The organism is Natronoarchaeum sp. GCM10025321 (assembly GCF_042663585.1).
Classification (GTDB): domain Archaea; phylum Halobacteriota; class Halobacteria; order Halobacteriales; family Natronoarchaeaceae; genus Natranaeroarchaeum.
This window is the reverse complement of sequence record NZ_JBHTAN010000006.1, coordinates 2891090-2946884: the sequence shown is the minus strand read 5'-3', so window position 1 is coordinate 2946884 and position 55795 is coordinate 2891090. Positions and strand designations below refer to the sequence as shown.

Sequence of the window (55795 nt, the reverse complement as noted above, 5' to 3'; positions counted from 1 at the left end):
TGAGTCGGCATGGCGTACGCGTTCCGGCGGCGGTACTTGCTGTCGTTACGCCACTGGACGATCGGATCGCCGAGCGGATCGAACGTCGGCGTTTCGAGCACGGCGATCGTCTCGACTTCGACGGGCACCGTCGTTCCGGTGCGTTCGACGGCGACATCCTCGCCAGTGAGGAGATCGGTCGTGTCGACCGCGGCGGGGAGTTCGACGGTGGCCGGGTCGCCGTCCTCGAAGTTGACGACGACGACTGCACGCTCGGGACCCGACACGTCGTCCATATCGCTCGCGTCCCGGCCGAAGACGAGGACGTGGTCCTCCGTGCGGAACCAGACGTCGTCGAGGTCGGCAGCGGGCTTGAGCGCGTCGAGGTCGTGATACCGGTCGATAACCGTCTCGTAGAACTGGAGGTGCTCCTCGTCGTACTGGTCCCAGTTCATGAACGCGCGCTGTTTGCCGCCCGCGCGGACATCGTTCTCACGAGGGTCGCCCGCACCCAGATGCCGCCCCTCGCCGTGTCGGCTGATCGCACGCTCTTGCCCGTAGTAAACGAACGGAACGCCGGGAAGGGCAACGCTGGCGGCCCAGCAGGCCCGCTGGACGTGTTCGGGGTTCTCGTACGCGCCGGCGGAGAGCGCCTCGTTGAGGAGGCGCTTCTCGTCGTGGTTCTCCGTGGCGTTGAGTAGCCGGGTGTAGTCAGGGAAGCCTTTGTCCGCGCGTGCTTCGACGGCGTCGAGCAGTTCGAAGGCGTCGGCCTCGCCACGGGCAACGGCGTGGGCCGTTTCGGTGTAGGAGGCGGTGTCGAAGTGGGCGTCGAACTCGTTTTCGGCGAACTCGGAGTCGTGCGGAATCGTCTCGTCGAGCATGAGGAACTCGCTGTTGTTCCCGCGAACGATCTCGCGGACGTCCTTCCAGAAGTCGTGGGGGACGCCCCAGGCGATGTCACAGCGGAAGCCGTCGACGCCGATTTCGCCCGACCAGAAGTCGGCGGCCGCGAGCATGTGCTCGCGGACGGCCAGGTTATCGTAGTTCCAGTTCGGCATGTGCAGGTGATCGTAGAAGCCGGTCACCCGCGGTTCGGGTTCGACCTGATCGCCGGTGCGGTCGTGGCGGGACTGGTGGACGCGGTGGAACCAGTCGTAGTATTTCGAGTCCTCGTCCCAGGCGTCGATAAGCGGCCACTCGCCGTCGCGGTCGGTGATGCCGTCGATCGAGGCCTGGAAGAAGTCGTGGTCCCGGCCGCAATGGTTCGCGACGAGGTCAAACAGCACCTTGATATCGTGGTCGTGACAGGCCTCGACGAACGTCTCGTAGGCCTCGATCGGCGTCTCGCCGGCGGGTGCCAGGTCAGGAGCCACGTCGAAGTAATCGAGCGTGTCGTAGCCGTGGGGGCCGCCGCCTGACAGGTCTTCGCTCCCACTGACCGAGGGGACGACCGGCGTCAGCCAGACGACGTCGACGCCGAGGTCGTCGAGATAGGACACCCTGTCGGTGAGGACGCCGAAGTCGGTCTCGCCGCGTTCGCCGTGGAACGAGCGAGTGAATATCTCGTAGACGACACTCTCGTCGAGCCACGTAGGCGGGCGGTTGGGCAGTTCCACGGTGCCATCCGGCGATAGCTCGACGGTATCGACGACGCTCGGCAGGTTGCCGTCGTATGCCACGGCGTGGATACGGGCGCTGTCGCCGTCGAGTGCCTCCACTGGGACGCGAGCGGTGGTATCGTCGACTGTCATCTCTGCCTCGGAGAGGCTATCGCGGTCGTCGACGAGGAACGTCACATCGAGTGCCAGCGTCGGCCCGTCACGGCTGGGCGCGAGTTGGGGTGTCGCCTCAACGACGAACTCGTCGTCTTCATGCGTCGCGTCGAGTTCGACACGTGGCTGGCCCGCGTTCTTGTTGCTCGGTTCGGGGAACGCGTGCACTGTCTGTTCGTACACACCGTCAGACCGCGCTTCCGACGAGGACCGCAAACCGTTGGTTCGCTCGCTCTCGGGGGCGGCCAGTTCCAGGGTGTACCGGCCCGGTTCGTCGGGGACGAACTCGGTGGCGTGTCCCCGGCCGTGATTGTAGCGGGGTTGTTCCTCGTTCGTCGCCGTCGAGAAACTGAGTTCGGCGGAACTACCCGTTGGCCGGTCTGCAATCGACCACTCGAAATCGTCGTCGTCGTACTCGGTAGGGTCGTGGCGAAGGACAGGGAGTCGCGGACTGAAGTGATCCCTGTTCCTGAAGTCGCCGGTGTCGCTCCCGTAAATCGCGCCGACGAATGCCGGATTGATGATCTCTGAGCCGACCGTTACGACGCGTGGCTGGCCGGGATGGAACGATTCCGCCCCGGTGGCGGTGTAGTGCTCGAACGAATCGACCGTCGGGCAATCGTTCCGGTCGGTTTCGCCGCGGCCTGTGCGAGTGTCCGATCCGTGCTCGGAGCTGTCTTCGTTTTTACTCATAGGGAAGTGTTCTGCAGGGGAGGGGAGCCGGTATGGCTCGAAACGTGGTAGTGTCGGCCATGAAAGTCGAAAGTCGCAGTCGGCATCGCAGAGGGACTCGAACGGCTAGTCCCGACGTCTGGCTGACAATGAACCGTTTTGTCGTTGAATGTTTGCCAAACGTTCACAGGTTGCCTGATAAGTCCACGTATATATATTATTTCCTTTCAGTTTGTTAAGGATACTATATGCTTTATTTTAACAAATATACTAGCTATAGCAAAAGTGTCGGCCGGCGAAATCGCTGCTCCGCTGTCAGTTTCACTTTCACTAAGGTGTTAACGGAGGTTTATGTAGGGTCGGGCGCAACGGGAGTGTATGGCAGCAAACGAGGATCTAGAGGAACTCCCCGGCGTCGGTCCGGCAACCGCAGAGAAGCTTCAGGAGAACGGTTTCGACTCGTATCAGGGACTGGCAGTCGCCAGCCCCGGCGAACTCAGCAATACCGCCGACGTGGGGGAAAGCACGGCCTCCGATATCATTCAGGCCGCCCGCGAGGAGGCCGACATCGGTGGCTTCGAGAGCGGTGCGCAGGTACTCGAACGGCGCGAGGAGATCGGCAAACTCTCGTTTAATATCGACGAGGTCGACGAGCTGCTGGCCGGCGGCGTCGAAACCCAGTCGATCACCGAGGTGTACGGCGAGTTCGGCTCCGGGAAGTCCCAGGTCACACACCAGCTTTCGGTCAACGTCCAGCTTCCCAAAGAGCACGGCGGCCTCCACGGCAGCGCGATCTTCATCGACAGCGAGGATACGTTCCGCCCCGAGCGGATCGACGACATGATCCGCGGACTCGACGACGAGCTCATCGCCGCGACGATGGAAGACCGCGGTATCGAGGGCGAACCGGGCGACGACGAAGCGATGGAGGCACTGCTGGAGAGCTTCCTCGACAACATCCACGTCGCAAAGGCGTTCAACAGCAATCACCAGATCCTGCTCGCCGAGAAGGCAAAAGAACTGGCGGGCGAGAGTCAGGACGACGAGTTCCCGACCCGCCTGCTCTGTGTCGACTCGCTGACGGCCCACTTCCGTGCGGAGTACGTCGGACGGGGGCAACTCGCCGAACGCCAGCAGAAACTGAACAAGCACCTGCACGATCTGATGCGCGTCGGTGACCTCAACAACACTGCCGTCCTCGTCACCAACCAGGTCTCTGCGAACCCCGATTCGTTCTTCGGCGATCCGACCCAGCCGATCGGTGGGAACATTCTCGGCCACACCTCGACGTTCCGCGTCTACCTGCGCAAATCGAAAGGCTCGAAACGGATCTTCAAGCTCGTCGACGCACCAAACCTCGCCGACGGCGAAGCGATCATGCGCGTCGAAGACGAAGGGCTCGTCCCCGAGTAATCGGCTAGCAATCGAGGAGCAGTACAGGCGGAGCGACTCGTTTTTGTTTGTGTGATAGTCCTCGCTACGATACCCCCGCTTACTGGTGCCTTTACGCAGGTTAAAGTGTACGAAAAACAATGTACATGACGATTGGAAGGCAAGATGAGCGACACCTATCAGCCAGATTCGGCACGAGATATCGACGTGGCGGACGATCCTCGGGCCGACTACGACTATCAGAGCGACGAGGTCGAACGTCCGGATCTCGTCGACGATCTCGAAGCGCTGGTCGACGGCGATGTGCGATTTGACTCCTACAGTCGGCAGTTATATGCGACTGATGCGAGCGCATACCAGCAGCTACCGATCGGAGTTGTCTCGCCGAGATCGACCGACGACGTACAGGCAGTGATGGAGTACTGTGCCGACAACCAGATCCCAGTGCTACCGCGTGGTGGCGGGACCAGCCTCGCCGGACAGGCTGTCAACGAGGCGGTCGTACTGGACTTCAAGCGCCACATGGACGGGATGCTCTCGATGGACCCGGACGCGGGGCGGGCCCGCGCACAGGCGGGGATCACCCTCGCACGACTCAACGACCATCTCGAAGAGCACGGACTGAAATACGCCCCCGACCCTGCGTGGGGCGACAAGAGCGTGCTCGGTGGCTGTATCGGCAACAACACGACCGGCGCACACTCGCTGAAATACCACAAGGCGGACGGCTACATCGAGTCCATCGAGACTGTACTCGCCGACGGAACGGTGACGGAGTTTGGCTGGGTCGACGTGGACGACCTCGACGACCTCGCTGGAACCGACGACCTCGAAAGCCGGATTTACGCCCAGGTCGCGACGATTCTCGACGAGCACACGGACGAAATCGAGGCTCGCTACCCCGACCTCAAGCGCAACGTCTCGGGCTACAACCTCGACAGACTCGTCAAGGACGTCGACGACCGGGGACAGATCAACGTCGGACGACTGCTGGCAGGCAGCGAGGGCACGCTGGCAATCGTCACCGAGGCAGAAGTCTCCCTGGAACCGATTCCGGACGAGACGTCTGTCGTCCTGCTGACCTACGACGACGTCCTGTCGGCGATGCGTGACGTCGCGCCGATCCTCGAACACGATCCAGCGGCGGTCGAAGTGATGGACGACGTCCTGCTGGATCTGGCGCGGGACACGAGCCAGTTTTCCGATCTCGTCGCCACACTTCCGGACGGAACAGCTTCGACGCTACTGGTTGAGTTCTACGCCGACTCGACGGAAGCAGGCAAACAGAAAGTCGCGAACCTGCTGGCCGACCGCCTACCCGACCACGACGCCGAAATCGACCCCGAGGACCCGACGACTACCGACGCGCCGATCAACGCCGTCGACGCGCTGGAGGCGTACGATCCGGACCGCCAGGCGAAGTTCTGGAAGATGCGCAAATCCGGCCTCCCGATCCTGCTCTCGCGGACCGGCGACGACAAACACTGGCCGTTCGTCGAGGACACCGCCGTGCCTGCCGAGAACCTCCCCGAGTACGTCGCCGACATCCAGGACGTCTTCGAGGAACACGACACCTTCGCCTCCTACTACGCACACGCCGGTCCTGGCGTGTTACACATCCGGCCGCTTCTGAACATCAAATCCGAGGACGGCATCAAGACGATGGCGGAAATCTCCGAAGCGATCACCGACCTGGTCGTCGAGTACGACGGCTCCATCTCGGGCGAACACGGCGACGGACGGGCCCGCACCAGGTGGAACAAGAAACTCTACGGCGAGGAGCTATGGGGTGTCTTCCGCGAGATGAAGTCGACGTTCGACCCCGACGGTCTGCTCAATCCGGGCAACGTCTGTGGCGAGCACGACCCGACGGAGAACCTCCGCTTCGACCCCGAGTACAGTTTCGACGCCGGCTTCGAGCCAGAACTCAACTGGGAGAACGACAACGGCTTCCAGGGGATGACGGAGCTCTGTCACGGCTGTGCGGGCTGTACCGGCCACCAGGAGACGACCGGCGGGACGATGTGTCCGACCTACCGAGCGACCGACGAGGAGATCACCTCGACCCGTGGCCGGGCGAACATGCTCCGGAACGCGATGAACGGAGAACTCCCCGACGAACTGTTCTCCGACGAGTTCGTCAACGAGGTACTCGACCTCTGTATCGCCTGCAAGGGCTGCAAGAACGACTGCCCGAGCGGCGTCGACATGGCGAAACTCAAGGCCGAAGTGACCCACGAGTACCACCAGCGCGAGGGAATCGCGTTCCGTGATCGGCTGTTCGCCAACGTCGAGACGCTGTTCAAACTCGGCAGTACGTTCGCGCCGCTCTCGAACGCGGCAATGAGCGTTCCCGGCACGGACTGGGTGATGGAGAAGACGGTCGGCATCGCGAGCGAGCGGGACCTCCCCGTGTTCCACCGGAAGACGTTCCGCAAGTGGATGCGCTCGCGCGGTGGCTCGACGGTCGCCGAATCGGAGGCCGACCACAAGGCCCTGCTGATCGCCGATCCCTACACCGACTACACGCATCCTCACGTCGGGAAAGCCGCCGTCGAGGCGCTGGAGGCCGCAGGCGTACACGTCCGCGTCCCCGACGACGTCACCGACAGCGGCCGCCCGGCGTTCTCGAAGAGTATGCTCGATTACGCAAAAGAGACGGCGCGGTCGAACGTCGACGTACTGGCACCGCTGGTCGAGGATGGCTGGGACGTGGTGTCGGTCGAACCCTCCGACGCCGTGATGTACCAGTCGGACTACCAGTCGTTGCTCTCGGGCGAGGACGTCGACGCAGTCGCGGCAAACACCTACGGCGTCTGTGAGTATATCGATCGGTTCGAACTCGACCGGGGCATGGAGTTCGACGCCGGCGAGGAGTCGCTGACGTACCACGGCCACTGCCAGCAGAAGGCGACGCGAAAGGACCACCACGCAGTCGGCGTCCTCCGGCGGGCCGGCTACGAGGTCGACCCGCTGGACTCGTCGTGCTGTGGCATGGCCGGAAGCTTTGGCTACGAGTCGGAACACTACTCCATGAGTCAGGCGATCGCCGACACCCTGTTTGGGCAGGTCGACGATTCGCCGACAGAGCAGGTCGTCGCGCCCGGTGCGTCCTGTCGGACACAGCTATCGGATTATGAAGAGCAACACGGCAAGCCACCCCACCCGATCGAGCGCGTCGCCGAGGCGCTGGCCTAACGTATTGCCACGGCCAGATTGCTCACGGATGGAACCGGCTCACTGGATCGGGGCTGTACACGACTTCTGTGCGTTCTGATGAGAAACGTGTGGCGTGTTACCATTCGACACTAGAGGACATACAAGGAATATCAGGGTCTGCAATCCCACCGGTCATCATTATAGAAAAGTTTTATAATGATCTTTCACCGAAGAACAGTTGATGACGACCAACGCTACCGAAATGCTTACCGACAACGATTTTCCGATGACGTCCGAACAGTTGCTCGAACGCTACGGCGACGAAGAGCTAGAGCTCTCGAACGAGACGGTGCGGGAGGTCCTCGAACGGACCGGGTCGGAGAATTACGAACACAAAGAGGACGCCGAGTTCGCCATCTACTCGGGCGTTAGCGAGAAGGCAATCGGCCGGAAGGGGTACAGCGACCGTGATCCGACGCCGCTGGGGAGTCCGTACGGTCCGGACCAGCGCTCTTTCTAGCTATTTATCGAGAATAGCGTCGACGTCGAGCGGGGGCGTCCCCGTGGCGTACCCGTCTACCGACCCCGACGGTCGCACGCGATAGACGACCGCCGGTCGATGGGGGAGGTCGGGGCGTTCGCCTTTGATCGACGCCCACTCGTCCTCACGAAAACTCGAACAGTCCACGAACAGCACCGCATCACCGTTGTGCTGGAGTTGGCCCGTCGCCTTCGTCCCGGCAGTCTCTCGGACTGCAGCCCTCGGTGTGTTCGCGTTGCGGCGCGTCGGTGGCTGTGGTCGCGTCACTTCGACCAGCGTCCCCGAACCGCCGTCCGCTTCCATCGTATCACTGGCTCCTCCCTCCCGGGCCCGGAAATCGAGCGAGTGGCCCGTCCCGACCTCGATCTCGGGCGTGATCTCGTAGCCGGCGTCAACCAGTAGCTTCGCGGCGTTGAACTCGCCCATCGCCGCAGTCATGCGCACTCTATCGAACACTTCGCTCGTCCCGAGTTTGCCCGCCATCGTTTCGCGGTACTCGTCGAGACGCCCCGTCGAAAGGAAGTCGTTGTAAAACGCCAGCGCGTCGTCGCTGTCGGCGTCGGGAAAACCGCTGGCGTGATCGTGAAAGAACGCCCGCGTCGTCTCGCGGCCGTCTTTGGACATGAATACGGGGAGGAAATACCACGAGAGGTGATCGTACGGTTCCAGCCACGGGTCCTCGTCGAGGAGTTCGGCCAGAAGCTCCCGCTGTGCCCAGCGGGCGATCTGGTGCGGTACGCCACGCCAGCCGTACTTTTCGGTTCGCCAAAGCGACTCCGGCGTCTCGGTGTTGCCAAGCCAGTAGCCGTGATCGTCGCCCCAGGCGAACAGCGCAAGGTCACCGTTGTCGACGTCGTACCGGCGGATATTCCAGTTGCCGGTCGGCTCGAATCGAGGCGTCGTTCGTTGCGCGCCGAGGTTGGCATCTAGCGGGTCGAAGATATCTCGTTCTGCGCGGGATGCCGTCCAGCGTTGGTCTGATCTGCGGAATCGAAGCGGGCTCGCCACGAAGAGAGCTAGGTATCGGAGGGCTAAACCAGTTGTCCTCGACGGGATCGCTTCGTCATCGATCGAGTACCCGTTCAAACGACCGTTACATTAATATCCAATCATAACTAAGTATGTGAATACTTACCATGTCACTTGGATCCTACGACGAGGACGAACACGAACGTCGAGAGGAGAAAGCGAGCACGGTCGATGCGGATTTCGACGACGCCAGAGACGAGTACAACGGTACGATCGAGTACGACTCGGGCGAGTCGACCGAGGAGCTACTCGATACGTTCGAGCAGATCAAGTCCGACTAGCCGACGTGTTTTGGGGCCTCTCCCCGACTTATCTCAGCAGCGCCGTCGAGATAGCGACCGCACCGCCGGTCGCGAGGACGTGACCGACCAGGGCCACTACCAGCACTGGCCGATCCCAGACGAACGGGAGCAACGCTAGCTGGATCGCCGCGAAGCCGACGTTGAGGAGGTCGAGTCGACGGTACGCCCGTGCGGAATCGGCGTCGAACTCGTAGCGGTAGGAGCGCCAGACCCCGACGACGCTCGCCCACCAACTCGTGCCGATCCGGTAGGCAACGTCCCACGCGATCAGCAATGCGAGGAAGACGACGAGCAGCGGCGGTTCGGCCCCGAACAGCCGTTCGAGGAGCGGCAGCGACGTCGTCTGCGGGTCGTGAACGAACAGATACGTCACGAGCACGAGGAACGCGACCAGACCGAGGACGACCTCGAAACTGGAGCCAAAGAGCGCGCTCCGGTAGGCGTCCGGCGGGTCGAGCGATCGGAGTCGCTGGCTGAAATGCAGCATGACGGCGCTGCCGACCGCCGCGACACCGACCGCGACAGAGCCAAAGGCGGCCGCGTACCACAGATCGTAGTAGAGCGCGCCGAGCAACACCGCCACCTCGAAGCCGATCAACTGGAGCGTGACCGCCGCCCGGTCGGAGAGGTCAAGACCGGGAATCGCTCCGACGATGCTCTCGTAGACCCATGCGTCACCGTACTCGACACTCATCGAGCGGCCTCCGGGTCGCTCCCAAAGGCGCGGCGGACGGCAGTCTCGAACGACGTATGTTCGACATCGACGAACTCCTCGATACGGTTTTCCCTGACGATAACCGGCGTCTTGAGCCCCGCAATCAGCGGCTTGGCGACGGACTTGGGCACGTCAGTGACGAACGTCACCCAGTGTGAGGAAAGCGTCGGAGAGAGTACCGGTATCGGGACGATGTAGACGGTTCGGCCCGCAATCTCGGCCGTCTGTCGAAGCATCTCCTGATAGGTCAACACGTCGGGACCGCCGATTTCGAAGCTCTCGCCGGCGGTCTCCGCGGCGTCGAGCACGCCCACCAGGTAGACGATGACGTCGTCGACAGCGATGGGCTGACAGCGGGTCCGGACCCATCTGGGAGCGATCATCACCGGGAGGCGGTGGGTTAGCTGGTCGATGAGTTCGAAGCTCGCGCTTCCCTCGCCGACGATGACGGCGGCCCGGAGCGTCGTCAGATCGTAGGTGCCCTCGCCGAGTATCCGGCCGACCTCCTGGCGGGATCGGAGATGCGCCGAGACGCCGTCTGCCTCGTCGCCGGGGCCGAGCCCGCCGAGATAGATCAGGCGGTCGATGTCGGCGGCGCTCGCGGCCGTGGAGAAGTTCTTCGCCGCCCGACGATCACGCTCCTCGAAATCGCCGCTCGCCCCCATCGAGTGGACCAGATAGTACGCCGCATCGACGTCCGCAAGCGCCGACTCGAAGCTTCCCTGGTCCAGCAGGTCGCCCTCGAAGACGTGGACGTCGTCGGCGGGCGGGTCGTAGCTGGAGCGGTCCCTGACGAGTACGCTCACCTCGTGGCCGGCCTCGAGGAGCGCGGGAACGAGTCGGTGCCCCACGAAACCCGTCGCGCCGGTGACTAGAACGTTCATACGACCGGAACGGACCCGAGATGTATTAATTCACCTTGTCCGACGACGCTCCGCCCGCCCCCAGGCCAGTCAGAAGTGCGCTCACTCCCAGCCCGGCGTTCCGGGCGCGCCACAGTCGTCCTCGACTTCGGCGGCGACGTCTGGCTTCGGCGCGGGGCTGGCGAGCACGCCCGAGCGGTCTGTCCACTCCGTTATCGCGTCGTCGATCCAGGACGTTCTGGCGAGCGCCTGCTCGCGGTACTGCTCGTAGTGTTGCTCGTCGATAGCCGTCGTGGCGGGGCTAGAGGCCGCGGCGACCGCGATACACTCCGCCCGGTCCTCGGGCCGAAGTTCGCCGTCGATGAGTCGGTCGATCAGCCCGTCTAGCCGCTCGGGGTCGGGGTGGACGAACAGTTTTTCGCCGAGGGCCTGCGGACCCAGCAGGAGGCCGTCGAGTTCGTCGGGCGGGTCGTCGTCAAGGAGACGCTCGCCGCCGAACGATGCTTCGACGCGTTCGCACATGGTCTCCTGGTCGAGGGCAAGGTTGTGGCCGGGATAGCTCGCACACTGGTCGGGATATCGGTCATCGTCGTGGATCCGACACTGGAGCGTGGTCGAGTCGAGGAAGACACAGCTACGAAGCCAGTGAGGGGATTGCTCGAAGGGACCGACGGGTTTGGTCACCTTTCGCAGACCGACGAAGAAGACGGGTTCACCTCCGACGGCGGCGAGTTCGTGCCCGTCGATGGTGACGCCGTCGTCGGCCGACCAGAAGCGGGGCGTCAACGCCGCGGCCGTCCCATCGGCGAGAAACGTCCGGATCTCCGTCCGCGTCAGCGGCGTGAGGTTATAGGTGTCATCGAGAGGCGTGTACGGGCCCTCGCGTTCGTGATCGACGTCGTCGTCGATCAGGGGACGCCAGTCGATACAGCAACCCGCACAGCCCTCACAGTTCACCTCCATGTGAGGAACTAGCGAACGAGTCGACTAAACTCCGGGTGATGTGGCAAGCCTCCGGGCGAATAGCGATCAGTACCCGAACGGCCCCAGCAGAAAGTTTTCACGCGGGCACGCCCTACTGACCCGCGATGGGAAGTCAACCGTGTGATGGCTGCAGCCGAAACGTACGGATCGGCGGCGGCATCAGCGACTTCTGGACGTCGAAGCCGACGCCGACAGGCGGAATGACCCTGGAGTTCGAGGACAACACCGAGCATTTCCTGTGTATGGACTGCGTCGACGAACTGCCGGATTATCCGGACGCCGCAGATGTCGACGCCATCGAGCAGTATACGGGAGAGTGAGACGCCCCGAGAGATGGTCGGGGAAACGCCGTATCAACCGGTATACATGTCTTTTTTCGGACTTTAGCTAGTCTCTCGAACACAAAGTATTTGCAAGCGCTCCGGCCAGCGGGAAGCACCGATGGCCCTACTCGATGAGATCAAACAACGATTCAAACGAGCATACGGAGCGTACGGCGGGCCACAGTTACACCACGAATGTCGACGGTGTGGCACGACCGTCACGCAGGAGAAAGACGGCTGTCCGACCTGTGGGTCGAGCGAAATCGCGCGTATCTCCGTAAAACAATAGGCCGTTTCCCTCGCCTTGCGAGCATCGACGTGGCGATTTTTCGGTTCCGCAACGTTAAGAACGAAGGGGAAGAAGGAAGAGACAGTGGATCCCGAGCGTATCTTCGAGGAGTTCCCTGCACCCGCATACCGTGGGAACCAGCAGGCGGCCCTGGGCGACATCCAGTCCGCCTTCGAGGACGGGAACGACGTCGTGCTCGTCCGTGCGCCGACAGGGAGCGGCAAATCCCTGCTTGCGCGTGCGATCGCTGGCTCTGCGCGTCGCGGCACCGAGGCGACACCCAGCCAGGCGACGAAAGCGTATTACACGACGCCGCAGGTCTCACAGCTAGACGACGTCGCCGAGGACGACCTGCTCGAGGATCTGAGTATCATCCGAGGAAAGAGCAACTACAACTGCATCCTGCCGGACGAGACGGAGACGCAGGTCGACCAGGCCCCCTGCGCCCGCGAGCGAGGCTACGACTGCTCGGTCAAACACCGCTGTCCCTACTTCTCGGATCGAGCCATCGCCTCGAACCGCCGAATCGCCGCGATGACGCTGGCGTACTTCATGCAGACCGCGGGATCGGACGTCTTCCGCAAACGGGACGTCTGCGTTATCGACGAGGCTCACGGCCTCGCAGAGTGGGCGGAGATGTACGCGACGACTCATCTCGGCCCCCGGACCGTGCCGTTCTGGGAGGACCTTCGGGTCCCCAGCCTCGACGGCACCGACGACGCCGTCGACTACGCCGACGCGCTCGTCGATCAGTGCACCACGCGCAAGGACGACCTGCTCAGGAAGGGCGATCTCACCGCCGAGGAGGCGGGCGAGCGCGACCGCCTGCAGGAGTTGATCTCCGAACTGAACTGGTTCGTCGAGGACTACCGCGACCCACACAGTGCGACGACGTGGCTCGTCGACCAGAGCGAGGACGACGGGGACTCCGACGGCGAGGGGGGTGAGTCGAGCGACCCGAGGCGATCCTCGGCAGATCAAAGATCTGCCGGTGGGCCGGTGACGATCAAGCCGATGGATCCCGAACGATATCTCCAGCACACCGTCTGGGAGCGGGGCAACAAGTTCGCACTGCTGTCGGCGACCATCCTCAACAAGGAGGCGTTCTGTCGCGGGGTTGGTCTCGACCCCGATGACGTCGCGCTGGTCGACGTTGGCCACACCTTCCCGGTCGAGCACCGGCCGCTGTACGACGTGACTGAGAGCAAGATGACCTACGAGCAGCGCTCGGAGACCCTGCCGAAGGTGGCCCGGTCTATCGTCCGAATCATGCGGAAACACGACGACGAGAAGGGGCTGATCCACTGTCACTCCTACGACATCCAGTCCCGGCTTGCCGAGCGACTCCGCGAGTTCGGCGTCGGCGACCGGATCAGAACCCACGACCGCGAGCACCGGAACGCGGATCTGGACGCCTGGAAGGCCAGCGACGACGACAGCGTCTTCCTCTCGGTGAAGATGGAGGAAGCGCTGGATCTGGAGGGTGAGCTGGCCCGCTGGCAGGTGCTCTGCAAGGCTCCGTACCCGAACACCCGCGACTCCCGAGTCGCCCACCGACTGGAAGACGGCCAGTGGGACTGGTACTACCGGACCGCGCTCCGGACTGTGATCCAAGCGTGTGGCCGGATCGTCCGGTCGCCCGACGACTACGGCGCGACGTATCTGGCGGATTCGAGCCTGCTGGATCTGTTCGACCGAGCGCGTCACGACGTCCCCGAGTGGTTCGACGAGCAGATCCGGCTGATGGACCGCCCTGACCTCCCCGAGTTCGACCCCGATAAAGCGGGCGGCCGGGGCGGGGCCGGCCGGTCGACCCGTGGCTCCGGAACGTCGGGTGGGCGGTCGGGGAAGAACGATTCCGGTAGCAACACTACCCGGACGTCAGGCTCGGGGTCGGCAGGCCGCTCGTCCTCGAACAGCCCGATAGCGGATGTCTGGGATACTGAGTGAGGGTGCTGTGAAATCCGAGCGAGTACCGAGTGGGGACTGGCGACCGCCACCGGGAACTATTGTCAGAGCAAGCGTACTACCACTTGGAGGAGTAACCATGGAACAAAACGTCGGCGGCATCGATCGTACCGGACGCCTCGTCATCGGTATCGTGTTAGCCATCGCCGGGGTAGCGGCGCTCGCCGGCTACTGGGCGGCCGGAGCGGTCGCGGGCGCTATTGCACTGGTTATCGGCCTGGTCCTGCTCGTAACAGGAACGACGCAGAAGTGCCCCATCAACGACACAGTCGGCATCGACACTACCGAATGACGGCGACGATCACCCGAAGAGAGCGGACTCTCGGGACCTTTTCTTACTGAGCGGTCGACCCCCACGAAACGATTAGTACGCCGGAGACGTACTGCCAGTATGCGATCGGAGGAGCGAGCGATCACGGAACGAGCCACGGTCGAACAGTACGAGCCACCGGTGTTCGGCATCGAGCGCGAGATGTGGGTCGCGGAGGACGCCCAGACTGGCTGTACGGGGATCGGACGCGTCGAGCAGGAAGCGCTCGGGAATCTCGTCTCCCTGATTCTCACTCACGAGTCGGCCGCGATGGACGACGGCGAGTACCTGAAGCTACCGGGACAGGTACGAGAGAAGCGGTGGAGCGACGCTGGAGCGCGAAAGCGCCGCGGGCTTGTCGAGCGGTTCTTCGGGGGGTTCTAGAGCACTGACGCGGTCATCGCCACGAGGGACGAGACCATCAGGAACGTCAGGAACAGCGCGAAAATCTGCTGTCGATCCATATACGACGGTACACGTTGGACCGTCATTAATCATGCGGCAAGCGGACGGAACGGGCTCTCGGGAGCTACGGACCGTTCTCCGGCGCTACGCCGGTCAGAGCGCGGTGACACGGCTAGACAGACGCCATGCCGTCTTTGTCCTCCCAGCCGTGCTCCCGGAGCGAGCCTTCGAGCGTCGTGAACTCGACGCCGAAGCACTCGTGAGCGTACTCGGTTGGGACGTGATGGGGCTCGACGCCCTCAGCGAACGCTTCGATGCTCTGGGACCGATATCGGCTCTGAAGACAGCGGGACGACCACGGGACCCGGTCGCTACCGGGGGCGGCCGAATAGCTATACTGCACCCTGAAAAAGTCTCTACCAAGAGGCTGATAAAATCATGAAAATCAACGTCGATGACCTCGACTGGGACGAGTACGATAGGGAGGAAACGCGCTTCCGTCGCAAAGAACTCTCCAGCGCGGCCGACGCCGACGAACTCGGCTGTAGTCTCTACGAGTTAGCGCCAGGAGACCGGTCGTGGCCGTATCACTACCACACCGCCAACGAGGAGGCGCTCTACGTGCTCGCCGGCACCGGACAGTTGCAACGCGAGACGGGACTCGAACCGCTCCGTCCCGGCGACTTCGCGACGTTCCCGCCGAACGAGCGTGGCGGTCACCGGATCCTCAACGACGGCGAGGAGACGCTCCGCTATCTGATGTTCTCGACGATGAACGAACCGGACGTCACGCTCTACCCCGAGATGGAGAAGTTCGGCGTTTTCGTCGGATCGCCGCCGGGCGGACGCGAGGAACGGTCGCTCCATGGCTACTACAACATCGACGACGATGTCGACTACTGGGAGGAGTGACTCACTCGACGCGGACGTCACAGACGACGTGCCAGACGCCCTCGGCGTGGCTCTTGACGCGCCGTCGGCCGACGAACTCGACGCCACGCCCGGCCCGGTCGGCGGTGTCCTCGATCCGCGCAATGGGACGGTCCCACAGTCGCGACTCTGGCGTCGCCGCGTGGACGTGGACGATTCCACCCGAAGCGACGGCGTCGAACGCCGTATCGAGAAACTCGTGGGCCTCCATCGAGCGCGCCCCATCGTCGCGTTCCTGTCCGGCCTCGTCGCTGACGCCGTAGTAGCCCATCACGACGCGGTCCGCGTCCGAGACGTCGACGTCGCGACAGTCCGCACGATAGGCCTCGACGTTGTCAGTCACGTCGTTGAGCACGGCGTTCTCGATGAGATAGCGGTAGGCGCTCGGATTGATCTCCGCCGCGGTGACCTGTGCGCCGGCCCGGGCCATCGGGAGCGTGAAGTAGCCGATTCCCGCGAACATGTCGAAGACGCGCTCGGGGCCGTCGTGGTCGGTCGCCGTTGCGGGGGGGTCCTCGCCAGCGACGACGTCGGCCATTCGGACGCGTTCGGCCTTGTTGCCCGGCGAGAACATCACCTCACGAAGATCCAGCGCGTACCGGGTGCCGTGTTCGGTGTGGATCGTCTCGGTGTCGTCGACGCCGGCGATGACTCGACCGCTCGGCTCTCGGCGAACGCCGGAGACGCCGCCGTCGGCGAGGACGGTCTCGGCCTCGCCGTGGAGGTCGAGCAGTGCCTCGCCGACTTCCTCTTCACGGGGACAGTCCTCAAGCGTGACCAGAACGACACTTCCGATCACCGCCCACGAGGCTGGCGCACGCGCCACCTCCTCGTCGGTCCACCCCCGCTCTGCGAGCAGGTCGGCGAGGTCGGGGGCGCGGAGTTCGGGATCCGTCTGGCGCACGACGTCGAGCACGCTCGTCGCCTGCGGCGGGTCGGTGACCGGGAGCGCTACGGTGCCGTCGTCGTGTTCCGTAACCATCCGGCCGTCGTCGTAGACACCCTCCGATCGGAGCGCCTCGATTGCCACCTCTGTTCGGGGTTTCTCGACGAGCGCGGCGAGGGCAAGTTCATCGCTGTCGCCGCTCATCGCACCCGACCTCGCTGGTCGCGTAGCCGGTCACTCATCGTCGTTTCGCTGCGACCGGTCGTCCTCGGGCAGGACGTGTAGCCCGGCACGGCTTTTCAGCACCGGGACCGTCTCGGCATCCGGATCGAGGTACTCCGGACGCGAAATCGTCTTCGCTCTGTATGTTTCAGGATCGAGCACCTGGACGGCATGCTCGTCCTCGACGGTGACGAGCGTGGTCTCCTCACCGTCGTCGATGGTGCCCAGTCGGCGCGCATCGGGCGAGTCGCCGTCCTCGTAGGACGCCTCGTAGCGCTCGCCGGTCGTCAGATAGGTGCCTTTCAGGTTTCCGCGGGCGCTGGTCACGAGGACCGGTCCTTCGTCGTCGTCTTTCGGGTCGATGACGTGGCCCGGCCGGTACGGCGGCAGGCGGATCGCGTAGGTCACCCGATACACCTCGTTGCCGTCCGAATCCTCGGTGACGAGCGTCTCGGCGTCGGTGAAGTTCCCACCGAACTCGTTGACGACGCGCTGGGAGACTTTCATCCCGATCTTGTTCGTCGAGAGGCGGATGTTCAGTCCGTCGTCGTTCTCCGTCATCTCCGTGACGAAGGCGTCCCGGTCGCCCGTGGCCTCCATCTCGGCGACGACCTCGTTTGCGATCTCTTTCGTGCGCTCGATCTCGTCCGAGGTTGGCGTCCGGTCGACGCCCCGCAACTGGACGATGCTGGCGTAGTAATCGCCGGAGATGCGGCCACAGCGCTGGCAGGTCTGTCGCGAGATTTTCACTGGCACGGTCACCTGCTCCTCGACCGGTTCGTCGCCGACGAGGCCGGTGAAGTAACAGTGCATCCGGATCGTCGTCTCGTCGACCTGCTCGGGTTCGACCTGCCAGGAGAACTCGTCGGTATCGATGTGGACGGCCAGCGCCTCGGTCACTTCGTCGATTGCGACGTCGGTGTAGTCCTCCGCGCCGATATCGACCCAGCGATTGCCACGGTGGACCGCGCCGCAGGTCGCACAGGCCAGCACCTGCACGCGGTCGGGCGCATCGATCAGCTCGAACTCGTCGAAGTAACAGCTATCGCAGATGGCGGCGTCGCCGCGGCGGGCCTCGCGGACCTCCAGTGGCGTCTCGATGGAGTCACCACAGCGCGGGCAGAACGCACGGGATTCACTCATTGAACGTCTGTACGCCCCTGTGGCGTTTAAGACCGGCGTTCCGACGACCGTTGCAGGTCTCGCATTCGCGGCCGGTCCGTAGTCGTCGACCTGTACCTCGCTGTAGTCGTCGTGATTGGAGAGACAGGGAAGTAGGCCCCACTGTTCGAAAGGATGCCCGTCCGAAGGGCGAATAGGGCGTCGTTGTTACCCGGTATGGGCTGGGAGGACGTCTTCCAATTATCGAACAAGTTAGTACGTCTTAATGCCGTTGAGCACATACCTGTATCCATGCAGTGGAAAGCCGACTGGGGACTCCGCGCTCGGATGGGAGTGACGATGTTCCTGCTGTTTGCACTCTACATCGTCTTCTTCGCGGGTATCTGGGTTTACACCGGCGGGAGTATACTGGTCGCAGGACTGTTGATCGGCGGCTTCTCGTTCGTACAGTACTTTTACAGCGACAAACTGGCGCTCAGAAGTATGGGCGCGAAGATGGTGAGCGAGGAGGAGTATCCGCAGTTGCACGCACAGATCGGGCGACTCTCACAGCAGGCCGACCTGCCGAAGCCGAACGTCGCTGTCGCCGACGACAAGGTGCCGAACGCCTTTGCGACCGGCCGGAACCAGCGTAACGCCGCGGTCTGCGTGACGACCGGACTGTTGCAGCAACTGAACGACGACGAGGTGGAGGGCGTACTCGCCCACGAACTCGCCCACATCAAGAACCGGGACGTCATGGTGATGACCATCGCGTCGTTCCTGTCGACGCTCGCGTTCATGATCGTCCGCTGGGGCGCGTTCTTCGGCGGGGGGCGGAACCGACAGGGCGGCGGGATCATCGTTGCCATCCTGATCTCGCTGGTCGTCTGGGTATTCAGCTACATCCTGATCCGCGCGCTCTCGCGCTACCGCGAGTACGCGGCCGACCGTGGGGCCGCCTCGATCACGGGCAAGCCGGCGGCGCTCGCCTCCGCGCTGATGACTATCTCGGGTGAGATGGAGAAGATTCCGAGCGACGACATGCGTGACGAGGCGGAGATGAACGCCTTCTTCATCATCCCGGTATCGAAGGGCGCGATCGCGAAGCTCTTTAGCACGCACCCGCCGACCGAGAAGCGCATCGAACAGCTGAACCAGCTCAGCGCCGAGATGGAAGGTCGCTGATTCACAGCGCTTAAGCGCGCGTCGGCGCTACCTCTCGCTAATGAGAGTTATCGGAACCGTCGGCCTCGCCGGAAGCGGGAAAGGCGAAGCCGCGGCCGTCGCCGAGGAGCGGGGCGTGCCGGTCGTGACGATGGGAGACGTGATCCGTGAGGAGTGTCGCGACCGCGGGCTCGATCCCGCGACACACCACGGCACGGTGGCACAGGCGCTCCGCGAGGAGAACGGCCCGGCAGCCATCGCAGAGCAGTCACTCCCGCTGCTTCGTGATGCGCTCGAAGAACACGATACCGTTCTCGTCGACGGGATCCGGAGCGGCGTCGAGGTCGACGTCTTCGAGGAGGCCTTCGGCGACGCGTTCTATCTCGTCAGCATCGAGGCACCGTTCGAGACGCGGGCCGAACGCATCAGTGAGCGCGGCCGGGACACGGAGGCCAAAGACGGCGGCGAGGCGCTGCGCGAGCGCGACGAGCGCGAACTCGGCTTCGGGATGGACGAGGCGATGGAGCGGGCGGACCTGACGATAGCGAACACCGACTCCCTTGAGGCGTTCCGGCAGCAGTTCGAGCGCGTCATCGAGGGAACCCACGAGCACGTACAATGATATACAGCATCGACGTCGAGATTACGGCACCGGTACGGGATACCGAGGTTACTGACCGCGTACGCGACGCGGTGACCAATCTCTTCCCGGAAGCAGAACTGACGGAAACACACGGCGAGATTCAGGCAGAAGCCCACTCGATGGATCACTTCTCCGAACAGCTACACAGACAGGCGATCCTCGATACGGCACGCGGCGCGTTCTTCGAGAACCGCAACCGCGACGTCTTCACTTTCGAACTGAAGAAACAGCCCGCCTTCGAGGGCGTGATTAACTTCGCGGTCGGCAACCCGGACGAACTGGGCGATATCCACGTCCGCGTCTACGTCGACAAGCCAAGCGTCGAGGAGTTCGTCGATCAGATCGCGCCACGTACCGAAGAGGGACAGCCGGTCACGGGCGAGGAGAACTGACTGTCACGGCAGAAGCAGGAGCAACGCGACTGTCAGGCTGATAAACGCTATTTTCAACACCGTGTTGACGATGATCACCTTCGTCCCGAACTCGGCCCCCCAGATGCCGTACTGGAACGGGATCGACCGCTTGAACGTCGAAAAGGCGAAGGAGACGACGCCGCCGACGAGCATGGCGACCACCGCCTGGGTAGTCGTAAACGGATCGCCCAGTTGTGGTGCGATGGCGACCGCGCCTGCCGTCGTATCGACCGCGTACACGGCGATCACGGGGATCGACTCGGGGGGGAGTCCAAGCAGTCCCGACAGCGGCGCGGCGAAGTCGAGCGCTTCCGCGACGTCATAGGTCTCGACCAGGACGACCACGACCGTGTAGATGATTGCCAGGCGCGGGACGATCCGCCGGAGGAGTGTCCAGGTACTCCGGAGTGCGCTCAGCACCTTCTCGCGCCGGGTCGGTTCTTCATCGTCCGGCGCGTCGACCGACGGCGCTGCCGCGGGATCGACGTTGCGCTCGGAGAGGAGGAGCGCGCCGCCGAGGATGCCGGTGAGCGTGATCGCTAGCGCGATACCGGCCCGCGCGCCGACGTAGAGGACGCCGACCTGCAGGCCGAGGATGGGGATCAACACGGGAATGTAGAACGTGAAGATGTGCTGGACGAAGCCGAAGAAGGTGTTAATCGTCACTGCGACGAGGGTCGCCCGGTCGTCGAGCAGGCCGGACTCGCGGAACTCCGCGAGCATCCCATAGCCCGCGGTGGTAGAGGTTGCGGTGGTGAGGATAGCCGTTCCCACCTCGTCAGGGAGGTTCGCGGGCCCGGTGAGCGGTCTGGAGAGGACGGCGACGTACTCGACGGCTCCGAACTCCACGGCAAGGTTGGCGAGCGTGACGCCGACGCCGATTGCGAGGGCGATGCCGAGGACGCGCGGGAGGACGTCAGAGAGGAGGAGGGAGGGGAGGGTTGTCACGGTCGTGTGTTGGATCGCACAAAAAAATGGTTAGCGATCGGCGTCCGGAGACCAGAGAATCATCTACGATACAGAAAGATGGTTCGCAGCCGATCACACAACATGAATTAACCCGGCAAACAGATCTACTGCTTGAAAAATAAAAGAAAATTTATAATAATTCGAGAAGTCGCTATCACCCACCGAGGAGAACAGCGGTATTGATCCTATATATATAGATCATCCTACTGATTTGAATGCGAAGAGATGGTAGGCTACACAAAAATCGTGGGTCTAAACTAGGGGCGTAGTTCTACAATAGCGCTCGAACCGTCTTCGGCTCTCACGGTTAGATCAACGTCATCAACCCCGAAGTTTTTGTCAGAAGCGTCTCGGAAGCGAAGAAACTCGAAACTTGCCTGATCGGAGGGAGCCAAGGTCACTTCCTGACCACCGATGACATCAACGATAGCACCACCGACCGTAATTACTTCATCAATTATCTGCGTCCCGTTCCGCTCCAAAATCGTGTCGCTGTTTTTCCCTCCAACTTTCTCAGCTAACGGGTTCGTCCGGTCGACGCCAAATCCATTGAGCGTCACCTCCTTGCTGCTCTCGTTAGTAAGTTTAAATTCGTACTTCCCACTGTTGCCAGCAGCTGAGACTGTACCGGTGACTTCTCTGATAGCTGCAACTTGAGGGATATCGAACACCCGATCCAGATTTATATTTCCAACTGCATCGCCGGCCGAGTCGAGGAGTTCCGCCGAAATAGTCACAGTAGCCTCTTGATCGCCCCCAGCAAGCGCCACGTCTTGTGAAGTTCCAGCACCGATCGTAAAACTGACTGGTGGTGACTGGTAGGTGTCATCCCCGTTCACGTCGAACTCGATGTCATCGTTACTGTCGAGTGTGACATCCATTGTAAGGTTGGCTGTGTTGTTCGTGAATGAGGGGGTCGTATCCGCCGCAGTTCCCTCGACCCCGAGCAAAGCGTTCGGATCGTCGGCGGCGTTCACCGAAATCCCCCGACCGGCGGACACAGAGCTAAACGCGCCAGTACCGTACAGCGTACCGACGCCGATTGAGGAGGCCCCTAGCCCCAGGAACGCCCGCCGTTTCATTACTAAATTATACGTTCTCAAGCATTATAACTGCTGTGAACGTGTTTATCTAGTAACTAAACAGTAAAAGCTTGGAAACCCGGAGACGCCGTCGACGTCGACCTCACCACCGATCTTACGGTGGCCGTTCCATCTCTCCGAGCCGGTTCTGTCGACCCTGATAGACGTGATAGCCTGCCGAACCAGCAAACAGCACCAGCACCGCAAACGCCCACCCGAGCTCCGGCACAGCCTCAGTAGGGAGAACCTCGAACCAGACCCCCGTGAGCACCATCCCGCCGATGATCGACAGCCCGAGATAGTACTCGCCCCACGGGATCGAGTCGCCGGGGACGATATCCATGTAGACCTCCATCTGCTCGGCCTGCTCGGTCAGCGTCACCTCGCCGTTCTCGTACTCGACCATCCCCGCTTCGTCGAGCGTCGGCAGGTGGGTCTGCTGCAAGGAGGTGTAGACGCGCTTGCGCTCGGCGGAGTCGAGTTCCACGATCTCCTTGTCGAGTTCCCAGGCCGCGACCTGCTCGGCGAGGTCCGAGACGGTCACTGTCTCGCCCTGCTGCTTGCAGAAGTGGATCGTGTACCGACGGCGATGATTGCTCAGGAGATCGAAGATCTCGCCCTGGTCGGGCATCTCGTCGGTAGTCGACATAGAGAGTAGTTATTGCAGGGGATGTAAGGATAGCTGTTAGTTGTTTCGGGTTACAAGAGAAGTAGTTAAGCTGAGTGTTGCTGGTCTCGACGTCAAGAGAACCCCGAAAGCCCCTGCCCGCTCCGGCCAGCCCCTTTCAGTCCCGCCCACGTTCCTGAGTGGGCGAGTGCTGTCGTGGGGAAGACGGGCTAGCGGAAAATTGTGGGTGGTCCTTCCGTGTCTCAGACGTGCTCGGTTAGGAACTCCTCGATCGCCGGTTCGACGTCCGCGAGCGTTTCGTACTCGACGACGCGTGCGTCGGCGTTCCCGCGCACCATCGCCGACAGTTCGTGTTCGGAGTCGGGACGGTACAGACAGAGCACCGGGATCTCCCACGCGACGGCCCGCCCGAGTTCGTAGCCGACGCCCAGACTGGGAGTGGTGACCTCCGCGACGACGGCGTCGGCCTGCCGAAGCCATTCGACGTCTTGCTCGTAGATGTCCGTATCTGTGAGGCCGGCGTCCTGTTCCTTCTGTTCGACGTTCTCCTCGCCGATGTGTTCGGTGAGGACGTCGCCGTGCTGTTCGAGAACGTCGATGAGGTCAGCGTAGAGGTCAACGTCGGAGCGTCCGCCGCGGATGGAGGCGCTGAAGAATATGTCCATATCAAAAGATTTCATATCTTAATAATATAACGGGGGAAAGAATAGATATAGACTGTGATATTAAATAGCCTTTTACTGGCAATATCAGCTGCTGTCAGTAGCCGTTATTGTCATTGTGCCACCAGAAACGCTACTATTGGTATCGACTGATATTGTAAGATCTGTTGAAGGACTGGCGCCTCCCGATGCATCAAGTGAAGTACTGGCCGGAGTAACCGTAACGCCAGTAAGACTGCTATCGTCGATAGTCAGAGTAACCGGGTTAGAGCCAGCGTTTGTGATGGTCAATGCCGCATCGAACGTGGTAGTAGCATTGTCGTTGATCTGGTCAAGTTGGATGCCGATTATACTCTCACTGTTCGTTCCTGTTGGCGCGCTATCAGTGAGGCCGGTATAATTGCTCTCGTTGACAACTAGTTGGAGCAATCCTGCCGAATCGCCCGCTGTATTGACTGTAACCTGCCGGTCAGCTTCCACACTACTGAACGCGCCCGTACCGAATACTGCGCCACCGCCGACTGTCAGTGCACCGAGTCCGACCAGAACGCTTCGTCGATTTGATTTCATTGTTGAGTCTTTGCGCTTAGTATGCGCTTACCCATATGTAGTAACTACACCCACATTGTATTAGGGGGCTTGAAGTGTCACTGCCTAGCCGATACTGTCTTCAAGCCGGGCTTGAACCCACTCGCATACCGCGATTCGGCAAAATCGATGTCTCGATAGCCATGGCTAGCAGCATCACGGAAGAAGTAGATATTGCCGCAAAACCCCGCGATATGCAGTCTCAATGCGGTTGATCCGACGTCAACCGCGCGTGACGACCACCGCGAGCCGCCGATCGAATCCGTCGAAACGCTGCTTCAAGCCCACCCTGCGGTTCGGCAGGCGCGGGCGTAGTAAGTTCAAGCTACTCAATACAAAGTAGATAGGGTCCTGAGTAGTAGTTAGAAAGTCGGTCGGTAATCCGATCCTACGGATTCCGACGCAGACTGTACGGAGAAATTACCAATGCCAACGAGTAGACGTAACATGATAGTCGGATTGGGCGCACTAACAGTAGGCGGCGGCGCAGTTTTCGGATCGGGTGCGTTCAGCCAGACGCAAGCACAGCGTAGTCTCGAAGTCAACGTCGTCACAGGAAGCGACCTGGCAGAAGAGTTCGTCGACATCGTTATCGACTCGAATAGCTACGATAGTATCGCGCTCCTTGACGAAGGCGGCTCGGAAATCACGACGCCAGGGAATGAATTCCCCACGGCTCCTGACACTGACTATAATCAGGACCCTGCGACGAATAATGACTTCGACGGGAATGCGGTCAGCGTCATGGATCAAGATGTGACGGTCGTGTTCGGCACAGGCGCTCTGAGTGGCGGACAGGACCTCCCAGCGAACTCAACAGTGACCTACAACGATCTGTTCCACATCGTCAACGACAGTGCTACCACTACTGATGACTTCGACGTGACGTTCGGTCTCGATGGCGGAAATTATAATCTCTCGTTCAACAGTCCCAGCATGAACCCGACAAATGTCGGATCTGGAAGCACAACAACAGTTGGCGAAACTGTTCTTGAAACGGGTGGTAGCTCCGACAGCACCGGGACCCTCACGATCACAATCACGAAGAATAACCCGTAGTCAACGCCCAGAAATCCGAGACCGGGCATTACCATCCCGATCTAATGCATCGTCGATATGCCACCAACCAGAGTCCTACTCACCGCCGCGGTCTGCCTGCTTTTGCTGTTCGCAGTGCCGGCTGTGGCCGCACAGGAGGACTCTCCCGGAGGAGACATCGTCATCGAACCCACCGACGACAGCGTGGCGACGGTCGAGGACGGGGAGATCAAGATTTCCGTCGACGTGGTGCCGTACTCGAAGTCGAGCGTCGACGAGGCGTTCCGGATCAGATCGACCGGCGACGACGAACAACGGGTCTGGGTCAGTAGCGATGTCGACGGCGTCGAGTTCCACCGGAGCGATACCGGCGAGGCAGTCGAGCGAGTGAGGCTGGATCCCGGCGAGTCCGTCGGGGTAGGGCTGACCGTCGACAGCACGCAGGATCTGGACGGCGAGTACTTCACGATCCGCATCGAGAGCGAGGACGACGAATCGGCGTCGATCGGAATCACCGACGTGACCGTCGAACCGGAGGAAATCGTTGCGGGCGAGACGGCGACGGTGTCCGCGACCGTCGAGAACAGCGGCGACGCGCGCGGCATCCAGACGGTGCGCCTCGAAGTCGACGAGACGGTGGTCGCCCAGCGGGATGTCCGGCTGTCGGCAGGCGAGAGGCAGGTGGTCACGTTCGAGCGGACCTTCGAGCAGGTCGGGGCGTTCGACGTCAGCGTCAGCACGGTCCGGGGCGTGACGATCTACACGACCAGTGCGGGGAGGATGGTCGTCAGGGAGCCACCCGACGGCCCCGCCTTTGAGGTAACTGAGGCCTCGCTGTCGGCGACCAACATCGATCCCGGCGACGCCGTCGACGTCACGGCGACAGTGGCGAACGTCGGCGATCAGGATGGGACGTTCACGGCCGAGTTGGCGGTCGACGGTATCGTCTACCAGAGCAAACCCGTCACCGTCGCGGCAGGCGAGGAAGCGACGGTCACGTTCACGCGGCAGTTCACCCGCGGTGGAACGCTGTCGGTGAGCGTGAGCGGGGCCGACGCCGGCACGGTGACCGTGGGGTCGTCGGGCGGAACCGTCCAGGAAACCGCACAGCGGTATCTGGCCAACCCTGCCACCGCGACGGTCGGCGTCGCGGCCCTGTTCGGACTCCTGGCGATCGGCCGCAGTAGCATCTGGGAACTGGTCCGCCGCTACGTCTGACCGGCGGGGAGTAAATATATCACCCGGTGAGCACCAACGTAGGTGTATGCACGATGCTTCCCGGATACTATCGGGTCGGCTTCCTCCGGGCGGCACGCGGGGGACGCCATGACGCTCAGATCGTACGCGGAAGCGGCGCTCGGCACGGCACTGGTCGTGCTCGTCCTCGCACTCTTGCTTGGGCAGTTGCTCGGCCAGCCAATCTTGCTCGGCTTCGTCTCTACGGGAAGCATGGAGCCGGCGGTAGACGCCGGCGACGGGTTCGTTGCGGTCCCGGCCCTGCTCGCGGGCGACGTCAGCGAAGGCGACATCGTCGTCTTCGATGCCGAGGAGCTACAGGGCGGTGGGCTGACGACCCATCGCGTCGTCGGCGAGACCGACGAGGGATACGTGACCAAAGGTGATGCCAACCCGTTTACCGATCAGGACGGGGGTGAACCACCGGTGTCCGAGGGACAGATCGTCGCGCACGCGCTCCAGGTTGGGGATACCGCCGTGACGATTCCCCATCTCGGGACGGGGATCATGGGGGTCCAATCGGCGGCCGACGGCCTCCAGCAGTCGGTCGTCTCCGCGGCCGGCGGCGGGGGGGGACTGGAGCGGACACAGATGGGCGGCGCGTTCGTCGCGCTCGGCGTCTTTTTCATCGGGGTTGCCGCGCTGACGGGGTCGAGAGGCGCCCGCGAGATCCGCCGGTCGAGTTCGCGCCCCGATGTCGTCGGAATCTGGGTAGTGGGTGGCGCGGTTATCGTCGTCCTCGTCGTCGCCGCGACTGCGGCGATGGTCGTCCCCGCCGGAATCCAGGAATATGGCGTCGCGAGTGCCGAATCCCCGGGCGAGGACCCGCTGGTGATCGAAGCCGGCGGGAGTTCGACGGTCGAGCATTCAGTCCGCAACGACGGGTTCGTCCCGGTTGTCGTGTTCTTCGATCCCGGGGAGGACGTCTCCACCTCGCCCGATCGGACGTGGGTGAGCAGGGATTCGACTGCGGAGACCAGCGTGACGCTTTCGGTTCCCGAAGCGGAGGGACGGTACACACGGTACGTCACAGAACACCGCTATATCGTGGTACTCCCGCCAACCGTAATCGCGGCGTTGCACTCGATCCACCCGCTTGTTGCATTGTTGACGATCAACGTCGTCATCGCAGTGGGCGGCCTGCTCGCGATCGTCGTCCTGTTCGGAACGGGTGACATCCGACTCCGGTCGGGCAAGGACGTTCCACTGATGTATCGGCTCCGCCGCAAGCTTCGAAAGTGGCTCTGATGACGGTTCTGACGGCAGGACGGGTGAAACTGTTCCGCAAACGGTCTTTCCAACAAAATTATATCAGTGGAGTTCCTGTATAGGAATAGCTTACCGTAGAGAATCCACCGGTACGAGTCCGGGTTCCGACGGAGAGCGAGGCAATGACCTCGTCGTGGCTTCATCGAACCTGCCGACGACTCGACACCAACTCACTTCCCAAAGATGCCACTGATCGATGATCCCCGCGCGAAACTGCTGATCGCGAACCACGGTCGGAGAGTCATGATCGCACTGGCAGTCGCGGGTCTGCTCGCGCTGATCGTCGCGGCGGGAATCGCATTAACGCCCCCCACGACGATGGCGACCGAACAGACTGACAGACAAACCATAGAGACGACAGGAGCGGTCAGCGCCGACGTCGTCGACGAAGAGGAGTGGGACGGAATCTCGGACGACGGGTCGACGTATCTGATAGATGCCTCGCCAGTCGTCGATATCGAACCGCGGACGACCGCGCCGGACGGGACAGAGGTAACTCACAGGGCGACCGTACAGATCGAAGGCTCCCGTGACGGCGACGTGTTCTGGTACGAGGAGAAAGTACTCGCAAAAGAGGCGGTAACCGTCGAAGACGGCGAGGCAACGTCGTCGGTATCGATCGACGTGGTGGACCTCCAGCAGGACCTCGCCGACCTCCAGCAACGCCTCGCCGGCGTCGGGAGCGTACAGACCAGCGTACACCTACAAACCGAGTACGATACCGGACGATACCAGGGCGATTTGAGCACGTCGAGCAATCTGATCGTGACCGACCGGGCGTACTGGTTCGAGTCCGACCTCTCCGACTCGGCGTCCCCCGACACGACGGTGACCGTCGAACGGACCGAGTCGCCGAACTGGCTCGCAGTATCGCTATCCGGCCTCGTGGGCCTGTTGCTGTTGACCGGTGCCGGGACGGTTCGAGCGGCGGATCCCGAGAGCATGGATATCGACGCGATCAAACAGGAGATCCACCGGCGTCGCTACGCGGACTGGATCTCGACCGGATCGATCCCGATGTGGGTCGGAAACAACTATATCGAACTCGATACGCTCGAAGACGTCGTCGACGTCGCTATCGACACCAAAGAACGGGTCGTCCACGACCGGCGACGGGACCTCTTCGCGGTCATCACCGGTAACGTCGTCTACTACTACAGCAAGATCGGCAACTGGGACGAGGGCGCGTGGCCGAGCATGGACCTGCCCGAACCCGATGAGTCGGTCAACGTCGGCGGGGGGACGATGGATCCGCCAGGGGGGTCACCACGAGACGAAGAGCCTGAAGAGTCGGAGGACAGCGACGACGGGCCCGGAAACTGGGACGAGGACGTCTGGCAGGATCTATAACGGAAAGAGCGTCTCGGACGAGCGACGATCAGCAGTTCACAACAGCATCGAGCGCCGCCTGGCCTGCATCGGAGCGGGTCTCCGCCTCGCGAAGTTTTCCGTCGTCCGCGGCGGTGGCCGCGGCATCGAACTCTTCTGCGGACGTCTGAAGGTTCTCTGCACGGCAGCGGGCCTGCTCGAACTGCGTCTCGAACTCTCCTGCAGGTCGTGAGTCGTCGGCCACCTCCTCGGACGCCGCCGCGAACGAGTCCTCGGCCGCCGCGAAGGCATCGCTTGCGGCATCGAAGTTCCCGTCCTCGAACTGGTCGCGGCCCTCGATCAACCGCTCGCGCCCCTCAAGCATCGACTCGTGGCTCGACGAAAGTCGGGTCAGGGAGTCGCTTCGACCGATAGCACGCTGGAACTCCGCGTCGAGTTCCTCGTGGGCGTCCGAGCGGCCGCCAGCAAACGTCGAACCGGCCGACTCGAACGCCGTGGTCGCGTCGGCGAAGGCCGCTCGCGCGTCGCTGTAGGTTTCGGCCTCGAACTGGCTCTGGGCCGTGTCGATGTGGTCGACACCGTCGAGTAGCGTCCCGTAGCCCGCAGTCAGCGCATCGAACCCATCGGTGAAGGCGACGAGTTTGGCAAAGCCCTCGGCGACAGTCTCGAACTCCGCGTCGAGCGCGGCCAGACGGTCACTGTCGACGGTGTCGCGGCTCTCGACGCCGGCGTCCCGTGCAGTGACAGCGCGCTCGACGGTCTCGCGGGCCGCACTGACGCTCGATTTGAGTCGGTCGATCTGTTCCGGATCGAACGTCTCGTCGGAGTCAGCGAGTTGCTCCGCGCCGCCGAGTAGCGCGACGAACATATCGATCATCGACTCGACGAGACCGACGTACTTGCGAACCGCGGCGATGTCGTCGGCCTTGCTCCCGTCGTCGGCGGCCTCAGCATCATCGAGCGCGGTGCGGGCCTCTTCAAGCCGGTCGCGTGGCTCCGTTTCGTCGAACTCTATCGTCGTCGGGTCGTCGAACTGGGTATCGACGGCATCCAGCGATAGGGCGGCCGTGTTCGCCAGTCCGACGGCGGTGGTGACGTTGTTTGTGACTTCGTTGGCGGGGTTCCGTTCGGGCACAGCGCCGTCATCATCGCCGAGGATGGAGGTACAGCCGGTCAGTCCGGCAGTTCCACCGACCGCGGCGGCAGCGAGAAATCGTCGTCGTTCCATACCGCTGTTCAGCCGTCGGACGAACTTAACGGTTATCGCCGAACGGTAAGAAGACCTTACCGGTGGCTGGCGGCCGACTCCGCCGGGTACTTCACTCACGTCGGACGATTCCACTGGATGAGCTATCGGAGTAGTTCAAAACCCAAAGTAGATCGTACCGAAAGGTAAACTGAGAGGCTGGAGTCCCAGCCGGTTCGGCAGGAGGGTCCGCTCAGAACGGGCCGTCGCCGCCGCCACCGAGACCGCCCATCCCGCCACCGCCGCCGCCCTGCTGTTGCATCTTCTTCATCATCCGCTGCATGTCGCCGTCGCCCATCCCCTGGAACTGCTTGATGGTCTGTTCCATCATCTTGTGCTGCTGGAGCAGTTCGCGGACGCGCTCTTCGGGCTTGCCGCTTCCGCGCGCGATACGTTCGATCTGGCTGGCACCGATCGCACGCGGGTATTCGAGTTCGTCCTCGGTCATCGAATCCATCACGACGTCGAAATCGAGCATTCGCTCCTGTGTGACGTCCATCGCGTCGTCCGGTAGCTGGTCCATCATCCCGCCGCCCATGCCGGGGATCATGTCCATCACCTGATCGAGCGGCCCCATGTTGTTCATCGCCTCCATCTGTTTTTGCATGTCCTTGAGAGTGAACGATCCCTGGAGCATGTCTTCGGGGTCCCAGTCGTCCTCCTCCATCCCCGTCTCGTCCATCGCGCGCTCGACGCGCTCGGCGAGCTGTTTGAGGTCGCCCATGCCGAGCAGTCGGGAGATGAAGCCGCTGGGCTCGAACCGTTCGACGTCGCCGACCTCCTCGCCGGTGCCGAGGAAGGCAATCGAGGAGTCGGTCTGGTCGACAGCGGTCAGCGCGCCCCCACCTTTCGCCGTCCCGTCCAGTTTGGTGATCATCACGCCGTCGATGCCGATCGACTCGTCGAACTGCTGGGCCTGCTCTTTCGCGCCCTGTCCGATCGCCGCGTCGAGCACGAGCAGGTTGCGGTCGGGATCGACGACGTCTTCGATCTGCTCGATCTCGTCGATCAGGTCGTCTTCGAGCGCGTGCCGACCCGCCGTGTCCACGATGTGGACGTCGGCATCCTCGGTGGCTTCGAGGCCCTCGCGAGCGATCTGGACCGGATCCTCGGCGTCGGGATCGCCGTAGAACTCCACCTCGGCCCGGTCGGCCATCTCCTTGGCCTGGTCGTACGCGCCCGGGCGGAAGGTGTCAGTCTGGATGACTGCGGGACGAAGCCCCTTCTTCGAGAACCACCACGCCATCTTGGCGGCGGAGGTCGTCTTTCCCGACCCCTGAAGCCCGGCGAGCATGATCGTCTGTTCTTCGAGCGGGAGCTCGGTGCTCTCGCCGACCAGCGCGACCATCTCCTCGTAGACGATCTTGAGGACGTGATCGCGGGCCGACGTCCCTGCCGGCGGCTCCTCTTCAAGTGCGCGTTCTTCGATGCTGTCGGAGAGACCCTGAACGAGTTCGATGTCGACATCGGCCTGGATCAGCGAGCGCTGGATCTCGCGGACGACGTCCTCGACATCGTCTTCCGTGATACGAGTCTGTCCCTGTAGTTTGTCGAGCGTCCCGCGAAGGGACGTTCCGAGATCGTCGAGTACCATTTACTACTCGGTAGGCGAGCCAGTCGGTAAAGCCTTTCTCGCTCGGGTCACCAGGAGCCGATCGCGAGGGGACGTGAGAGGTCACGACCGCCAGAACGACGGTGTGAGCAACACGAGCACGGGGATGATCTCGATGCGGCCGATCCACATCCACAGCACCATTCCGGTCTTTGTCGTCATCGAGAACACGTCGTAGGTGCCGTAGGGACCGGCCGGTCCGAACGCGGGGCCGATGTTGAGGAAGGTCGAAGCGGCGGCTCCGAGCGCATCGAACTCGTCGAACCCGCCGATATCGTATAGCCCGGAGCGCGCGCCATCGACGACGATCACGACCGTCACCAGGAAGACGCCGACGATAGCGACGAGCGTGTACGAGTAGATGTCGCGGATCGTCTCCTCGTCGATTGGGGTGTCGCTCAGGCGGAGCGGACGGACCGCGCCCGGGTGGACCGACGTGAAGAGATCCCGGCGAAACGCCTTGAAAATGACCAGCCAGCGCAGCGACTTGATCGAACAGGTCGTCGACCCCGCCATCCCACCGAGGAACATACACATCAACAGGAGGTGTTTGGCAAAGGGCGACCACTGATTGAAGTCCGCGTTCGCGTAGCCCGTCGTCGTGATGATCGAGACGACGTTGAACAGGGACTGACGGACCGTATCGTGGAGGCCGTCGCCTGTCGGGTTCTCCTTGAGCGTCAGGATCGTGAACACGAGCCCCGAGAAGACGAGGACGGTTCCCAAGTAGAAGTGGAACTCCTCGCTCTCGCGGAGTCGGTCGACGTCACCTCGCAGGACGAAGTACATGAGGACGAAACTGGTCGACCCGAGGAACATGAACGGGATCAGCGCCCACTGGACGATCGGCGCGAACGCCTCGACGCTGAGCGGTTCCGGAGAGAACCCGGCAGTCGAGACGCTCGTAAAGGCGTGGGCGACGGCGTTGTACAGGTCCATATTCGGGGCGAGCCCCGAAAGACCGAGCGCGTAGAGGACGACGATCGCCGCAACGGTGAGCCCGGCGTATAGTTTCAGAATCAGGCGCGCCGTGTCCCTGATTCGGGGGGTGAGCTTGTCGACGTTCTCGTACTGCGTCTCGGTCTCCATCAACTGTGCCCCACCGACCGACAGTCGCGAGAGGACAGCCGTCACGAGGATGAGAATTCCGAGACCGCCGAGCCACTGGATCAGCTGTCGCCACATCATGATCGACCGGGCGTGGATGTCGAAGCCCCGGAGGACGGTTGCGCCGGTCGTCGTGATGCCGCTCATCGACTCAAAGGCGGCGTTGACCGGATGAGCGATCGTCCCTCGACCGGCGAGAACGAACGGGACCGCGCCGACGAGGGCGACCAGCAGCCAGGCAAGTGCGACCATGAGAAACGCCTCCCGCGGGCCGAGGTCGTCGTCACTCTCGAACTGCTCGAAGAGCACGCCGACGAGGAGCGTGAGCGCGATCGTCACGAGAAACGGCACGAGCGGCTCCCGGTAGTAGACTGCTAGCGCAAGCGGAAAACAAAGCGGGAGTGCCAGATACTTGAGGACGGTTCCCGTGAGGTTCAGGCTCTCCCGCCAGTCGACCCGGATTCTCATGGTCGTCGGGACACGATACTGCTTGTGCCCTCTCGGTAATTAAGTCCAGTCATCCATGTCGTCTGATGGCTCACGAACGAACGCATTCGTACGTATTCAGCCCATGCTCAGCAAGTGCGAATGACTTATCAACGTTCCCCGACATCCGTTCGACAATGATACAACTGTCCGACAGCAGCGGTACATCTGGCTGCCGGAATCGTTTCGCCGACCAGCACTCGCGGGGTCGGTGGAACTGATGACCGGGGACCTCCTTCAGCGGCTGGTGCTCCCCGTCGCGAGCGACGACGACGCCGAAGCGACCGCACGAGCAGTCGAACCCTATCTGACCGACGAAACGGTGCTATCAGTCGTTCACGTCGTCGAAAAAGCGGGCGGCGCGCCCGACAAGGCGGGCGTCGAACAGCGCGAGGAGTACGCCGAAGCGGCGCTCTCGCTCGTCGAGGACTACTTCGCGGAGCACCCGGTAGCAGTCGAGACCGAGATCCTGTACGGCACCGACGTCGTCGAAACTGTCGTCGACCACGCGCATTCGTTCGATGCGACTGCAATTGCCTTCCTGCCGCGCGAAGCCGGGATCCTGACGCGGCTTCTCACCGGACAGACGACGGTATCGATGGTTACAGACACCGACCTACCCGTAATCGTCCTGCCGGATCCGGACGGAGACGACGATGAGTGACGAGGAACTCGCCAAGGATCTCGGCCCGCTCGCCGCACTGACGATCGGAATCGGGACGATGATCGGTGCGGGGATCTTCGTGTTGCCCGGCCCCGCCGTCGAGCGCGCCGGGTCGCTGGTCGGCGCAGCGTTCGTCATCGGTGGGCTGGTCGCCGTCCTAACCGCGTTCGCCGTCGCCGAACTCGGGACGGCCATGCCCAAGTCCGGCGGGATGTACTACTACATCAACCACTCGCTCGGGCCGCTGTTCGGATCGATCGCTGGCTGGGGAAACTGGCTGGGCCTCGCCTTTGCGTCGGCGTTCTACATGATCGGCTTCGGAGCGTACGTCAGCGAGTTCTTCCCGCTTCCGGCGATCGATCTGATCGTGATCACGTTCGAGTCGGCGCAGGTGTGGGGCCTGCTCGGCGCGGCGCTGTTCGTCACGGTCAACTACGTCGGCGCGAAGGAGACCGGACGACTCCAGAACATCATCGTCCTCTCGTTGCTGGGCATCCTGACGCTGTTTACCGTCGTCGGCATCTGGAACGCCGACCTCTCGTCGCTGACGCCGGTCAACGCCGAGTGGTACAACGAACTACTGCCAGTGACGGCGATCGTCTTCGTCTCCTATCTCGGCTTCGGTCAGATCGCCTCCGTCGGCGAGGAGATCAAAAACCCGGGCCGGAATCTTCCCCTTGCCATCGTCGGCAGCGTCGTCTTCGTGACGATCCTGTACGGCCTGCTGATGGTCGTGATGCTCGCCGCCGTCGACGTCAGCCTGGTTGCGGGCAACGAGACCGCCGCCGTCGACGCGATGAAGGTGATGATGGAGCCGTTCGGCCTCGCGTCGATCGGCGGCGCTATCGTTCTGGTCGGCGCGCTACTTGCGACCGCATCGTCGGCGAACGCCTCGATCCTCGCGTCCTCGCGGATCAACTTCGCGATGGGCCGGGATCGGATCGTCACCGAGGAGCTCAACGCGATCCACGAGCGGTTCTCGACGCCGTATCGCTCGATCGCGCTCACCGGCGCGCTGATCCTCGGCTTCATCGCCTACGGCGACGTCGAGATGCTGGCGACCGCCGGGAGCGTCCTCCACCTGATCATCTTCGCACTCATCAACGCGGGCCTGATCGTGATGCGCGAGGCGAACCCGCCGGAGTACCAGCCCGCTTTCCGGGTGCCGCTATACCCCGTCACGCCGATCGTCGGTGCGATCGCATCGATCGCACTGATCCGGTTCATGTCCGGCACCGTCATCGCGCTGTCGATCGGCTTCGTCGTCGGTGCCGCGCTGTGGTATCTGCTGTACGCGCGAAAGCACGTCACGAAACAGGGGATTCTCGGGCAGTACGTCCAGGGTCGTGCCGACGAACTACCCGATGCGGCGGTCGACGCCGTCGACTCCGTCGAACCGGACCACGCGAACCCGACCGGCGTCAAGACCGCCGGTCCCGACGTAACCGGCGACGACTTCCGCGTGATGGTGCCGCTGGCGAACCCCCGGACCGAAGACGAACTGCTAACGCTGGCGGGTGCAATCGCCAAACAGCGGGGTGGCACGGTCCACGCGGTCCACATCGTGCAGGTCCCCGATCAGACGCCGCTGGATCGCGGGGCTACGCAGGTCGACCGGATCGACGCCGAGTCCGAGAAACTGCTGGCCCGTGCACGAGAGAACGCCGAGACGTTCGGAGCACCGCTGGAAACACATACGATCCTCTCGCACCGCTCGTTCGAGGAGATCTTCGACGCCGCCCGAACCTTCGAGGCCGATCAGGTCGTGATGGGGTGGGGACCACACGCCCACGGTCGCGTCGAATCCCGCGTCGACGAGCTAACTCACAACCTGCCCTGTGACTTCCTCGTCCTGAAAGACCGCGGCTTCGATCCCTCGCGGATCCTGCTGCCGACCGCGGGCGGCCCGGACTCCGTGCTCGGAGCGGACGTGGTTCGACTGCTCCAGTCCGAGTTCGACTCCGAAGTAACCCTGCTGCACGCCGTCGGCGAGGACGAAACCGAGGCCGAGGCCGAGGCGTTCCTCAAGGAGTGGGCGGCAGAGAACGAACTCGAAGACGCCGAGCGGATCGTCGACGCCCGTAGCGTCGACACGTCGATTGCGGCCGCAGCGGAGGACGCGACCCTGCTGGTCATCGGGGCGACAGAACGCGGCCTGCTCTCGCGACTCCTCAACGAGGCGCTCGTGATGAGTGTCCTCGACGACGTGGACTGCTCGGTGCTGCTGACCGAGAAACAGCGCAAGCGGACACTGCGCGAGCGGTTGACCGGGCTGTCGAAGTAGCTTACGCCGTCGCTCGGTACGGTGTAATCGTCTCCCGGTCGAGGCCGATTTGCGAGACGGCGGTGACGACGTCGTCCAGTCGGATCGTCTCTGGTGGGGCCTTCACGTCCTCCAGATCGCCGCGTGGATACGTTCTGTACACCGTTCATCAGCGCATAGACGATCCGTCGGTCGGTCTCGCCGAGTCGCCAGTTCGTACGGGTTCTATCTCGGCACCCTATACAGTGCCCGGATCGCAAAAGAGGAGAAAAAAGAGAGAAGAGTGTAGATATGGAAACAATACCGCCCCGATGTGACCAATTCATAGACAGTATCACAGATCTTATAACGGCACCGCTGGAACGGACAGAGTAATGATCGACCCATCACGCGCACCGTGGATCGGACCGCCTTCCCGTACCGAGAGGAAGTCGCGTGTCGCTGTCCCGACGAACGAGGGACCAGCCGATGAACGCCGGTTCGAGCTAAGCGGTGATCAAAATGGATAAGGACACCTTCGAGCGGGTCCTTGTGCCGATCGCAAGCGAGGCGGATGCCGAGTCGACCTGTAAGGCTCTGCAGGAGTATCTACCTGAAAACGGCGCTGTCGTCCACATCGTCCACGTGATCGAGAAGGCGGGCGGTGCCCCCGACAAGGCGGGCGTCAGTCAGCGCGAGGAACGGGCAGAGCGGATCTTCGAGCACTCCCAGTCCGTCCTCGGGGAAACGACGACATCGCTCGAAACGGAGATACTCTACGGTACCAGCATCGCGGAGACGGTGCTGGATCACGCCCGGTCGATCGACGCCTCGGCGATCGTCTTCACGCCCCGTGGCGCAAGCCGGTGGGTGAAACTGCTCACGGGGAGCGTCGCGGAAAAGATCCTAGTCGGGACCGATCGGCCCGTCATCGTGCTGCCACAGGAGGACTGACGGATGGCCGACGAGGAGCTCGCGAAAGACCTCGGCCTGGTCTCCGCAATGATGATCGGCATCGGGACGATGGTCGGGGCAGGGATCTTCGTCTTGCCGGGGATCGCCGCCCGTGAGGCCGGTCCGATCGTCGTCCTCTCCTTTGTAATCGGGGGGATGATCGCGATGATCAACGCCCTGGCGGTGAGCGAACTCGGAACGGCGATGCCGAAAGCCGGTGGCGGTTACTACTACATCAACAGGGCGCTCGGTCCGATGTTCGGCTCGGTCTCCGGAATGGGCGACTGGATGGGACTGGCCTTCGCCTCGGCGTTTTACTGTATCGGGTTTGGCGGCTACCTGACCGGGCTACTCGACGGGACGGTGCTTGCGCTCCCGACGCTCGATTTCGGCCTGTTCATGCTGCAGGACATCCAGATCGGCGGGCTGATCGCCGGGTCGATCTTCATCGGGGTCAACTACATCGGCGCAAAAGAGACCGGCGGGATCCAGACGATTATCGTCTCCTCGCTGCTGTTGATCCTCGCGGTGTTTTCCTTCTCGGGGCTGTTTTATTTCGACTGGGGCACCGTGATTACCGACGGCAGCGTCGCACCGCTGGGTACGACCGAGATCCTCCCCGGCACTGCGCTCGTGTTCGTCTCCTTCCTCGGCTACGCCAAGATCGCGACCGTCGCGGAAGAGCTGAAAAACCCCGGCCGGAACCTTCCGATCGCGATCATCGGGAGCGTCGGCATCGTGACCGTGATCTACGCGATCATCGTCGGTCTGATGGTCGGGATCATCCCCTACGATCAGCTTTCCGAAGAGGTCCCCGTCTCGCAGGTGTCGGAGATCACCTTCGGAGCGCTACCGACACTCGGTTCCGGGCCGCTGTCGCTGTCACTGAGCGCGGTCGGCGTGACGGGGATCACCGTCGCTGCGCTGCTGGCAACGGCGTCGTCGGCCAACGCCTCGATCCTCTCGTCGGCCCGGATCAACTTCGCGATGGGCCGTGACAGGATCGTCACCGACTGGCTCAACAAGATCCATCCGACCTACGCGACGCCGTACCGCTCGATTGCGCTCACCGGTGGGATGATACTCGTCTTTATTATCGCGCTTGGCCAGGATCTGAAGATCCTCTCTAGCGCGGCGAGCGTCCTCCACCTGATCGTTTATGGGCTGATGAACGTCGCACTGATCACGTTCCGGGAATCGGACGTTCCTGGCTACGATCCTGACTTCCGGGTGCCGTTCTACCCGATAACGCCGATTCTCGGTGTCATGCTGTCGTTTGGCCTCGTATACTTCATGGATCTGGAAGTGATCGCTCTCAGCATGGCCTTCGTTGTGGCGGCGCTACTGTGGTATCTGTTCTACGCACGCGGAGAGGCCACCGAGGACGGCGTTCTCGGCCAGCAAATCCTCGAACGCTCCGAGGAGATGCCCGACGCCGCGGTGTCGGCCGCCGAAGCCGCCAGTCCCGACGAGACCCGGCCCTACCGGGTGATGGTGCCGCTCTCGAACCCACGCACTGAGGGACCGCTCCTGGATCTTGCCGGTACGATCGCCAAGGAACGGGAGAACGGCATCGTCCACGCCGTCCACATCGTGCAGGTCCCCGATCAGACGTCGCTCAATCGGGGCGCAGAACAGCTCGACCGGATCGACGATGAATCGGAGAAACAGCTCAAACGTGCCCGCGAGCAGGCCGCCGACAGAGACGTCGAGATCGAGACGTCGACGATCCTGTCTCATCGCTCGTTCGAGGAGATCTTCGACGCGGCGCGGCAGTTCAAGGCCGACAAAGTCATCATGGGCTGGGGCGGTGGCCGGCCGTGGACTGCGGGCCGAGCCGAGCGGCCGATCGACGAGCTAACCCACGACCTGCCCTGTGACTTCCTGGTCCTGAAAGATCGCGATTTCGACCCATCGAAGATCCTCATCCCGACTGCGGGCGGCCCGGACTCAGACCTGAGCGCAGAGTTGGCGCGGACGCTCCGGTCGGCGGTCGAGTCGGAGATCAGCCTGCTCCACGTCGTCGACAGTGAAGACGAGCGCGAGGCGGGCGAGCAGTTCCTCGCGGACTGGGCGGCCGAGCACGGCTTCGGCGACGCAGTGCTCAGGGTCGATGACTCCGGCGACGTCGAGGGAGCGATCGCCGAGGCCGCGGAGGATCACACACTCGTGCTACTCGGTGCGACCGAGCGCGGGCTGCTCTCGCGGCTGGTGAACCGCTCGCTGGCGCTGGATGTCGTCGACGAGGTCGACGCGTCCGTGATCCTGGCCGAACGACCGACCGACCGGTCGCTACGCCAGCGGCTGTTCGGGCGGCGATAGGGTCCTCGACGGCCCGATAACCTGCGGGCCGCGTCGGACGATCACCGCACCGACGCCGTGAGCGACACTCTTTTGATGGGTTAAGCGCGAGGCTTTGTATGAGTCGCGTCAGACGTCGTGCAGCGTACTATCTCCTCTCTATTGCGAGTCTTATCATCGTCTTCTCGGTCGCCTACGATGTGGCAATGAAAACCTTCGAGCCAGGGCCATACCCGCCGGCCGGTACCGATCTTTCGCTCCTTCATTCGATGCAGGTGGTCGTCGAGACGTTCACTGCCACCGGGTACGGCTCTGACTCGCCCTGGCAGAGCGCCGAACTGAACCTGCTGATCATGGTACTCGACCTCACCGGTGTGGCGCTGTTCTTTCTGGCGCTACCGGCTGTGTTCGTCCCGCTGTTCCAGGACGCGCTCTCGCCGTCCGCACCAACGGAACTCGAAGAGGCAATGCACGATCACGTGATTATCTGCTCGGACACCACCCGGGCGGAGTCGCTGATCGAGGAACTGGAGTCGAAAGGGATCGAGTACGTCGTCGTGGAGCCGAACCGCGAGCGTGCGGTCGAGTACCGGGAGAACGGCCACACGGCGATCCAGGGCGACCCGGAGTCGATCGAGGACCTCCAGGCGGTCGACATCGCTGATGCCCGGGCACTCGTCGCGGACGGGGCCGACCGGATCGACGCGAGTATCGTCCTCGCGGCGAAGGAGGCTAACCCGGACGTAGAGACGATCAGCGTCGTCGAAGACTCGACCCTGGCGAAATACCACCGGCTGGCTGGGGCAGGTGACGTCCTCACACCCCGGGCAGCGCTCGGGGAGGGGCTTGCCAGAAAACTGACAACGACGGTCAGCACTGATCTCGGCGACTCATTACGACTCGGGGAGGATATAGAGATCGCCGAACTGCCGGTACACGAGGGAAGCGATCTGGCTGGACAGACGCTCGGTGAGAGCGGCCTCAGGGAGCGATACGGCGTCAACGTCATCGGGACGTGGCTCAGAGGCGACTTCGAGACACCGCCGTCGCTCGACACGCCGATGGAGCGGGGGACGACACTGCTCGTAACTGGAACCGAATCCCAGCTAGATCGGCTCCGCCGGGAGACGGTGGGCACCGTTCGCGGTCTCCGTCGGGGCGAGACGATCATCATCGGCTACGGTGAAGTGGGCCAGACCGTTGCCACCGCTCTGGAGGAGGCGGGAGTGCCATACGTCACCGTCGACGAGACGGAAAAGGATGGCGTCGACATCGTTGGCGACGCGACGGACCCCGAGATACTGCGGGAAGCAGGGATCGAGCGGGCGAATTCGGTCGTGCTTGCCCTGCCGGACGATACGACGACCGAGTTCACGACGCTGGTGATCCGAGATCTGAACGATTCGATCGAAATCGTCGCCCGCGCCCAACAGCAACGGGCAGTACAGAAGACCTACCGTGCTGGGGCAGATCACGTCCTCTCGCTGGCGACCGTCAGCGGGCGCTCGATCGCCACGCGAGTCGTCGACGACGAAGAGGTGCTCAACGTCGGTTCGAGCGTCGAACTGGTACGGACGACGGCGCCGAAGCTATCCGGAAAGTCGTTGCAAAGCGCCGACGTTCGGGAACGAACCGGCTGTACGGTCGTCGCCATCGAGCGCGACGGCGAGGTGCTGACCGATCTCGACGCGGATACCGAGTTCATCCCCGACGACGAAATCGTGGTTGCCGGGACGGACCAAGGAACGAACTACTTTATCGAACAGTACGGGTAAGAGGCCTTGTCGTAGTTGTATCAGAGACAGTTCTCGGCGACCGTGCCTGAATACAGCGCCCGCATGTCACACGATCCAGAGCGTGGTTGACGCCGATCAGTAATTGTTCAGTACAGGGAACTCACGTACCAGTGGTTCCGTTGCATAATCCGTCACCTATCAAGAACGCCGTGCGAGAGACAGAGGATCACGGTCTGACGAGACTTCGAACACGAGAGTACAGAACAGCCCGCTCGTTGGAGGTTCTCAGTCCTCGTCTTGTTTTGAACTGGTGGTAACCTCATCCAGTGGGTCCGACAAATCCGGCTCACGATCGAAGTACGTTGCTAGTGCCCCGGTACGGTCAGTACGTGAGCGTGCATAGGCAAGGTACCAGACGACACTTCCGACAACGATTCCAATGGCACCAATGATCGAGAGTAGTCCCATCTGAATGATCAATATAACACCACCGACCACGCCGAGAATCTGCAGTACGGGGTATCCGGGAGACCGAAATTCCGGGTTATAGAAATCGACGCCGGCCTCCCGAAAGACGATCACAGAGACGTTTTCCAAGGAGAAAACAAGAATGAGAAAGGCACTGGCCAACTTTGCAAGATTGACAACTGGAACGAACGCGATGAGCGCAAGCAACACCCCACCAGTCACGAGAACAGCGTTTACCGGCGTCAAAAACCGGCTGTTGATCCGGCCAACCTGATCAGGCAAGAGCGAGTCACGACTCATTGCAAGGAGGAACCGTGAGGTTCCGAGAACACCCGCATTTGCCATGCTAGTAAGTGCAAGCACAGCGGTAATAGCGACCACCGTGACACCCACACCACCGAACACCCTCTCGGCACTATCGGCCATCGGAGTGAGCGAGGTGCCACCATCCGGGCCGCCGTGGATGAGGGTCTCAGCCGGCACAACACCGACGATGACGCCCACGACAGCAGTATAAATCACCATCATCACTCCAATAGAGATAAGCATTGCACGTGGAATGTTACGGCCTGGTTCAGTGATCTCCTCGGCAACAGAGGCTACTTCTCCGATCCCAGCATACGAAACGAAGACGAACGCAGTGGCGGTGGCAATCCCACCGATTCCGTGGGTGACAAACGGCGTGTATGATACTGACTCTAAGGGTTCGACCCCACCGACGACGTAGGCGCCAAGCACGAGTACGACGAACGTTACCAGAACACCCTGTACCTGGCCGCTTTTTTCAGTCCCGACGATATTGAGTAGGATGACAACGGCCCCGAGCCCAAGTGCGACAACTTTCACGAGGCTAGCCGGAATACTCACGAGCAATAATAAGTATGCACCGAGGCCGACGAGCGCAAACGCACTTTTGAATACAAGTGAAAACCAGACACCGATACCTGCAATCGTGCCAAACAGCGGACCCATCGCCCGGTCAATGTAAATATAGGTGCCACCATCTTCCGACATTGCTGTCGCCATTTCCGCCTTTGAAAGCGCGTTCGGGAGGACGATTAACCCCGCTAGCAGGTAGGCAACGATGATTGCTGGTCCTGCCTTCTTGTATCCAACTGCAGGGAGAACAAAGATGCCGCCACCGATCATTGCACCCATACTCAGCGTCACTGCTGAATAGAGTCCTAGATCTCGTTTCAGTTCCCCATCACTCATTGCTTATTCTGGCCTTGGAAGAGGTTATTACTCCGTATAGATTAATTTGATGGTAATGATTTTCCGTTTCACCCAATAGTGAAAGTATATTTTAGTATATTATCATCCACTACACCGTGTGATATATACCTCTGCCCTGAGTATTTCTTCTATACACTGGACGATATGGTAGACCCACCAGGCATCACAACCGTGTGTTGATATTCACATGTTCCCCATCCAACTGAGAACAGACGAGAGTACCACTCTAATAGCGGAGGTTCTGCAACTATCAGCAGAGATCGGGGCCGAAGGAGCGATTCTGTTCGGCGGAGTTCTCGTTCTATACGTTATTACAGGAGTTATCATGACAACAATTATGAAAATGGGGGCTCCGTATCCGACATTTTCACTCGAAGCGGATCCCGTATTCCTAATCACCAGCACAATTGTTGGAATTTTCTCCGTTCAAGGCGCCGGGTCATTGCTCTTATACCATTTGTTCGTCGGAATCAAAGACGAGTCGGCCCCATCGGTTATGCTGAGTCTCATCGCGTTGGGAATCGGAGGCACCCTCCTCGGTATAACATTACCAGAGACCTGGGGACTTGTCATCAATTATATTTGACGGTCAATTGAGCGAATGGTTCACGCGTTTCGAAGTAAAACAAACGAAATCATCGTGCTGAGCGTATGCTCTGTATTCAGGACGTAGTGTCTATCAGATGGAGAGGAGTTCAGCAGAGTAGGTAAAACTGCTAATCGGCGGCCCGGCCGGAATCAGATCGCACTCGTGATGTCGTCGATCATCTCCGTTTCAGTGAACAGGACAACGTGATCACCGGCCTCGATCACCGTATCGCCGCGGGGGATCACCAGTGTTCCCTGACGCGAAATCGCGCCGATCACGACGCAATCCGGGAGTAAGTCGGTCGCATCCACAATGCGCTGGCCTACGATCGGGCTCTCCTGACTGATCTCGAGTTCGAGCACCTCGGCCCGATCGTGTTCAAGCATCGCGATCTTCTCCATCTGTTCGTCGCGGGTGAACCGAACGATCTCTTCGGCGATCTCCTCGCGTGGGCTGATTGCGACATCGATACCGACGGTCTCGAACAGTTCGGCGTACTCGGTGTTCTCGATCACCGAGATCGTCCGGTCGACGCCGATCTTCTTGGCGAGCATCGACACAAGCAGGTTCCGGTCGTCGTGTTTCAGCGCCGCGACGATCATGTCGGCCTCGTCGACGTGCTCGCGTTCGAGGAAGTCAATATCGGTTGCGTCGTGCTCCCAGACCGACGTGTTCGGGAGCTGTTCTGCGATCTCTCGGGCACGGTCGTGATCCTGTTCGATCAGCTGAGGGCGATAGCCGTGCTCCTCGAACAGCCGAGCCGTCTGAAAGCCGATCTCGCTGCCGCCGACGATCACGACTTCCTCAATGTCGTCGCCGCCGGACCGGATGGTATCCGTAGCGAAGTCCGACACGGAGTCGGCACTCCCGATGACGACCACCCGATCGCCCGGCCCGATGACGGTGTCACCGCGGGGCAGGATCAGTTCGTCGTCACGGAAGAGGGCTGCAAAGGTGAGCGAGTCGTAGCGGTCGGCCTCCTGAACCGTCTGGTTGGCGACGGGGCTTTCGGCCCCGACCTCGAACTCGGCCATCCTGACGAGGCCACCGATAAAGGAGTCGACGTCGTGTGCACCGGGAAAGCCCGACAGACGGAAGATGGCCTCGGCGGTGAGCAGGTTCGAGCTCGCCATGAAGTCGACGCCGAACGCGCTCTCGGTCCCCTGCCACGTCTTCAGGAGGTTGTTGCGCTTGACGCGGGCGATCGTGAACACGTCGCCCGTCGTCTTTGCGACACCGCAGGCGACGATGTTCGCCTCGTCGTTGTCCGTCGAAGCGATCAGCAGGTCGGCGTCCTCGATCCCGGCCTCCTGGAGCGTCGAGAGATCAGTCCCGTCACCCTGGATCACCAGCGCGTCGATCTCGTAGGTAAGGTCGTCGACGAGTCCCTCGTCGCGTTCGATAACGACGACATCGTGAGTCTCGGAGAGGTTCTGGGCGATCGACTGGCCGACCTCCCCGGCACCGACGATTATCACGCGCACGAGTACTCAGCCCCGTTCATGCTACGGGAGTTGAGCAGGCGGTGATATGTGCCTTACGGAGCAGTGCGTATTCGTTCCGATGATTTATTGTGCTACGAGAGGGTGCAACCGAGCATGCACGTATCGGGGGACAACAGATGAAGTGGCAGATCGACTGGCGGGCAGGCCTCTCGCTCGTCGGAACGGTCGTGCAGTATCTCGCGTTGACGATGCTTGTCCCGCTAACCGTCGCCGTCGTCTACTGGGAGGACGTCTGGGTGTTCCTGGCCTCGATTGCCATCGCTGTGAGCGTCGGCTGGGCGCTCGAACGCCTCGATCCGGATCCCGATATCGGACCGGAGGAGGCATTGTTGCTCGTCGCGGTCTCGTGGGGGGCGGCGGCACTGATCGGGACGATACCCTACCTGCTTGCGGGCTACGGAACGGGATCGACGCTTGCGCATCCGATCCACGCGCTGTTCGAGTCGACGAGCGGCTTCACGACGACCGGTGCAACGGTGATGGGTGAGATCAGCCTCGATCAGCATTCTCACGCACTCCTGATGTGGCGACAGCTAACACAGTGGCTGGGCGGGATGGGGATCATCGTCCTGATGATCGCCATCCTGCCCGAAGTAGCGGTCAACGGCGCACAACTGATGCAGTCGGAAGCGCCCGGCCCGACCCTGCAGAAACTGACGCCGAAAATCGCGGAGACTGCACGAGCGCTCTGGTTGGTCTACTTCGGCTTTACCGTCCTGCTCGTCGTCCTGCTGTACGGACTCAGTCTGACGGGGATGGCACCGAATATGGATTTCTACAACGCCGTCGCACACGGCTTCTCGACGATGCCGACCGGCGGGTTCTCTCCACAGGCTGATAGTATCGCGGCGTTCTCGGCAGCCGTCCAGTGGGTGATCATCCCGTTCATGGTGATCGCCGGGGTGAACTTCGCGCTGTTCTGGCACGTGCTCCGTGGAGAGGCTAGCGAACTGACGAAAAACCCCGAGTTCCGAACGTACACCGGTGCGATCGCTGTCCTGATCGCGGTCCTGGCGTTCGTGCTAGCCCGCGGTGCAGCACCGGTCCTCGAACTCGGCGGCGCAACCGAGGGGTTCACGGAGAACACGCTTCGGCAGGCCGCCTTCCAGGTCGGCTCGCTGATGAACTCGACTGGCTTCGCGACGAGTGACTTCGCACAGTGGGACGCACACGGACAGATGGTGCTCCTGTTTGCGATGTTCATCGGCGGCTCCGCCGGATCGACCGGCGGGGGGATCAAGGTAATCAGGTGGCTCGTCGTGATCAAGACGGTTCGTCGCGAACTGTTCCTTACGGCCCACCCCGACGCCGTCCGGCCGGTCCGACTGGCCGGAAACGTCGTCAGCGAGGACGCGGTCCGCGGCATCGTCGCGTTCACGCTGCTCTATCTCATGCTGTTTGCCGTCTCGGCGGTGTTCCTCTCGCTGGACTCGGCACGGATCGGCTACCAGCTAACCGTCCTCGAAGCGTTCAGCGCCTCGCTGGCGACGATCGGCAACATCGGCCCGGGCTTTGGCTCGCTCGGGCCGTTCGGTAGCTATCTCCGGTTCTCGAACGCCTCGAAACTGCTGATGATCTTCCTGATGTGGGTCGGGCGTCTGGAGATCGTGCCGGTGCTCGCGCTGTTCGTCAGCGGCTGGGACCGCTCGTAGCGCTATCGACACCCTCGAAAGCCCCCTGACGCGCCGACAGCGCTTCGTATCTCGACGAGAGACACGGATAGCGAGCGCGCCGAGCGTCGACTCCCGATCGACTGGACTGACGAACGGCCGAAAGAGCGACCGGAACAGGGTCGTTACTCATGATCAACCACGGACTGATATCCGAGAGAACGACCGCTACGGGCGGTGTCAGCCGATGTTGAGCAGTAGTCGACCGATAGCTACCCCGGCATCGAAGCAAGCGAGGGAGATCATAAACCCGCTGCGTGGACCATCGCGTCAGTGGTCCGAAAAGAGGGATTATCTACGGCCCACCGGAAGTAAGCCCAGAGAAACAATGGGTAGACAGCCTGTCTCACCGACTGCGTGGGATTCACTGATCGCTCGCCGCGGGCATCACGCCCGTCAGACGCCGAGGGGAACGCCGAAACGAGTCGGGGGGCTGCGGTTCGTCTCGACGAGGTGAGCCACGAGTACAGGCTCGGGAGCGGCCGGTTTCGTTCCGGGCCCGACCGCTCGCTGCTGGCGCTTCGGGACGTCTCGTTAGAGGTTCAGTCCGGAACGATCCTCGGCCTGAAAGGCCCCAGTGGCAGCGGGAAATCCACTCTCTTGCACGCCGTCTCGGGCCTCCTCGTGCCGACCACCGGCGAGGTTTCCCTGCTGGGGATCGACCTCACCGAACTGAGCAGTCGCAGACGCACACGGGTCCGGCGGCGACACGTCGGAATCGTCTTTCAGGGCTTTCACCTGCTGCCCTCGCTGTCGGCCCGGGCGAACGTCGCCCTCCCGCTCGTCGGCGCAGGCGTCGGGCGCACGAAGCGACGCGAGCGGGCGACCGAGTTACTCGAGGCTGTCGGACTCGGTGACCGGACCACCCACCTTCCGGGCGAACTAAGCGGCGGCGAGCGCCAGCGCGTCGCTATCGCACGGGCGCTCTCGACCGATCCGGACGTGATCGTCGCCGACGAACCGACCGGCGAACTCGACACCGAAACGGGAGCGGCCGTACTGGAACTGCTGACGGCGCTCGGGCGGGACCGAGCGGTTCTGCTTGCCTCACACGATGCCGCGACCCTGGCCGTCGCTGATCACGTCTTCAGTTTGCACGACGGGCAGGTGGTCGGTCGTGAGCGATGACGGCGGGGGGCCGCGACGACGCCGCATCAGAGGAGTCATCGGACTGACGCTGACACGGCTCTGGAAACAGGCGACGCAAACGACCTCGGGCCGACTCGTTGCCACCCTCGCCGGCGTCGCGCTGACCGTCGCCATGCTGTTGCTCGTCACCGGCGTCGCAATCGCGCTCGCTGGCGGCGGCGTCGCGACGGCAGACGACGCGGACGTCCGGATCACATCCGACGGCGAGACGGTCGTATCGTCCATCGACGGCGTCGAAGGGACGCGCCTCGGGGCGGTGAGCGAGCAAGCCGAGAGCATCCGATCAAAGGAGGGCGTCGAGCACGCCTCGCCAGTCCTCGTCGAGCCGACGACCCTCGAACCCGCCGACGGCGGCGAGTCTGCCGTTCTGGTGCTCGTCGGTGTCGTCCCGGACGAGGAGCCACGAACGGTGGCCGGGCTATCGACTGCGGCACTCGAGACGAGCGATAGACGACAGATAGTCCTCTCCGAGACGGCCGCAGACCGGTTCGATGGCGACGCCGAGCAACTGGTACGTGCCAGCTATCGCAGCGACAGCGATACGGCGTTCACTGTCACGGCAACGGAACCGTCGACGGTCGAAGATGCCTCCGTCGCGCTGGTTCATCTCGACGACCTGCAGGCGTTGTCAGGAGCAGCAGATGACGACCTTGCGGATCGAATGCTGGTGTGGGGTGACCGCGACGCGGCGGCCGCCGCCGGAGCGGACGCCTACCCGGACGCCGCAGTCGAACGAACGGGGGCGGCGAGTCCGGCATCCCTGTTCGACGACGAACTCGCCTTCGTGACGAGTCTGCTCGCACTCGTGGTTGGCATCGGCATCTGTGCGTCGTTCATAACGACGACGATGGGGATGACCGTCGACGAAGACCGACGCGTACTCGCAGTGCTCGAAGCCGTCGGGTTTCCGGCATACAGCCGACTCGCCATCGTGGCCGTCTCGACGCTCGTCACCACGCTGGTCGGGGCCCTGGTCGGCATCGCGCTGGGGTGGGCAGGGATCTACGCCGCGAACTACCTCGCCGGGGCGGCCGTCGCTGCAGTGCATCCGCTGTTCGTTCCCTACGCCATCGGCGTTGCGCTCATCGCAGGCCTGCTCGCCGTCCCGTACCCGCTGGTCGTCGCCGCACGAACGACCGTCCTCGAGGAGGTGGGACGGTGAGCATCCGGCGCGGGGTCGTGCAGGTGAGCGCTGCGGTGGGCGTCGCGGCGGCACAGCTCCGTCGCTCGCCCGGACGGACAGCCATGACCGTCCTCGCAGTCGCAGCGGCGGTGCTCGCGGTGACCCTACTGGCGAGTCTCGGTGTCGGCGTTGTGGAGGTGGGCGAGGAGAGCCTTGCCGACGCCGACCGCGACCTCTGGCTCACGAACGAGGACGCGGCAACCGAGAACGCCATCAGCGACGCAAGCGAGGTCGCCGCGGCGCTCAAAGGGCGTGAGGACGTCAGAACCGCCTCGCCGATCGCCCTCCACGAGGTGTATCTCGGGAGTGAAGAGGGGGAGTTACGCCGCGTCTCGGCCGTCGGCGTCCACGAGACCCACGGCGGGTACGACTTCCAGCAGGGCGGCGGCTTCGAACTGGAGCCTGCGGATTACCGGACCGCACCGCGCTCAGCACCTGTGAGCAACGAGATCGTGCTCGATCCGCGCACCGCCCGAGCGCTCGACATCTCGGTCGGCGATTCGATCCGGATCGGATCGAGCAAGCAGACGGCCGAGCACGAGTTTACAGTCGTCGGTACGTCCTCCCACCACTCGACGCTGCTTGGATCACCCGCGGCGACGGTTCCGCTGGCCGACCTCCAGTATCTCGCCGGGACGAGCGGTACCGACCGGGCCACGTTCATCATGGCCGATACGGCCGAGGACGCCGACAGCGTCGCCGTTCGCGACAGCCTCCGGCGCGAGTATCCCCAGTACGACATCCAGACCAGCAAACAACAGGTCGAGACGGTGCTCACGGACAGGCCGGCCGTGATCGCAAGCGGCGTGACGCTGGTCGGCCTCGCAATCGTCGGCAGCACGGTGTTACTCGTCAACCTGTTCGTCCTCGTCGCCTACCAGCAACGCGACGAACTCGCCGCGCTCCGGGCTATCGGGCTCTCCCGACGGCTGCTCGCCGGAACGATCGGTGTACAGGGGCTCTTCGTCGGCATGCTCGGTGGCGTCGTCGGACTCGCGGCAACGCCACCCCTCGTCACCGGGCTAAACCGCGTCGCGGCGTCGACCGTCGGCATCGAGGAGTTACTGCTGACGCCCGTCGAAGTGTACGCGGTCGGCTTCGCGCTCGCGCTCGTCGTCGGTGGTATCGCCGCTATCGTGACCGGTTGGCACGCCGGGCGCTACGCGCGGCTAGAACAGCTACAGGCGTAAAAAGTAGGTCGAAGCGGCCTCAGCCGTCGATCCCGAGCAGTCGATCGACCAGTACCTCGGGTTCGAACTTCTGCAGGTCGTCGTAGCCCTGCCCGACCCCGAGAAAGAGGATCGGCTTCCCGGTGACGTGAGCGATCGATATCGCCGCGCCACCCTGCGAGTCCGCGTCGGCCTTCGTGAGGACCGTCCCGTCGATCTCGGCAGCAGTGTTGAACTGCCGGGCGCGCTGGACTGCGTCCTGTCCGGCAACCGCCTCGTCGACGAACAACGTCATGTCCGGATCGACGACGCGCTCGATCTTCTCGAGTTGCTCCATCAGATCGTTGCTCGTGTGGAGCCGACCGGCCGTATCGCCGAGCACGACGTCGACGTCGTTGGCCTCGGCGTACTCGACGCCGTCGTAGATCACGGCGGCAGGGTCCCCGCCCTGCTGGTGCGTGATCAGTTTCTTGTCGAGCCTTTCGGCGTGCTCCTCGATCTGTTCGTTTGCCCCGGCACGGTAGGTATCGCCGTTTGCCAGCACCGACGAATAGCCCTGTTCCTCGAGATACTGGGCCATCTTCGCGATCGAAGTCGTCTTCCCCACGCCGTTGACGCCCGTGAAGATCATCACGAGCGGCTTGTCGGCCTCGGCGACGCGCTCGTCGAAGTCGAACTGCCCGACGCTGATGACGTCGATCAGCGCGGTACGGAGCGCGCGCTGGACAACGCCAGTGGTACTCTTCGTAAAGCGGTGAGTCTCGCCGATCGTCTCCTCGCGGATCTTCTCCAGGATCTCGTCGACGACCGTGAGTTCCACGTCGCTCTGGAGCAGCGCCATCTCGAGTTCGTCGAGCGGCGCTTCGAGGTCTTCCTCCTCGATGATCGTCTGCCCGGTCGCCGCCGACTTCGCCCGTTTGGCGAACCCGGGACCGTTCGACTCCTCTGCGGGCTCCGTCTCGGCGGGTGCGGTTTCGGGAGCAGCCTCCTGGGCCGTCGCTGGCCCGTCGGCGGTCTCCGTGTCAGCGGCAGTGTCGGCCTCCGCCTCGCCGGCGGTTGCCTCGGCCGCTTCCGCTTCGGCCGCTTCCGCTTCGCCTTCAGCTTCGGCGGCCTCCGCGTCGGCTTTCTCCGCGGCGGACTCCTCTACGTCCTCGCGGAAGCTCCCGAGTTTCTCCTTGAGGCTATCGAACATCCCTGCTTACTGCTCGTCGCCTTCCTGCTCTTGCATCTGCTGCATCTGCTGCTGCATCTGCTGTTGCTGGAGCTGCTGAGCCTTCTCTTCGATCTGGCTGCTCTCGGACTCGAGCTCTGCGATGTCTTCTTCGACGCCCTCGATCTGCTCTGCGACGTCGTCCTGTTTGGCTTCAAGCGTCTCGATAGCGTCGCCCTGTGCTTGCTCGGCCGCGTAGCCGCCGCCGAGGCCGACGATCACTTCGTCGATGTCCTGAACGTCAGCGCGCAGGTAGGCACCGCCGCCGAGCGGAACCTGCACGGTCGAATCGGACTCGAGCGTCTCGATGGCCTCGATGGCCTCGTCGATCTCCTCGGACTCGGTTTCGAGTTCGTCGACCTGACCCTCGAGGAGTTCGATCTGCTCCTGGATCTCCTGTAGCTGCTGGCTGAGCTCCTGCAGTTGCTGCTGGCCACCACCGCCGCCACCGCCCATCATTGTTCGACACCCTCGATCTGGATCTGGGGGCGCTTGAGGCCGTGTTGGCTCCCGAGGTTAGCGTAGGTTCGTTCTTCAGCAACGTCTTCGTTCTCCGCGTCGACTGTGGATTCGAAATCCTGCCAGCCGCCGCGAGCCTGAAACTTCCCGTTAACCGTAAATTGGCTCATACCATTCAGTCCGCCCCGAAGTCGGAAGAACCTTGCTACTCGGGGACGCCGCCGGACTCCATACTGCTCGCAACCTCGAAATGCGTCTGGACGTTCTGTAGCGTCGTCCGTAGCTCTCGCTCGTTGTACCGGCGTGCGAACGGCTCGGCAACCGTCGAAATGACCCGTCCAGGAATGTCATATGTCGCCGAATACGTCAGTCGCGTGCCGCCGCTTTCGGGCTCGAAAACCAGTTCGAGTTCACCCTCCAGAGTGCCGCGCATCTCGAAAACCATCTGCTCGTTTGGCTCGTGGACGGTCTCGACCAGTTCGCCCTCCAGTGCGACACCGGCCATTCGGAACGTGTGATCGAGCCGTTTCCCGCCGTTTTCCAGTCGCTCGACGTTGTCGATTTGGGCAATGCTCGGCGTCACCGCCATGTGGTTCTCGGGGTCGTCGAGAAACGCGAAGACGTCTTCTGGCGGCGCCGGGACGTGCGTCGTCTCGCTGACAGTGCTCATACCAGCAGATAGCCGACGAGAAAGCAAAAACGTTGACCCGGGCGTGAGCCCGCACGTCGAGTCAGTCGATGTAGCCGAGCGCGTCTTCGATCCGACCGAGTTCGGGGCCAGTCGTGTCGCGACCGACCACGTAGCCGTTCTCGTTGACCACCAGGCCGGAGCCGACCAGCGGGCCGCCGTAGTTGATCGTTCCCACGTCGGCGCGAACGTCGAGTAGCTCTTCGAGGTAGTCGAGTTCGGCGTCGGTGGTTTTCGGGTGACAGAGGACGCCGTCGGCGTTCGCAACCGCGGCGGTGCCGACGGTGCGGACGCCAGCGATTTCGCCCTGTTCGACGGGGACGTCGAGGGCTGTTTCGACTGTCTCGACGGCTTCCTCGGGCAGTTCGGGGTGGACGTATGCGCCGTAGTCGTTCGCGAGGACGACGTTGCCGGCGGCGTTGATCCGGCCGGGGAGTTCGTAGACGTCGCTGCCGGTCTCGCCTTCGAGTCGGTCGCGCTCGTCGTCGGAGATGCGACTCGTGACCAGCAGACCGTTCTCGTTGCCGGTCGCGAGAGCGCCGACGGTGCCGGAGCCGGCAACCGTCGTCGGGACGACGGGGACTCCGAGTTCGTCGGCCATCTCGTCGGCGAGTTCGTCGTCGGTATCGGGGCGGATCAGCAGGTAATCGTCAGTGGCAGCGGCAAAGACACCGACGTATGCGGATCCGGTGAACGCGGCGCGGAGCAAAGCTACTCTGCGTGCTCTGCTTCGACGATGCTTTCGCCCTCTTCCTCGAAGCGGGCGGCGCGTACGCGAAGCTTACTCGGCGGCTTCTTGCGGCCGCGAGACCAGACTGCCTCGTTGATCGAGGGGTCCAGACGGACGTTCTCCTCGTCGACGGAGAAGTGCTGGGTGAGGTGCTGGCGAACGAGCTTCATTGCGCGGTCGGCGCGCTTGTGTTTGGGCTCTGCCTTGGCGTCTCGTAGGGGAACGGTCATGACGCGTTCCTCGAAATCACTTGCGCTCATTATTCGTCAGTGCCCTGTCGCCGCCAGTTGCGTCGCTTCGGGTTGCGTGTCACGTCACGATCGGTCTTGACCATCACCCACGCCGGGACACGACTGTTCTGTCGCTCCAGCTTGGCGAGGCGCTTTTTCTTCGACTTCGATTTCTTACCCATAGTGGTGAGTCCTACCCGACCATCGTTTAAAATCTTGTTCTTTTCGGGGCGGGGCGGCACCAGACAACGACCTTCCATCACCGGACCCCCACCGTTTTCCTCATCCCGGACCATTGACCGTGTATGGACGTGATCAACGTGACCGCCGACGCCGAGTCGTTCACCTGCAACGCCTACCTCGCGTTGGGAGAGCGTACGACCCTGATCGATGCCGGAGCGATGCCGGGCGTCGAGGACGTCATCGCCGAGCACACCGACGACCTGGAGGCCGTCGTGTTGACCCACCAGCACGGCGACCACGTCCAGCAACTCGATGCCGTACTGGATCGGTTCGACGCGGACTGTTTCGCCTACGACAGCCACCCACACCGGAGCCATGGCATCGTCGACGGCGACGAGATCTCTATCGGCGGCGAGGCGTTCGAGGTCGTCCGCACGCCGGGCCACGCCGACGATCACGTCTCGCTGATCAGCGAGTCCACGATCTTTAGCGGTGATGTCGTGGTTCACGACGACGGTGCGTTCGACTACGGTAGCTTCGGGCGGACCGATCGGCCGAACCAGTCACGCGAGGCCCTGATCGAGAGTATCGAGCGCATTCTCGACCGGCTACCCGACGGCGTCGAGCATATGTACGCAGGCCATGGCGACGAGTTCCACGGCGACGTCGAAGACGTGATAGAGACGGCGCTAACCCGTGCAGAGAAACGAGAACCGAAGTATCCGGAGGATTAGGCGCTTCGCGCTTCCTTGGCTTTGGGACGCAGGTTCCCGTAGCCACACTTGCGGCAGCGGTCCGCTCCTTCGGCGTTGCGCGCGTTACATCGCATACAGATCATCTTGGAGAGGATTCGATCCTCTGCTTTTTCGAATGAAGCCATACGGCCTCGTTGGCCGCTTGCTCGTTTAAAGTTGGTGGTCCACGGCCGTGAACGGTCGGATCAGACACGAATGGCGCTCTGGAACGGCTAACTTCACGCTTCGAAGCCATACGATATAGTTTTCGAAGTCTGGGACGGAGTCCGGTCCAGAGCGCAGACGGGGTCAGTTACTTATGGGTACACGGCGAACGACGAGGTGATATGGCGAGCCAGTTACTCGCTGACGAGGCGGCCGACAACATCGTGCGGACGAGTCGGACCTCGCTCGGCGACAGTCTCCGGTCGGTGACGTACTTCACACGCGATGACTACGAACAGCTCTACCTCCGGGACGACCTGAGTCGCGACGCCGACCTCACCAGTTTCATTGGCATCGAGTGGCGCGGGTTCAAAACCGCACAGGCGGCCTACGAGGGGACGGAACTGGGCGACTATCAGTACACGATCCGGGTATTCGAAAACGGCTATCTGATGCGAGTCACCGACAACCGAGAGGGCGTGTTCGTCACGACCGATAGCCTCACGATGGGCGATTTCAACAACGTCGCCCAGTCGGTGCGAAAGGTGCTTCGGGACGACATCTAGCGGTCGCCGCTTCGTTGTCCGGCTCCGAGAGCGCAACGCCCATGTCCGACGAACTCCCAGAGAGACGTAATGACAGCCGACAAGATTCCCGAACCGGCCCGCCGCGCGCTCGACCGTCACGGGGCGTTCGAGTCGACCGAGAACGGATACGAATGTACGACGACGCCCTTTGAAGCCGCCGTCCGAGCGAGTCCAGCAGCGGGTGAACGCGACGCCGAGTTCGAGATCGAACTCCACCTCCCGGCGCTCTCGGCTGTCGTCGAGAGCGAGACCGTCGGTCCGGCCGTCGCGAACGGCTGGTTCGACACCCTCGAACGGAGACTAGACGACGCCTACCACGCGGCCGGTCCGAGCGATACCGACGACCCGGTCGTCGAGCGCGGCGACGAGACGATTACCGCGACGTTCGGCCTGCGAGCCTGGAACGCAAGCAACGGCGTCGACGCCGCGAAGGCAGTGATCGACTACGTCGAGGGCACCTACGTCCAGGGCGTGATCCCCGGCTACGAGTACGGCGAACCGGTCGCGGGGCTACTCGATCGAGCACAGCAGAACGCGGATTCCGACGACGCCGCCCGCGGCGGAACGCCGCTCTAATCCATCGCGATATACGTATGGGTGTCCTCGACGCCCTCAACCTCCTGAAT

General features: G+C 62.5%; 57 protein-coding genes (2 of these 57 cut by a window edge). 30 read left to right on the top strand and 27 right to left on the bottom strand.

Features of this window, described 5'->3' with window-relative positions; translation table 11 throughout:
• Positions 1–2444, bottom strand: partial view of an alpha-amylase family glycosyl hydrolase gene (locus ACFQL3_RS18025; protein WP_377056871.1) — the 5' portion only. Its footprint begins 595 nt before the window's first position; only the first 2444 of its 3039 coding nucleotides appear in the window; it begins with the start codon at positions 2442–2444; the stop codon falls past the left edge of the window.
• A gap of 357 nt (positions 2445–2801) precedes the next feature.
• Here ACFQL3_RS18025 and radA point away from each other — a divergent pair, with 357 nt between their 5' ends.
• The 3 genes from radA (at position 2802) to ACFQL3_RS18010 (ending at position 7494) form a co-directional block, all read left to right on the top strand.
• Positions 2802–3836 (top strand): DNA repair and recombination protein RadA, encoded by a 1035-nt coding sequence (gene radA / locus ACFQL3_RS18020; protein WP_377056869.1) that lies wholly within the window; start codon positions 2802–2804, stop codon positions 3834–3836.
• 144 nt (positions 3837–3980) lie between these two features.
• Entirely contained in the window at positions 3981–7013 is a 3033-nt protein-coding gene (locus ACFQL3_RS18015; protein WP_377056867.1) for an FAD-binding and (Fe-S)-binding domain-containing protein, read from the top strand.
• A gap of 202 nt (positions 7014–7215) precedes the next feature.
• Positions 7216–7494, top strand: a complete 279-nt coding sequence (locus ACFQL3_RS18010) for a DUF5789 family protein (protein ID WP_377056865.1) — start codon at positions 7216–7218, stop codon at positions 7492–7494.
• On the opposite strand, the gene ACFQL3_RS18005 is transcribed toward ACFQL3_RS18010, so the two are convergent.
• Positions 7495–8523 carry a DUF5784 family protein gene (locus ACFQL3_RS18005; protein WP_377056863.1) on the bottom strand — a complete coding sequence of 343 codons (1029 nt, stop codon included), beginning with the start codon at positions 8521–8523 and terminating at the stop codon, positions 7495–7497. It lies immediately after the preceding gene.
• Positions 8524–8651: 128 nt separating this feature from the next.
• On the opposite strand from ACFQL3_RS18005, the gene ACFQL3_RS18000 reads away from it, so the two are divergent.
• The gene (locus ACFQL3_RS18000; protein WP_377056861.1) at positions 8652–8825 is read left to right on the top strand and encodes a DUF5786 family protein; all 174 of its coding nucleotides are present in this window, start codon (positions 8652–8654) and stop codon (positions 8823–8825) included.
• 28 nt (positions 8826–8853) lie between these two features.
• On the opposite strand, the gene ACFQL3_RS17995 is transcribed toward ACFQL3_RS18000, so the two are convergent.
• The 3 genes from ACFQL3_RS17995 to ACFQL3_RS17985 form a co-directional block, all read right to left on the bottom strand.
• A complete protein-coding gene (locus ACFQL3_RS17995) occupies positions 8854–9540 on the bottom strand; it encodes a DUF7530 family protein (RefSeq protein ID WP_377056859.1) in 687 nt (228 codons plus the stop codon).
• Positions 9537–10445, bottom strand: coding sequence for an NAD(P)H-binding protein (locus tag ACFQL3_RS17990; RefSeq protein WP_377056857.1), 909 nt, complete (start codon positions 10443–10445; stop codon positions 9537–9539). Before ACFQL3_RS17990 ends, ACFQL3_RS17995 begins: the two co-directional genes overlap by 4 nt.
• 81 nt (positions 10446–10526) lie before the next feature.
• Complete coding sequence (locus ACFQL3_RS17985; RefSeq protein WP_377056855.1) at positions 10527–11387, bottom strand: YkgJ family cysteine cluster protein; 861 nt, start codon at positions 11385–11387, stop codon at positions 10527–10529.
• Between the two features lie 125 nt (positions 11388–11512).
• On the opposite strand from ACFQL3_RS17985, the gene ACFQL3_RS17980 reads away from it, so the two are divergent.
• From ACFQL3_RS17980 to ACFQL3_RS17960, 5 genes are all read left to right on the top strand, one after another.
• Positions 11513–11728, top strand: coding sequence for a DUF7561 family protein (locus ACFQL3_RS17980; RefSeq protein ID WP_377056853.1), 216 nt, complete (start codon positions 11513–11515; stop codon positions 11726–11728).
• Positions 11729–11849: 121 nt separating this feature from the next.
• Complete coding sequence (locus ACFQL3_RS17975; RefSeq protein WP_377056851.1) at positions 11850–12020, top strand: hypothetical protein; 171 nt, start codon at positions 11850–11852, stop codon at positions 12018–12020.
• A gap of 84 nt (positions 12021–12104) precedes the next feature.
• Positions 12105–13970, top strand: a complete 1866-nt coding sequence (locus ACFQL3_RS17970) for a helicase C-terminal domain-containing protein (protein WP_377056849.1) — start codon at positions 12105–12107, stop codon at positions 13968–13970.
• Between the two features lie 97 nt (positions 13971–14067).
• Entirely contained in the window at positions 14068–14280 is a 213-nt protein-coding gene (locus ACFQL3_RS17965; protein ID WP_377056847.1) for a YgaP family membrane protein, read from the top strand.
• A 99-nt stretch (positions 14281–14379) separates the two neighbouring features.
• On the top strand, positions 14380–14682 hold the full coding sequence (locus ACFQL3_RS17960; RefSeq protein ID WP_377056845.1) for a hypothetical protein: 303 nt from the start codon (positions 14380–14382) through the stop codon (positions 14680–14682).
• Between the two features lie 193 nt (positions 14683–14875).
• Here the strand turns inward: ACFQL3_RS17960 and ACFQL3_RS17955 are convergent, their stop codons facing one another.
• Complete coding sequence (locus ACFQL3_RS17955) at positions 14876–15106, bottom strand: hypothetical protein (protein ID WP_377056843.1); 231 nt, start codon at positions 15104–15106, stop codon at positions 14876–14878.
• A 35-nt stretch (positions 15107–15141) separates the two neighbouring features.
• Here ACFQL3_RS17955 and ACFQL3_RS17950 point away from each other — a divergent pair, with 35 nt between their 5' ends.
• Positions 15142–15615: a cupin domain-containing protein gene (locus tag ACFQL3_RS17950; protein ID WP_377056841.1), complete on the top strand. Its 474-nt coding sequence runs from the start codon at positions 15142–15144 to the stop codon at positions 15613–15615.
• Between the two features lies 1 nt (position 15616).
• On the opposite strand, the gene ACFQL3_RS17945 is transcribed toward ACFQL3_RS17950, so the two are convergent.
• Positions 15617–16723, bottom strand: a complete 1107-nt coding sequence (locus tag ACFQL3_RS17945; RefSeq protein ID WP_377056839.1) for a class I SAM-dependent methyltransferase — start codon at positions 16721–16723, stop codon at positions 15617–15619.
• 30 nt (positions 16724–16753) lie between these two features.
• The gene (locus tag ACFQL3_RS17940; protein ID WP_377056837.1) at positions 16754–17884 is read right to left on the bottom strand and encodes a 60S ribosomal export protein NMD3; all 1131 of its coding nucleotides are present in this window, start codon (positions 17882–17884) and stop codon (positions 16754–16756) included.
• A gap of 270 nt (positions 17885–18154) precedes the next feature.
• On the opposite strand from ACFQL3_RS17940, the gene htpX reads away from it, so the two are divergent.
• From htpX to ACFQL3_RS17925, 3 genes are read left to right on the top strand one after another with little or no spacing between them, the layout of a single operon-like run.
• Entirely contained in the window at positions 18155–19030 is an 876-nt protein-coding gene (gene htpX / locus ACFQL3_RS17935; protein WP_377056835.1) for a zinc metalloprotease HtpX, read from the top strand.
• A 40-nt stretch (positions 19031–19070) separates the two neighbouring features.
• The gene (locus ACFQL3_RS17930; RefSeq protein ID WP_377056833.1) at positions 19071–19631 is read left to right on the top strand and encodes an AAA family ATPase; all 561 of its coding nucleotides are present in this window, start codon (positions 19071–19073) and stop codon (positions 19629–19631) included.
• Positions 19628–20044: an RNA-binding domain-containing protein gene (locus tag ACFQL3_RS17925; RefSeq protein ID WP_377056831.1), complete on the top strand. Its 417-nt coding sequence runs from the start codon at positions 19628–19630 to the stop codon at positions 20042–20044. The genes ACFQL3_RS17930 and ACFQL3_RS17925 overlap by 4 nt, the downstream gene beginning before the upstream one ends.
• Positions 20045–20047: 3 nt before the next feature.
• Here ACFQL3_RS17925 and ACFQL3_RS17920 read toward each other — a convergent pair whose 3' ends face one another.
• The 4 genes from ACFQL3_RS17920 to ACFQL3_RS17905 all read right to left on the bottom strand — a co-directional run bounded on the left by ACFQL3_RS17920 (position 20048) and on the right by ACFQL3_RS17905 (position 23409).
• Entirely contained in the window at positions 20048–21013 is a 966-nt protein-coding gene (locus tag ACFQL3_RS17920) for a nucleoside recognition protein (RefSeq protein ID WP_377056829.1), read from the bottom strand.
• Between the two features lie 278 nt (positions 21014–21291).
• Positions 21292–22116, bottom strand: coding sequence for a hypothetical protein (locus ACFQL3_RS17915; protein ID WP_377056827.1), 825 nt, complete (start codon positions 22114–22116; stop codon positions 21292–21294).
• Between the two features lie 115 nt (positions 22117–22231).
• Entirely contained in the window at positions 22232–22765 is a 534-nt protein-coding gene (locus ACFQL3_RS17910) for a DUF7344 domain-containing protein (RefSeq protein WP_377056825.1), read from the bottom strand.
• 221 nt (positions 22766–22986) lie between these two features.
• On the bottom strand, positions 22987–23409 hold the full coding sequence (locus ACFQL3_RS17905; protein WP_377056823.1) for a nucleoside 2-deoxyribosyltransferase: 423 nt from the start codon (positions 23407–23409) through the stop codon (positions 22987–22989).
• Between the two features lie 1032 nt (positions 23410–24441).
• Here ACFQL3_RS17905 and ACFQL3_RS17900 point away from each other — a divergent pair.
• The 4 genes from ACFQL3_RS17900 (at position 24442) to ACFQL3_RS17885 (ending at position 28887) form a co-directional block, all read left to right on the top strand.
• Positions 24442–25053, top strand: coding sequence for a hypothetical protein (locus tag ACFQL3_RS17900; protein ID WP_377057155.1), 612 nt, complete (start codon positions 24442–24444; stop codon positions 25051–25053).
• Positions 25054–25110: 57 nt separating this feature from the next.
• Positions 25111–26250 carry a CARDB domain-containing protein gene (locus tag ACFQL3_RS17895; RefSeq protein WP_377056821.1) on the top strand — a complete coding sequence of 380 codons (1140 nt, stop codon included), beginning with the start codon at positions 25111–25113 and terminating at the stop codon, positions 26248–26250.
• Positions 26251–26358: 108 nt separating this feature from the next.
• Positions 26359–27516: a signal peptidase I gene (locus ACFQL3_RS17890; RefSeq protein ID WP_377056819.1), complete on the top strand. Its 1158-nt coding sequence runs from the start codon at positions 26359–26361 to the stop codon at positions 27514–27516.
• Positions 27517–27720: 204 nt separating this feature from the next.
• Positions 27721–28887, top strand: coding sequence for a DUF5305 domain-containing protein (locus ACFQL3_RS17885; RefSeq protein WP_377056817.1), 1167 nt, complete (start codon positions 27721–27723; stop codon positions 28885–28887).
• A 28-nt stretch (positions 28888–28915) separates the two neighbouring features.
• Here the strand turns inward: ACFQL3_RS17885 and ACFQL3_RS17880 are convergent, their stop codons facing one another.
• The 3 genes from ACFQL3_RS17880 to ACFQL3_RS17870 form a co-directional block, all read right to left on the bottom strand.
• On the bottom strand, positions 28916–30094 hold the full coding sequence (locus ACFQL3_RS17880) for a hypothetical protein (RefSeq protein WP_377056815.1): 1179 nt from the start codon (positions 30092–30094) through the stop codon (positions 28916–28918).
• A gap of 211 nt (positions 30095–30305) precedes the next feature.
• Positions 30306–31706, bottom strand: coding sequence for a signal recognition particle protein Srp54 (locus tag ACFQL3_RS17875; protein ID WP_377056813.1), 1401 nt, complete (start codon positions 31704–31706; stop codon positions 30306–30308).
• A gap of 81 nt (positions 31707–31787) precedes the next feature.
• A complete protein-coding gene (locus ACFQL3_RS17870) occupies positions 31788–33299 on the bottom strand; it encodes a TrkH family potassium uptake protein (RefSeq protein WP_377056811.1) in 1512 nt (503 codons plus the stop codon).
• A gap of 238 nt (positions 33300–33537) precedes the next feature.
• On the opposite strand from ACFQL3_RS17870, the gene ACFQL3_RS17865 reads away from it, so the two are divergent.
• Positions 33538–33981: a universal stress protein gene (locus ACFQL3_RS17865; protein WP_377056809.1), complete on the top strand. Its 444-nt coding sequence runs from the start codon at positions 33538–33540 to the stop codon at positions 33979–33981.
• Positions 33974–36265: an amino acid permease gene (locus tag ACFQL3_RS17860; RefSeq protein ID WP_377056807.1), complete on the top strand. Its 2292-nt coding sequence runs from the start codon at positions 33974–33976 to the stop codon at positions 36263–36265. Before ACFQL3_RS17865 ends, ACFQL3_RS17860 begins: the two co-directional genes overlap by 8 nt.
• Position 36266: 1 nt before the next feature.
• Here the strand turns inward: ACFQL3_RS17860 and ACFQL3_RS17855 are convergent, their stop codons facing one another.
• Positions 36267–36407 carry a hypothetical protein gene (locus ACFQL3_RS17855; RefSeq protein WP_377056798.1) on the bottom strand — a complete coding sequence of 47 codons (141 nt, stop codon included), beginning with the start codon at positions 36405–36407 and terminating at the stop codon, positions 36267–36269.
• A 338-nt stretch (positions 36408–36745) separates the two neighbouring features.
• On the opposite strand from ACFQL3_RS17855, the gene ACFQL3_RS17850 reads away from it, so the two are divergent.
• The 3 genes from ACFQL3_RS17850 (at position 36746) to ACFQL3_RS17840 (ending at position 41253) form a co-directional block, all read left to right on the top strand.
• Positions 36746–37177: a universal stress protein gene (locus ACFQL3_RS17850; RefSeq protein WP_377056796.1), complete on the top strand. Its 432-nt coding sequence runs from the start codon at positions 36746–36748 to the stop codon at positions 37175–37177.
• Between the two features lie 3 nt (positions 37178–37180).
• Positions 37181–39499, top strand: a complete 2319-nt coding sequence (locus tag ACFQL3_RS17845; RefSeq protein WP_377056794.1) for an amino acid permease — start codon at positions 37181–37183, stop codon at positions 39497–39499.
• A 98-nt stretch (positions 39500–39597) separates the two neighbouring features.
• Positions 39598–41253 carry a potassium channel family protein gene (locus ACFQL3_RS17840; protein ID WP_377056792.1) on the top strand — a complete coding sequence of 552 codons (1656 nt, stop codon included), beginning with the start codon at positions 39598–39600 and terminating at the stop codon, positions 41251–41253.
• Between the two features lie 246 nt (positions 41254–41499).
• Here ACFQL3_RS17840 and ACFQL3_RS17835 read toward each other — a convergent pair whose 3' ends face one another.
• On the bottom strand, positions 41500–42897 hold the full coding sequence (locus tag ACFQL3_RS17835; RefSeq protein ID WP_377056790.1) for an APC family permease: 1398 nt from the start codon (positions 42895–42897) through the stop codon (positions 41500–41502).
• 208 nt (positions 42898–43105) lie between these two features.
• On the opposite strand from ACFQL3_RS17835, the gene ACFQL3_RS17830 reads away from it, so the two are divergent.
• The gene (locus ACFQL3_RS17830) at positions 43106–43504 is read left to right on the top strand and encodes a hypothetical protein (RefSeq protein WP_377056788.1); all 399 of its coding nucleotides are present in this window, start codon (positions 43106–43108) and stop codon (positions 43502–43504) included.
• Positions 43505–43656: 152 nt separating this feature from the next.
• On the opposite strand, the gene trkA is transcribed toward ACFQL3_RS17830, so the two are convergent.
• A complete protein-coding gene (gene trkA / locus ACFQL3_RS17825) occupies positions 43657–44991 on the bottom strand; it encodes a Trk system potassium transporter TrkA (RefSeq protein ID WP_377056786.1) in 1335 nt (444 codons plus the stop codon).
• A gap of 137 nt (positions 44992–45128) precedes the next feature.
• On the opposite strand from trkA, the gene ACFQL3_RS17820 reads away from it, so the two are divergent.
• The 4 genes from ACFQL3_RS17820 to ACFQL3_RS17805 all read left to right on the top strand — a co-directional run bounded on the left by ACFQL3_RS17820 (position 45129) and on the right by ACFQL3_RS17805 (position 50204).
• Positions 45129–46664, top strand: a complete 1536-nt coding sequence (locus ACFQL3_RS17820) for a TrkH family potassium uptake protein (RefSeq protein WP_377056784.1) — start codon at positions 45129–45131, stop codon at positions 46662–46664.
• A 375-nt stretch (positions 46665–47039) separates the two neighbouring features.
• On the top strand, positions 47040–47810 hold the full coding sequence (locus ACFQL3_RS17815; RefSeq protein WP_377056782.1) for an ABC transporter ATP-binding protein: 771 nt from the start codon (positions 47040–47042) through the stop codon (positions 47808–47810).
• Positions 47800–48993: an ABC transporter permease gene (locus tag ACFQL3_RS17810; protein WP_377056780.1), complete on the top strand. Its 1194-nt coding sequence runs from the start codon at positions 47800–47802 to the stop codon at positions 48991–48993. Before ACFQL3_RS17815 ends, ACFQL3_RS17810 begins: the two co-directional genes overlap by 11 nt.
• Complete coding sequence (locus tag ACFQL3_RS17805; RefSeq protein WP_377056778.1) at positions 48990–50204, top strand: ABC transporter permease; 1215 nt, start codon at positions 48990–48992, stop codon at positions 50202–50204. Before ACFQL3_RS17810 ends, ACFQL3_RS17805 begins: the two co-directional genes overlap by 4 nt.
• Before the next feature lie 19 nt (positions 50205–50223).
• On the opposite strand, the gene ftsY is transcribed toward ACFQL3_RS17805, so the two are convergent.
• The 7 genes from ftsY to ACFQL3_RS17770 all read right to left on the bottom strand — a co-directional run bounded on the left by ftsY (position 50224) and on the right by ACFQL3_RS17770 (position 53682).
• On the bottom strand, positions 50224–51375 hold the full coding sequence (gene ftsY / locus ACFQL3_RS17800) for a signal recognition particle-docking protein FtsY (protein WP_377056776.1): 1152 nt from the start codon (positions 51373–51375) through the stop codon (positions 50224–50226).
• Between the two features lie 6 nt (positions 51376–51381).
• Positions 51382–51849 (bottom strand): prefoldin subunit alpha, encoded by a 468-nt coding sequence (gene pfdA, locus ACFQL3_RS17795; protein ID WP_377057141.1) that lies wholly within the window; start codon positions 51847–51849, stop codon positions 51382–51384.
• Positions 51849–52022: a 50S ribosomal protein L18Ae gene (gene rpl18a / locus ACFQL3_RS17790; protein ID WP_377056774.1), complete on the bottom strand. Its 174-nt coding sequence runs from the start codon at positions 52020–52022 to the stop codon at positions 51849–51851. Before rpl18a ends, pfdA begins: the two co-directional genes overlap by 1 nt.
• A gap of 35 nt (positions 52023–52057) precedes the next feature.
• The gene (locus ACFQL3_RS17785; RefSeq protein ID WP_377056772.1) at positions 52058–52522 is read right to left on the bottom strand and encodes an SRPBCC family protein; all 465 of its coding nucleotides are present in this window, start codon (positions 52520–52522) and stop codon (positions 52058–52060) included.
• A 61-nt stretch (positions 52523–52583) separates the two neighbouring features.
• The gene (locus tag ACFQL3_RS17780) at positions 52584–53249 is read right to left on the bottom strand and encodes a translation initiation factor IF-6 (protein ID WP_377056770.1); all 666 of its coding nucleotides are present in this window, start codon (positions 53247–53249) and stop codon (positions 52584–52586) included.
• Positions 53250–53251: 2 nt separating this feature from the next.
• Positions 53252–53530: a 50S ribosomal protein L31e gene (locus ACFQL3_RS17775; protein WP_377056768.1), complete on the bottom strand. Its 279-nt coding sequence runs from the start codon at positions 53528–53530 to the stop codon at positions 53252–53254.
• Positions 53530–53682 carry a 50S ribosomal protein L39e gene (locus tag ACFQL3_RS17770; protein ID WP_377056766.1) on the bottom strand — a complete coding sequence of 51 codons (153 nt, stop codon included), beginning with the start codon at positions 53680–53682 and terminating at the stop codon, positions 53530–53532. The genes ACFQL3_RS17775 and ACFQL3_RS17770 overlap by 1 nt, the downstream gene beginning before the upstream one ends.
• A 123-nt stretch (positions 53683–53805) precedes the next feature.
• Between ACFQL3_RS17770 and ACFQL3_RS17765 the strand changes: the two genes are divergently transcribed.
• Entirely contained in the window at positions 53806–54417 is a 612-nt protein-coding gene (locus ACFQL3_RS17765) for an MBL fold metallo-hydrolase (protein WP_377056764.1), read from the top strand.
• On the opposite strand, the gene ACFQL3_RS17760 is transcribed toward ACFQL3_RS17765, so the two are convergent.
• Positions 54414–54563, bottom strand: coding sequence for a 50S ribosomal protein L40e (locus ACFQL3_RS17760; protein WP_377056762.1), 150 nt, complete (start codon positions 54561–54563; stop codon positions 54414–54416). The two genes, ACFQL3_RS17765 and ACFQL3_RS17760, sit on opposite strands and share 4 nt — an antisense overlap.
• 201 nt (positions 54564–54764) lie before the next feature.
• Between ACFQL3_RS17760 and ACFQL3_RS17755 the strand changes: the two genes are divergently transcribed.
• Positions 54765–55148: a DUF7522 family protein gene (locus ACFQL3_RS17755; protein ID WP_377056760.1), complete on the top strand. Its 384-nt coding sequence runs from the start codon at positions 54765–54767 to the stop codon at positions 55146–55148.
• A gap of 69 nt (positions 55149–55217) precedes the next feature.
• A complete protein-coding gene (locus tag ACFQL3_RS17750; RefSeq protein WP_377056758.1) occupies positions 55218–55745 on the top strand; it encodes a DUF5813 family protein in 528 nt (175 codons plus the stop codon).
• On the opposite strand, the gene ACFQL3_RS17745 is transcribed toward ACFQL3_RS17750, so the two are convergent.
• On the bottom strand, positions 55742–55795 hold the 3' end of the coding sequence (locus ACFQL3_RS17745) for an Lrp/AsnC family transcriptional regulator (RefSeq protein WP_377056756.1). It continues 177 nt past the right edge of the window; 54 of the gene's 231 nt are visible here — the last part of the coding sequence; the start codon falls outside the window, past its right edge; it ends in the stop codon at positions 55742–55744. The genes ACFQL3_RS17750 and ACFQL3_RS17745 overlap by 4 nt on opposite strands.

Coding starts and splice junctions, on each gene's coding strand:
- radA (WP_377056869.1), top strand. CDS start 2,802: ATGGCAGCAAACGAGGATCTAGAGGAACTCCCCGGCGTCGGTCCGGCA.
- ACFQL3_RS18015 (WP_377056867.1), top strand. CDS start 3,981: ATGAGCGACACCTATCAGCCAGATTCGGCACGAGATATCGACGTGGCG.
- ACFQL3_RS18010 (WP_377056865.1), top strand. CDS start 7,216: ATGACGACCAACGCTACCGAAATGCTTACCGACAACGATTTTCCGATG.
- ACFQL3_RS18000 (WP_377056861.1), top strand. CDS start 8,652: ATGTCACTTGGATCCTACGACGAGGACGAACACGAACGTCGAGAGGAG.
- ACFQL3_RS17995 (WP_377056859.1), bottom strand. CDS start 9,540: ATGAGTGTCGAGTACGGTGACGCATGGGTCTACGAGAGCATCGTCGGA.
- ACFQL3_RS17990 (WP_377056857.1), bottom strand. CDS start 10,445: ATGAACGTTCTAGTCACCGGCGCGACGGGTTTCGTGGGGCACCGACTC.
- ACFQL3_RS17985 (WP_377056855.1), bottom strand. CDS start 11,387: ATGGAGGTGAACTGTGAGGGCTGTGCGGGTTGCTGTATCGACTGGCGT.
- ACFQL3_RS17980 (WP_377056853.1), top strand. CDS start 11,513: ATGGGAAGTCAACCGTGTGATGGCTGCAGCCGAAACGTACGGATCGGC.
- ACFQL3_RS17975 (WP_377056851.1), top strand. CDS start 11,850: ATGGCCCTACTCGATGAGATCAAACAACGATTCAAACGAGCATACGGA.
- ACFQL3_RS17965 (WP_377056847.1), top strand. CDS start 14,068: ATGGAACAAAACGTCGGCGGCATCGATCGTACCGGACGCCTCGTCATC.
- ACFQL3_RS17960 (WP_377056845.1), top strand. CDS start 14,380: ATGCGATCGGAGGAGCGAGCGATCACGGAACGAGCCACGGTCGAACAG.
- ACFQL3_RS17950 (WP_377056841.1), top strand. CDS start 15,142: ATGAAAATCAACGTCGATGACCTCGACTGGGACGAGTACGATAGGGAG.
- ACFQL3_RS17945 (WP_377056839.1), bottom strand. CDS start 16,723: ATGAGCGGCGACAGCGATGAACTTGCCCTCGCCGCGCTCGTCGAGAAA.
- ACFQL3_RS17940 (WP_377056837.1), bottom strand. CDS start 17,884: ATGAGTGAATCCCGTGCGTTCTGCCCGCGCTGTGGTGACTCCATCGAG.
- htpX (WP_377056835.1), top strand. CDS start 18,155: ATGCAGTGGAAAGCCGACTGGGGACTCCGCGCTCGGATGGGAGTGACG.
- ACFQL3_RS17930 (WP_377056833.1), top strand. CDS start 19,071: ATGAGAGTTATCGGAACCGTCGGCCTCGCCGGAAGCGGGAAAGGCGAA.
- ACFQL3_RS17925 (WP_377056831.1), top strand. CDS start 19,628: ATGATATACAGCATCGACGTCGAGATTACGGCACCGGTACGGGATACC.
- ACFQL3_RS17915 (WP_377056827.1), bottom strand. CDS start 22,116: ATGAAACGGCGGGCGTTCCTGGGGCTAGGGGCCTCCTCAATCGGCGTC.
- ACFQL3_RS17910 (WP_377056825.1), bottom strand. CDS start 22,765: ATGTCGACTACCGACGAGATGCCCGACCAGGGCGAGATCTTCGATCTC.
- ACFQL3_RS17905 (WP_377056823.1), bottom strand. CDS start 23,409: ATGGACATATTCTTCAGCGCCTCCATCCGCGGCGGACGCTCCGACGTT.
- ACFQL3_RS17900 (WP_377057155.1), top strand. CDS start 24,442: ATGATAGTCGGATTGGGCGCACTAACAGTAGGCGGCGGCGCAGTTTTC.
- ACFQL3_RS17895 (WP_377056821.1), top strand. CDS start 25,111: ATGCCACCAACCAGAGTCCTACTCACCGCCGCGGTCTGCCTGCTTTTG.
- ACFQL3_RS17890 (WP_377056819.1), top strand. CDS start 26,359: ATGACGCTCAGATCGTACGCGGAAGCGGCGCTCGGCACGGCACTGGTC.
- ACFQL3_RS17885 (WP_377056817.1), top strand. CDS start 27,721: ATGCCACTGATCGATGATCCCCGCGCGAAACTGCTGATCGCGAACCAC.
- ACFQL3_RS17880 (WP_377056815.1), bottom strand. CDS start 30,094: ATGGAACGACGACGATTTCTCGCTGCCGCCGCGGTCGGTGGAACTGCC.
- ACFQL3_RS17875 (WP_377056813.1), bottom strand. CDS start 31,706: ATGGTACTCGACGATCTCGGAACGTCCCTTCGCGGGACGCTCGACAAA.
- ACFQL3_RS17870 (WP_377056811.1), bottom strand. CDS start 33,299: ATGAGAATCCGGGTCGACTGGCGGGAGAGCCTGAACCTCACGGGAACC.
- ACFQL3_RS17865 (WP_377056809.1), top strand. CDS start 33,538: ATGACCGGGGACCTCCTTCAGCGGCTGGTGCTCCCCGTCGCGAGCGAC.
- ACFQL3_RS17860 (WP_377056807.1), top strand. CDS start 33,974: ATGAGTGACGAGGAACTCGCCAAGGATCTCGGCCCGCTCGCCGCACTG.
- ACFQL3_RS17850 (WP_377056796.1), top strand. CDS start 36,746: ATGGATAAGGACACCTTCGAGCGGGTCCTTGTGCCGATCGCAAGCGAG.
- ACFQL3_RS17845 (WP_377056794.1), top strand. CDS start 37,181: ATGGCCGACGAGGAGCTCGCGAAAGACCTCGGCCTGGTCTCCGCAATG.
- ACFQL3_RS17840 (WP_377056792.1), top strand. CDS start 39,598: ATGAGTCGCGTCAGACGTCGTGCAGCGTACTATCTCCTCTCTATTGCG.
- ACFQL3_RS17835 (WP_377056790.1), bottom strand. CDS start 42,897: ATGAGTGATGGGGAACTGAAACGAGATCTAGGACTCTATTCAGCAGTG.
- ACFQL3_RS17830 (WP_377056788.1), top strand. CDS start 43,106: ATGTTCCCCATCCAACTGAGAACAGACGAGAGTACCACTCTAATAGCG.
- ACFQL3_RS17820 (WP_377056784.1), top strand. CDS start 45,129: ATGAAGTGGCAGATCGACTGGCGGGCAGGCCTCTCGCTCGTCGGAACG.
- ftsY (WP_377056776.1), bottom strand. CDS start 51,375: ATGTTCGATAGCCTCAAGGAGAAACTCGGGAGCTTCCGCGAGGACGTA.
- pfdA (WP_377057141.1), bottom strand. CDS start 51,849: ATGGGCGGTGGCGGCGGTGGTGGCCAGCAGCAACTGCAGGAGCTCAGC.
- rpl18a (WP_377056774.1), bottom strand. CDS start 52,022: ATGAGCCAATTTACGGTTAACGGGAAGTTTCAGGCTCGCGGCGGCTGG.
- ACFQL3_RS17785 (WP_377056772.1), bottom strand. CDS start 52,522: ATGAGCACTGTCAGCGAGACGACGCACGTCCCGGCGCCGCCAGAAGAC.
- ACFQL3_RS17775 (WP_377056768.1), bottom strand. CDS start 53,530: ATGAGCGCAAGTGATTTCGAGGAACGCGTCATGACCGTTCCCCTACGA.
- ACFQL3_RS17770 (WP_377056766.1), bottom strand. CDS start 53,682: ATGGGTAAGAAATCGAAGTCGAAGAAAAAGCGCCTCGCCAAGCTGGAG.
- ACFQL3_RS17765 (WP_377056764.1), top strand. CDS start 53,806: ATGGACGTGATCAACGTGACCGCCGACGCCGAGTCGTTCACCTGCAAC.
- ACFQL3_RS17760 (WP_377056762.1), bottom strand. CDS start 54,563: ATGGCTTCATTCGAAAAAGCAGAGGATCGAATCCTCTCCAAGATGATC.
- ACFQL3_RS17755 (WP_377056760.1), top strand. CDS start 54,765: ATGGCGAGCCAGTTACTCGCTGACGAGGCGGCCGACAACATCGTGCGG.
- ACFQL3_RS17750 (WP_377056758.1), top strand. CDS start 55,218: ATGACAGCCGACAAGATTCCCGAACCGGCCCGCCGCGCGCTCGACCGT.